We start from the raw sequence: 57,671 nt of genomic DNA, 5'->3' as shown, positions 1-57,671 counted from the left end.
GTCTTACACACGCCGTCGGCTGGAAAAACCCTTTGGTAGCCGCCCACGGTGGGTGCATCTGCCTTCCGGGGTCAACGCGGATAATTTTGGGATTGCGAGCCCTCAGCGGCAGGCGGAAGCGAAGCATGCCTTTGGGATTGCTGCTTCTGCGCCGACGATCGTATGCATTTCGCGTTTTGTGCCGCGTAAAGGCCAGGACAAGCTGTTGCGCGCGTTTCCGGTGCTGCGTCGGCAGTTTCCGGATGTGCAATTGATTTTGGTGGGCCGTGGGCGTTCGTATCGGCGCCTGGAAAGGCTGCGGCAGAAGTATGCGCCGGATGCTCTTTTGCTCAACAACACGGATTATCAGCAGAACCGGGTGCGCGTTAACAATGCGTTGGCTGCCGCGGATATTTTCGCGATGCCCGCTCGCACTCGCGCAGGAGGGTTATCCGTAGAAGGGCTGGGCATCGTGTATTTGGAAGCGCAGGCTTGTGGCATTCCGGTGGTCGCCGGAAGCTCCGGGGGTGCGCCGGAAACCATCACCGACGACACCGGCGTGGTAGTCAACGGGCACCGGGTGGCAAGCATTGTGCGCGGGTTGCAAGGCTTGCTTGCCGACGCCCAGCTGCGCTCAGAGATGGGTGCTGCGGGCAGGGCGCACGTCGTCAAGAATTGGAACTGGGATCTAATGGGCGCGCGGCTACAGAAGGAACTGCGCGAGATTTAGGCACTGCGGGAGCTTTAAGCCGTCCGTTTAACTGCCTAGCGCCCGAATGCACCAATGGCGATGACGTTGACGCCATCAGGCCGACGGTATGACATTCCACCGCCGGTCACGACCAGCAATTCAGCTGGCTCAGGCATCACCGCGGCGAATTTCTGCAGACTTGCCGCCGCACCGTCGACCACATTGGGATGGTGCCCGAGTTTGATCTCCACGAGCACTGTTCGCCCAGCGAGCGTCGTAATCGCATCAACTTCGGTGCCATCCCCGAGGCGAGCGTGATAGACCGGCTCGTTCGTCAGCGCGCGTAATTCATGAACCACCAGCGATTCAAAAAGCTGACCGAAAAATTCGAAGTCGTGTAAAAGATCGTCCGGCTGTTTTTGTAGCGCAGCAACTGCTAACGCTGGGTCTGCAAAGTGCCGTTTGGCTGCTTTGCGTAGTGGGGTACGTGAGCGCAGGGATTGTGACCACGCCGGTTGGTCTTGGCTGATGAAAATACGCTCGAGAGAATCCAAGTAGTCAATCGCAGTTTCTCTGTGCAATTCAGCATCTGTGGCGATTGCAGTCGTCGACATTTCAGTTCCGATCCCACGAGCCAGAGATCGCATTACCCGCAGAACCCGAGCTGGGTTACGCTTCACCTTGTCCGGTGTGGAAATGTCGAGCTCCACGATGGTCCGTACATAATCACGTAGGTTTGCTTGTGCATCCGCAACACTAAGACGCAAAAAGCCTGGCCACCCGCCTCGGCAAATCCTTTCCGCAAGATCGTGGATAGTTAGTTCCGTCTTGCCGACGCGCGGTGCCTCGCCCTTCACCATGTTGAGCAGTGAAGCTTGTCCAGTGGATTCTCCCGATTCTGCCAGTGTCATGGTATGCATTGTTAAGCGAGAGAATCTTCCGGCTCCAGAATGGCCTTGCACCGCTTCGGCTGGGGCGGTTGATCCTGTCAAAATAAATTGTCCAGGCTGCCCACGCCCATCAATTTCGTGGCGTACTACGTCCCATAATTTTGGTTGGGCCTGCCATTCGTCCAAAACTCTCGGCGTCGGCCCTTGTAATACAAGAGCCGGATCTACCCCCATTGAAATCTCCACATCAGGATCGATGTCTACTTTGATTTCGCTCTCGGCATGGTGACGGGCGGTCGCAGTCTTGCCACAACCCTTCGGTCCCTCAATCAACAAGGCTCCAGTGCGCCGCAACGACTGCTCCACAAAAACATCCGCTATCCGCGGAATATAGCCCTGAGACAACACCACTATTTCACCATCCGACAGTTTGAGGCGATTTTAACCGACACTTTGAGGTCATTTTATCCGACAGTTTGAGACGATTCTAACCGACACTTTGATGAACGCGCGTCTGCATTCGCCTGTGCTCGAGTCCATGTTTCACGTGAAACATTGTTTATCGCGATACCGGTGGATTGGTGGAACGACGCCATGCTTCATCAGAACTTTGACTACCGCACGCCAATAGAGGTTGAAGCAGAGTTTTGCAGCCGACAACCGGCTCGAGAAATAATGGAAATTAAGGCAAATGCCTAGAACAAAGCCCAGGGCACTTCAAGTTTCAAGCACAAAAATTGATGTTACTTTTTATTCCCCTTATATGGGGTGAGTATGACCGTCATCTAACCTAAGTAAGGGTGTTTTGCGTTAGTTTCCGCATCCCCAGCGGTGGCTTATCCCGACCGATTCTCGGATTACTTGTAAACCAAACCCCGCACACGAACTAACAGACACTCTCTAGGATGAAGATCATGAGTCTTCTTTATCCTGAAACAACAAGAATGTTAGTTTCATAAATACTACATGGCTAATCGCTAATGGCGTAGCTACACTGGTGGCCATCCACATCTCAGCTACACGGAAATCAGCATCGAGCATCACGATACTGAAATAAGCCAGAAAAGCAATCACAAAAACACAGAAATATTTTCTTATTCTAAAAGTTATATGATATTTACTGTAGTAATTTACATAAATAACAACCAGAGCAGAGGGAACCCCAAAAAAGATCCCCATAACAGTGGCAAATAAAAGCAATCCAGGTAAGGACACCATCTAATTGTTCTCTCCGAGATCATTTACGGCTTCACCGGGAGTTTCTGAAGGACCAACATAAATAGTATCAGGGGAAGGCTCATAGGTCTCTTCGTTATCCCCCTTCAGGTGAACGATTTTGAGCCGACCCCACTGCTTTATCCACAGTTATATAATCAGTTTTCTAGACCCAGCGGTAGATCGTGGTGTGATCAACCGACACACCCCGCTGAAGTCATCATTTCCTCCAGAGCGCGGTAGCTCACCCCGTAGCGGCAGTACCACCCACTGCCCACAGAATAATGTCACGGGGGAAATGACGACCCGAGAAAATACCCATGGCTGTGATTAGTTCACGTCGCTCTTCCTACTGCCCCAACTTTGCAACAGCACCCAAAGCCCTGGAATGAACTCCTATCACCAGGGTCATTCCAGGGCATATTTCCCTGACTAAGAGAAGCAGTGACACAGAAGGTCTACCTCAGCGTGGGCCCTGTGGGCGTGCAGGTTCCGTGTGTGGCTGGTGTGCTGCGGCATGGTCGGCAGCGATTGATGACCGACTCTGGAGCGGGTGCCTTGTCTGGTCTCTCGGTTCAGGGTGGGTGGACTATTCGGCGGGTTGGATCTCACTCTCGGTGACCCACTTGTGGTTGGTCATCGTCATCCCGTCGACGGTGAGATCAACCATGTAGACCGTCTCCTCGGTGGAGTAATCGATGGTGGCCTCAGCACCCTTCATGCCGGACATGTGCTCGGCATCCAGGACAACGCTCGCCCCGTCGGGCAGGGGGGCCTGACCCGGATCGACGAGCTCCTCATGGACGACCCAGCGGTGGTCGGTAACCGGGGCCCCACCCTCGGCGGGGGTGTAGCTGACCGAATAGGTCGTGGTGTCAAACGCCCCGGAAATGGTGGCGGTGGCCCCGTCCATGCCGGGCATGTGGTCAGCGGTGAGGATGACCTCAGTGCCCACCGGGTACGTGGGATCCTCGGCCTCTTCAATGCCTGCCGGCGGTGCCCCGCCGTCGGCAGGGTGGTCGTGCCCGCCGTGCTCTTCGTCGGCAGTGGTGGTGTCTTCCTGGTGGGGCTCGTTGGTCTCTGCGGTTGCCGTCGTGGTGCTGGTGGTGTCGGCATCGTCGGAGTTGTCGGTGGCGTCGCTGCAGGCGGTCAGCGCCAGGGTGGAGGTCAGTACCAAGGCGGCGAGGGTAATGCTGCGTTTCATGAGCGTTCCTTTCAAAGGTGGTGTGAGTTAGGGGTCGAGAGACAAGGTCAGTCAGTAACGGTTACGGGGGATATCGACCCACTGTGTTCCTCCTTCCCGTCGGTCGGAGCCAGGTGAGCCGGCTCCAGATCAATGCGGCGCAACAGCTGGGCGTTCAGGGCCACCACGATGGTCGAGGCAGACATCAAGATCGCGCCCACGGCCGGGGACAGCACGAACCCGATCGAGGCGAGCACTCCGGCGGCCAACGGCACGGCGAGGATGTTGTAGCCAGAGGCCCAGATCAGGTTCTGGATCATCTTGCGGTAGCTGGCCTGGGACAGCTCAATCATCGACAGCACTGCCCGCGGGTCATCACTGGCTAGGACCACCCCGGCAGATTCCATGGCCACATCCGTTCCGGCACCGATGGCGATACCGACGTCCGCGCGGGTCAGAGCGGGGGCGTCATTGACACCGTCACCGACCATGGCCACGCTCAAACCCCGGTCCTGCAGCTGCGTGACCTTGGTGTCTTTGTCCTGGGGCAGGACCTCGGCGAAGACCTCATCAATGCCTAGGTCCTGACCAACCGCCTGGGCCACCTGCTGGGCGTCACCGGTGATCATCGCGACCTTCACCCCGCGGTCCTGCACGGCTTTCACGGCGGCACGGGATTCGGGGCGGATCTTGTCCTCGACGGCTACCGCACCGATGATCTGACCGTCGCGGACAATATGGAGCACACCGGCCCCACGCCCGGTCCAGGCGCTGGTGGTGTCGGTGAGCTCGGCCGGGGTGGTGAGGTTGAACTCGCGCAGCATGTTCGGCCCGCCCACGAGGATCTCAGCGCCATCGACAGTGGCCCGGACTCCCCGGCCGGAGGCGGCGCTGAAACCAATTGCAGGGATTTGCCGACGGGAGGCCTCGGGATGGGCGGCCGCGGCCGCCACGATGGCGCGGGCCACGGGGTGCTCGCTGTCGGCCTCCGCGACGGCGGCCAGGGCCAGTAGCTCGCCCTCGGTGACGCCGACAACTGCCGCGACACCGGTGACCGCGTGCGCACCCTCGGTCAGGGTGCCGGTTTTGTCGAAGAGCACCACGTCGATGGTGCGCATCCGCTCGAGCGCCATCCGGTCCTTGATGAGCACCCCGGATTTCGCGGCCCGCTCGCTGGAGATCGCAATGACCAGCGGAATCGCCAGGCCCAGGGCGTGCGGACAGGCGATGACCAGCACCGTGACCGTGCGCACCACGGCATCGTCCGGGCTGCCGATGATGGTCCACACCACCGCGGTGATCAGAGCGGAGATCAGCGCGAACCAGAACAACAACGCCGCTGCCCGATCCGCCAGGGCCTGGGCCCGGGAGGAGGACTCCTGGGCGTCGGCAACCATGCGTTGGATCCCAGCCAGGGCGGTGTCCCCGCCGGTAGCCTCCACCCGGATGCGGACGGTGTTGTCGGTGGCCACGGTACCGGCGACCACCTTGTCACCGGTGTCGCGGAAGACGGGACGAGATTCGCCGGTGATCATCGCCTCATCGAATTCGGCGGCTCCGTCGAGGATGTTTCCGTCGGCCGGCACCCGGGCACCGGCCCTCACCAGCACGACGTCGTCGACGACCAGCTCGGAGATGGCCACGGTGCGGGTGGTCCCGTCGATGACTTTCTCGGCCTCATCCGGCAGCAGGGCAGCCAGCGCGTCAAGCGCGGAGGACGCGGCCCCGAGAGCGCGCATCTCCAGCCAGTGGCCCAGCAGCATGATGGTCACCAGCAGGGCTAGCTCCCACCAGAAGTCCAGGTCAAAACCGCCCAGCCCCAGAGTGGTGACCCAGGAGGCGACAAACGCCACGGTGATGGCCATGGCGATCAGGAGCATCATCCCGGGTTGGCGGGATTTCAGTTCTTTCCATCCGCCCTTGAGGAAAGGCGTTCCGCCGTAGACGAAGATGATCGTGCCCAGCACCGGGGGGATCCAGGTGGATCCGGGGAATGCCGGGAGGTGGTAGCCGAGCAGGTGGGCGACCATGGGGCTGAAAATAACGACGGGAATGGACAGAATCAGCGACCACCAGAAGCGGTCCCGAAACATTGCGGTGCTGTGTCCGGCGTGTTCGCCGTGACCATGAACGTGGTGGTCTGTTTCCGGAGCGGGGTGATCACCATGGTGATCGCCGGAATGGTGGGGAGTGCTCATGACGTTCCTTTCGCTCAACCCGGTCGGGGTCGAGATGATGGGTAAAACTGATCAGGATAAAACGGTGTAGCCGGCCTCCTCGATGGCCCGGCGAACCATCTCCGAAGGTACGACACCGGTGACCGTGACGGTGAAAACACCATCAGCAGCGAGATCAATCTGGACGTCGTCGACCTGAGGGAGGACCTGAAAGGCCTGGGTCACGCTTTTCGCGCAGTGCCCGTAGGTCAGGCCGGTGACCTGGTAGCTAGGGGAGGACCCTCTTGCTGACGAGTCGCTGGCGGCAGGGATGGAGGCGGTGTCGGCACGTGAGGCAGGTCCGCAACAGCTGCAGCCGTGGGAGGCCATCGGCAAGAGGCTGGGCGGGGAGGTGATCATGGGAAAGCTCCTCCGGGTCGGTGGGATGCGGCGATGCTATTCCCTAGCGTATACCCCCCTGGGGTATATTTTCAATGGGTGGAGGGCACGGCCCTCACGCGGGGCAGGGTGTGGTCACCGAGCAGCCTCCTCACTGTCGGGAGGGGACAGCGGGAGGCGGAGGGCAAACACCGCTCCACGACCGGGTCCGGGGGAGGTGGCGGTGAGAGTGCCGCCGTGGGCCTCGATCAATGCCTTGGAGATGGTCAGACCGATACCGGCCCCGCCGTTGTCCTGGCTGCGGGCGGCATCCCCCCGGTAGAAGCGTTCGAAGATGTGTCCGAGCTGGTCAGGTGGGATGCCCTCGCCGTCATCGGCGATGTGGATGAGCGCGGTGGACGCCCCCTGCCGGTGGACGCTGATCCGGACCTGCCCGCCGGCCGGGGTGTGCCGTAGCGCGTTCGACAGGAGATTGCTCATCACCTGGCCGAAGCGTTGCCGGTCCACGAGCACCCGGGCTGTGTCTGTAATGGTCCCGACCTGTAAATCGACGCCTTTGTCAGCATAAGCTTCCCCCGCGGCAGCAGCGGCGGTATGGAGCAGATCCCCGAGCCCTTCCTCCACCAGGTCCAAATCGATCCGGTGTTCCTGGGCCCGGGAGACATCGTCGATGTCTTCCATCAACCGGGTCAGGCGGGTGAGTTGGTCAGCCATGATCGTGTGGGTGGCATTATTCCAGCCCACGACCCCGTCCTGGAGGCCATCGAGGTAGACCGTGAGCACCGATAAGGGGGTGCCCATTTCGTGGGCCAGATCAGAGAGCATCTGGCGGCGGACCTGTTCGGTGTGTTCCAGCCGGTCAGCCATGGTGTTGAAGGCATGCGCCAGGGTGGTGACCTCGGGGCCTGCTTTTCCGGCGGGCACGCGGATACGGGAGTTGCCGGCCGTCAGGCTGGTAGCGGCGCGGGTGAGATCCTGCAGGGGGGTGCGCAGACGACGTGATAACCACAGGCTGGCCAGCAGGGCGCTGGTCAAGGCGGTGGGCAGGGCGACGGCCAGGGTGATCAGGTTGGCGCCCCGGTAGGCCTGCTCGGCATGGAACAGCTCCAGCGAGGGGTCCTCCCGGCCGGTCATCAACATATGATCATGGAACAGGGTCGGGCCCACCATCGTGGCCACGGCCGCGGCCACCAGCAGGCTAATCACCACGACCAACACCTGGGCGGCCAGGAAGCGGAAGGTCAGGCCGGGTCCGTGATTCATGGCTGCTCCACCCGGTAACCCACGCCACGCACGGTGTCGATAAACCCCCGGCCCTGGGTGTCGGTGCCGAGCTTGCGACGCAAGTTGCCGATGTGGACATCGACGATGCGTTCATCACCGACCCAGGTGGTGTCCCAGACCTCGGTGACCAGGTCGTGGCGGGTCAGCACCTGGCCGGGGCGCAGGGCCAGGGCAACCAGCAGCTCGAACTCCGTGCGGGTGAGCTCCACGGTCGTCTCCCCCACCCGCACCTGATGGGCGACGGGGTCAAGGATGAGGTCACCAACGATCAAGGGGGTGGTCACCTGCGGTGGGGTGGTGCTGGTGCGCGGGCGGCGCAGCACCGCATGCACCCGGGTCACCAGTTCCCGGATGCTAAAAGGTTTGGTGATGTAGTCATCCGCCCCCAGGGTCAAACCGCTGATCTTGTCGTCCTCGCTGCCACGCGCGGTGAGCATGAGGATGTAGCAGTCCGAGAAGGCGCGGATCCGTCGGCACACCTCCAGGCCGTCGAGTTCGGGCAGCCCCAGATCCAGCACCACAACATCGGGGGAAAAACGACGGGCCTCGTCCACGGCCTGGGTGCCGGTGTGCGCCTGGCGGGTATCGAAGCCGGCCCGGATGAGGTAGGAGGCCACCATCTGAGCCAGGGGTTGTTCATCATCGACGACCAGCACCCGCCCCGGGGGCGTGGCGGTGGTCGGTGTGCGGTCAGCCATAGACCCCAGTATCGCTCCGGACAGGGGGGAATACCACCCTCGCTCAGTGCCCGGCGGGGAATCTTCATCAAATCTTCAAACATCACCCTTCGACCGCCGTCACCCCTGTGCCCCACCCCGGGCCGGCGGCATCGCCTCCCCTGGTCGGTTCAGCAGGCACCACCAGGGATTTCACTGCCTGCACCGCATACCCGGGGCGGGTAGAAGGACATCGCCCACGGCTGTGGGGTGGTTGTCCCGGTGGTGACCCAGCCCACCGAATTCACCCCATTTTCGCCCTGTTGTAAGGCTGTGAGCAGGGTTTTTGATTGCTAGTCCGTCAGGCACCCGTGCTAGATAAAGGTATGGCACCGACCTTGAGGCGGTGTCTTCTCACGGTATTACCACGATCCAAGGAGATTGACGTGAAACGAGCAGCGATCGCAGCCGCCGCCCTTGCCCTCGCCCTCACGGGGTGTTCGGCCGCCGACCCGGAACCCACCGCCGACGGGACGGTGTCCCAGGATACATTCCTGACTACCCATGGCCTGGCCGCCATGGACGCGGTGGAGATCATTGATCACCTCGACCGGCAGAAGGTCACTGAGCGTCCCACGGATCTGATCGCCTCAGTGCGTGCCGATGAACTGCTGCTCTCGAGCGATGACCAGGAAGTCGTGGTCGATCTTCCCGACAATCAGACGTATGTCTCGATCGCACCCTATCTCACCTCCACCCACGACTGCTTCTACCACAGCCTCACGACCTGCCTGGGGGAACTCGACAATGAGGATATCCAGGTCACGATCACCGATGAGGCGACCGGTGAGGTGCTGGTGGACGAGGCGACAACCACCTTCGACAACGGGTTTATTGGCTTCTGGCTTCCCGATGATGTCACCGGCCTGATTGAGGTCAGCTACCAGGGGCGTACCGGCACCACGGAGTTTTCCACCACCGACGACGGTGCAACCTGCGTCACAGACCTGCGCCTAACGTGATGGCTCAGCAGGGTCCTCACCTGCGCCTGTCTCCCGTGTCACTGAAATCTTGCACCAAGGAAGGTTAAATCATGACGAACGCGTTTTCCCGACGACAGTTTCTGCTCGGTGGGCTTGCCCTCGCCGGCACCGGGGCCGTGGCCGCCTGCACCAGCGACCCTGGACCCGCTGCCTCGGCACCAGGTCCCTCCCTTCGCCCCACTCCCACCCCCACTGCGCTCGGTGAGCCGACGGTGCGCCGGACACTGACCGCCCGGCCCCTCTCTCTGGATATCGGCGGCATCGAAGCCAAGACGTGGGGATACGTCTCTGACACCGGGGATGCGGCCATTGAGGCCACCGCCGGCGACGTACTCCAGGTCGATATCACCAATGAACTGCCTGAGAGCACCTCCATCCACTGGCATGGCATCGCACTCCACAACGCAGCCGACGGTGTGCCCGGTATGACCCAGGACCCCATTGAACCTGGCGAGTCTTTCTCCTATGCTTTTGAAGTCCCCCACGGTGGCACCTACTTCTACCATTCCCACACCGGCCTGCAGCTTGATCGCGGCCTCCACGCCCCACTGATCATCCGTGACCCGCAAGACGCTGAGGATCAGGACGTCGAGTGGACCATCGTGCTCGACGACTGGGTCGATGGCATTCAGGGCACTCCCGACGATGAGCTCGACAAGCTCACCCGAATGGGTTCGGGCGACCATAACGGGAGGATGGGAATGGGAGGTCACGGCCAGATGATGCACGGCACCCCGGACCGGGTACTGGGCGGGGATGTCGGCGATGTGATGTATCCGCACTACCTCATCAACGGACGTATCCCCCGTGCTCACCGGACCTTCGAGGCTCGCCCGGGCGACAAGGCCCGCCTGCGGTTTATCAACTCCGGCGGTGACACCATCTTCAAGGTGGCCCTCGGTGGTCACCGCATGACCGTCACCCACACCGACGGCTTCCCTGTCCAGCCCTGGGAGACCGAATCGATCTACTTGTCGATGGGCGAGCGTGTCGACGTCGAGGTCATCCTCGGCGACGGCATCTTCCCGCTCACGGCTTTGGCGGTGGGTAAGGACGACCGCGCCTTCGCCGTCATCCGCACCGCCGGCGGCCAGGCCCCCCACCCCGATGTCGACTTCCCCGAATTGTCGTCCACCGGACTGCTTCTGTCCTCCCTGAAGCCAGCAGACCGTGCACTCCTGCCCGAGGGCACACCAGACCGAGAAGTCAGTATCGACCTGGGCGGGCAGATGATGCCGTATGAATGGAGCATTCTCACCGACGGCCAATCCTCCTCCGCGACCGTGCAGGAGGGCCAGCGCCTGCGGATGGTCATGCGCAACAGGACCATGATGCCCCATCCCATGCACATCCACGGCCACACGTGGGCGCTACCCGGCAGCGGCGGGCTACGGAAGGACACCGTCCTTCTCCGCCACGGTGAAACCATGATCGCCGACCTGATCGCTGACAACCCCGGTGAGTGGGCATTTCACTGCCATAACGCCTATCACATGGAAACTGGGATGGTCAGCTCGCTTCGCTACGAGTAACCCCCACAGCAGGGTAGAGTGCCGAGGTGGGCGGGGTGTGAAGTGTCCCAGGTTTTGTTCCGTTTGAGTAGATGGGAAAATCTGGAAGATGCCGAGAAAATTTGGCAAGGATGCCAAGGATCGTGTGGTCCGTCTCGTGGAGGACCACATCTTGGCGGAGAACATGTCGATGCAGGAAGCGTGCAAGATCGTGACACCGAAACTGGGTGTCTCGTGGCATACTGCCCGGCAAGGGGCGCAGACGGCTCGTCGCCTTCGTGATGGCGTGCTGGTTTAACGCATTAGTGCTGTTCATCAAGCTAATTATGGTCTCTACGGTGTGCGAAAAATGTGGCATGCTCTACGCCGTGAAGGAATCAATATCGGTCGTGAACACAACGCCCGGCTGATGCGCCTGGCCGGTGTTTCTGGCAAAGGCAAAGGCCGGTCACCTACCACAACCCGTTCACCTCAACATGCCTGATGTGCGCCCGGATTTAGTGCCACACGAATTCAGTGCCACAGCACCAAACAAGTTATGGGTGGCTGACATTACGTATGTACGCACGAGGAAAGGCTTTGTGTATGCCGCGTTTGTCACCGACGTTTACTCCAGGCGGATCGTTGGGTGGGCGTTATCAGATTCCATGCGCACTTCAGGCTTTGCCGCTGCAAGCTCTCAACCAGGCGCCCCAAGTGCGCTGAGCAAACGACAGGTCTTATTCACCATTCGGATCACGGTTCGCAGTATGTCAGCGTGGTCTACAACGAGAAACTTGCTGAATTCCGGATTTAATCTTCCACTGGAACGGATGACGATTCCTATGACAATGCTTTGGCTGAAAACGTGAACGGTTCTTACAAGAACGAGCTGATCCATACTCGCAGGTGGGATGATGTTGTCGAGGTAGAAATCGCAACGTTCGAGTGGGTGTCATGGTGGAATGAGGAAAGGCTCCACCAAAGCTTGGGATACCGCACCCCGGTCGAGGTTGAAGACGCGTTGTGGGAACAAGATGAGTCTCGGGAAACAATAGAAAATAGGGTAAATGCCTAGGAACAAAACCTAGGACACTTCGTACGGCAATGGGGCCGAAACCACCCCGAACAAGGCCAGGAAACCACGTAAAACCCGCCCTGTGTTTCGTACCAACGGAATAAGGCGAGTAATAGTGCAAGATGTGTGTCCTGTAAAAACATGAACGCGAAAGCGCCCTGATGGTAAATATGTGCAGCGCCCGGAGGTGACGCCGAGTTTCGTCACAGAGGCGATTCTGCCGAAAGGGAAAGCAAGGGGCAGGCATAGAGCCTATCGGCGTTGAAGAAGGTGCAAGCGCTGTCTTTGCTCACGGGAATCTCGGACTGTATAGCTTCCCGATTTCCACACATCTCTCACTAAGCGTGCGCAGATTTACCACCGGCCGCATCTAGATAGCTGTACAGCGTCGTTCGCCCCACCTTCAGACGTCGCGCAACTTCTGCTTTCGGCACACCAGCATCCACCCACTCGCGCGCCTGAACCACTTGCTCGTCGGTAAGCGCACGAGCGATCCCCTCCGCCTGACGCTCCCGAATAATCGAACGTTCAAACTCAGCCACCGAACCCAGCAGCCCCAGCATCAGCTTGGCAATCGGGGTGGAGTCTTTTGAGTAGATCTGCCCTCTTTGAGAGAATTTCACCGAGACGCCTTTGCTGACCAACTCGTCAACAATGGCGTACAGATCCGTCAGTAAACGCGCACACCGATCCATTGACGTGACCACGAGCTGATCCCCCGCGCGGACATACCGCATCGCCTCATCAAGACCAAGACGCCCCCTCGAGCCACCACTGGCCTTATCGGTGTAGTAAGTAAAGACCTTCTCCGCTTTGAGTTGTTCAATCTGACGATCAAGGTTCTGATCTTTCGAACTCACCCGGGCATAGCCCACCTTCTGCCCCGAGATCGCACCCAACTGTTCAGTTATCTCTAGAGGTAGTGACGGTTCTGTTCCATTAGACATGGAACTAACCCTGGCGAACAGTAAGTCTTGTCATTCACGAAGTGTTCGCCTGAGGTGTACCTCAAATCGACAGGTAGGGGTGGCAGGTCCTGCTGGCGAAATTCGTTGCCACCCGTCCGCCCATCGCCGAGGTCCTCGAACGCTGGGAACATGTATTGTTCCCCATCGTTCTGATCGGCCTGGGCATTTTCATCCTCGTCGGCGGCGGTGCTTTCGGTCTCTAGGGGATCGATCATGAATTTACGCAGCATGGTCAATTCTTGGTATCGAAGGCCGCGAATCGCCACGCCACCCCTCCCATTGCAGATGGTCATTGCCGGGGGCAAGCGCGCGGTGTGATGATGGAATCGAAGGGCAGACGGGATTGTCGGCCCCTCGGAAGTAGGCGACGATGATCGACCGTGTTGAGATAACAGAGGGATACTGGCGAGCCTGTGTCGAACTGGAGGACGTCCTCGCGCGGGCTGGGGATGCCGAGCTGCGCAGCCGTAGCGTGGGGACCCGGTGGACGAATGAGGAACTGCTGTTTCACATGGTCTTCGGCTATATGGTGGTCCGTCGACTGCTACCTCTGGTCAAGTTCTTCGGCCATCTGCCGCCCTCGCTGAGCGAGGTGTTCGCGCGTCTGCTCAATGCCAGCACCCGCCCCTTCGGCTGGGTCAACTACTGGGGATCTCGGGCTGCGGCCCGGGTCTACCACCGTCACCGCATGGCCCGGAAACTCCGGTGGCTCACCGCCGCCCTGGCCACCAGTCTGGAGAAGGAATCCGAGCACTCCCTGGCACGTGAGATGGCGTTTCCGACCCGGTGGGATCCGTTCTTTGCCCCGGCGATGACGGTGGCGGACGTCTACGCCTATCCGACTTGGCACTTTGATTTCCACGCCCGGCAACTGAGTCTGCCCTTCGAGCGGGGAAACGCGGAGAAATAGGAAATCCTCACTCCAAGGACCCTCGCCGCCAGTGGCCGGCCGGGGACTGTGAACAGCCCAGAAATATAGTGATAAGCAGGTCAAAAAGGGCGGACAAGCCGTCGCCGTGGGGTCCCACTCTGGCAGTGAGTGATCAACAGACCTCTTCGTGATGGACGTGGCCGTCCTGCTCGATCTGGATAGTCGAGTGCTCAATGCCGAAGTCTTGCAACCGAGTTTGAGCGGCGGCCAGAATCCCTCCGTCGGAGACGTTCATATCGTCGACGACCAGGTGGCAGGTGGCAAGCGGTTTCGTGCCGTCGGTGCTCCAGATGTGCAGGTCGTGCACGGCCGTGACCCCGGGCAGGCCGACCAGGGCGGCTTCCACCTCGCGGGTATCGACACCCCGGGGGGTGTGGTTCATCAGGACCGAGAGGGACTCGGCCAGCAGGCGCAGTGCTCGCGGCAGCACCAGGGCGGCAATGAACAGGGAGGCGATGGTGTCGGCAGCTAACCAACCGGTGAAGTGGATGATCAGGCCGGCGATGATCACGGCAACCGAACCGACCAGGTCGGAGAGCACATGCAGGTACGCCCCGCGCATATTGAGGCTCTCATGCTGACGGCGCATGAGAATCAGGGTGGAGATCAAGTTAGCCAGCAAACCGACCACCGCCACGACGAGCATCATGCCCGTGTCGATCGATTCGTGGCCGCCGATCCGGCCAACCGCGCGGATGACGATCCAGACCGAGACCGCGGAGACCACCGCGGCATTGACCAGTGCGGCGAGCACCTCGACGCGGCGGAACCGTAGGTGGCCCGGGGGGTGGCCGCACGACGGCCGATGAGGAGGGCCACCAGGGCAATGAGCAGCCCCGTGGAATCCGAGAGCATATGCATCGCATCGGACAGCAAAGCCAACGAACCGGAAACGAGGCCGCCGATCACCTGGGCCAGGAAGATGGTGGCGGTCAGGGCGAAAGTGACCGCCAGGGCGGTGAGGGATCCGCTCGGGGCAGTACGGTGGCCGGGGTCATGGTCGTGTTGGTGCGCGCTCATGCCTGCAGCCTAGCAGGGAAAAACTCTTATTGAAAGCTTATTGAAAATGCTTGATGGATTTGGCCCCGTGCCGTCGTGAAAGGGCGCCAGTGGGCCGAAAGGCGCTGGGCAGAAGGCTGCGGTTAGAACCGCTCGCGCTGGGGATCGGTGAATTTCCGGGAGTGGTTCGGCTGGCTGTCGCCGTAACGGTCGTGCAACAGGCGCGCACGGGCACCCGAGGATGCGGAAAGAGTGGCTTGGGCATGGGCGAGACCCTGGGTGTCATTTTCCGGGTGAGTGGTGCGGAGGGCGCCCACCGTGTCGGAATCTGTCTCTTCGTCCTGAGAGTCCCCGGTCTGCTGCGAGGATGTCGATCCGTCGGCCAGCTCGGCCTCCTCGCGGCGCACACGGCGACGTTCCTTCATCTCCGCCCAAATAAAGTACCCCAGGCCGAGCGGGGCCATGATGCCGAAGGCAATCCACTGGAAGGCGTAGGACAAGTGCGAACCGCGGTCGAGCATGGGCACCGGGATAGCGGTGATCTCCCCGGCCTGCCCCTCGGCCAGCTGCACATAGTCCTCCGCCAGATCCCTGCCGGTCACCTCGGAAATCTGCGCGGTGTTAATGCCGTAGACCTGGCGGTAGCCCTGGTCCTCGATCGGGGGGGACATCGGTGTCTGCTCGGTGAATCGGGCGTGGCCGACGATGGACTGCTCACCGGCTGGCGCAGTATCCATCGGTGGGACACCGCCCTCAAGCGGCGGGTTGAAACCCCGGTTGACCAAGATGACCTCACCGGAGTTCAGCTGGAAGGGGGTCAAGGCATGGAAGGCAGGGGAGGAGTCGACCGGACGGTTGCGCATCAGCACCCCATCCTCGGGCAGGTAGTGGCCCTGAAGGATCACCCGGGCCCATTCCTCCCCGGGCTCGATACTGCCCTGGGCGTCAAAGATCTCCTCGGCGGGGACGGGCTCGACCTCGAAGGCGGCTTCGATCTGCTCGTTGCGCTCGACGATAGTGCTATCCCTGCTCAGCTGCCACGGCGCCAGAAAGGTAAAGGCGACGTAGGAGAAAGCGATGATGGCAAGGACACCGAACACCCAGCCGGGCCGGAGGAATGTCCGCCAGCCCTTCTTCTGCGGGGCCCGACCGTACCTGCGCTCACGTGTGCTGCTAACAGCCATGAAGTCTACTGCCCCGTCCGGTGAGAAAGTACATCCTGTCGCAGGGTGCTCATGGGGAAAGCACTACGAGACCCGGGACCTTCCGTCCGCATCCTCGTCGGCGGTGACCGTGGCCGCCTCGACGGGCTTCAGGTCAGGATGCTGGGTGCGGGCGGCCCGCAGGCCGTTGGCGATGACGATGACCTCGGCCACCTCGTGGACCAGCACGACGGCAGCCAGTCCCAGCACACCGGTGATCGCCAGCGGCAACAGGACGATGATGATCGCCAGGGACAGGATGATGTTCTGGTTGATGATCGCCCGTCCCCGGCGGGCGTGGTGCAGGGCACGCGGGATCAGGCGCAGGTCATCGCCGGTAAACGCCACATCCGCGGACTCGATCGCCGCATCCGAGCCCTTGGCGCCCATGGCGATGCCGATATCGGCTGATGCCAGGGCAGGGGCGTCGTTGATGCCGTCACCGATCATCGCCACCGGGCCGCGGGTCCCCAGCCCGGCCACGGCGGTGGCCTTGTCCTCCGGGCGTAGCTCGGCCCGCACGTCCGTGATGCCGGCCTCCCGGGCCAGGGCGGTGGCGGTACGCGTGTTATCACCGGTGAGCATGGTGATCCCGAAACCCTCGTCCGCGAGCGATTTGATTACCTGAGGTGTTTCCGGGCGGAGTTCATCGCGCACCCCGACCGCCCCCACGGGCCGGTCGTCGCGGTGGACGATGACCACGGTCATGCCCTGTTCTTCCAGGGTTTCGACCTGGCCGGCCAGGGGGCCGGGGCTCAGCCAACGGGGGCTGCCCACGGCGATCCGGGACCCGTCGAGGATCCCGGTGATCCCCTGGCCGGCGGCCTCGGAAACCTGCTGGGCGGTCGGGGCCTGCGGGGTGGCGGCGGTAATGGCGGCGGCCAACGGGTGGGTGGAGTGGGCCTCCAGCGCCGCGGCCCAGCCGAGGACATCCGCGCGGCTGACGCCGTCGGTGGTGAGCACATCTACGACGGTGGGATGGTTGCGGGTCAGGGTACCGGTCTTATCGAGTGCCAGATGCCGGATGCCACCGAGGCGCTCAAAGGCGGCGCCGGACTTGATGACCACGCCGAACTTACTGGCCGCCCCGATGGCCGAGACCACCGTGACCGGCACCGAAATCGCCAGCGCACACGGCGACGCGGCGACCAGGACAACCAAGGCACGTTCGATCCACACACCCGGATCCCCGAACAAGGACCCGATCACGGCGACCAGGACGGCGAGGATGAGGACACCGGGCACCAAGGGGCGGGCGAGGCGATCGGCGATACGGGCGCGTTGGCCCTTATCGTTTTGGGCCTGCTCCACCAGCTCGACGACGGTGGTCAGGGAGTTATCCGTGCCGGCGGCGGTGGCCTCAACCTCCAGTGCCCCGGTGGTGTTGATCGACCCGGCCAGCACTGCATCGCCGGGGCCGACCTCGACGGGGATAGATTCGCCGGTGATCGCCGAAGTGTCCAGGCTGCTGTGCCCGGAGCGGATAACCCCGTCGGTGGCCAGGCGTTCCCCCGCGGCCAGGCGCAACACGTCACCCGGGATGAGGTCTTCGACCGGCACGGTGCGGGTCGCCCCATGGGCGGCGATGATCGTCGCGGTCGAGGGGATCAGGGCCAGCAGGGCACGCAGGCCCGAGCGGGCCTTGTCCATCGCCCGGTCCTCAAGCGCCTCGGCAATGGAGTAGAGGAAGGCCAGGGCGGCGGCCTCCTCGATGAAGCCCAACAGGACGGCACCGATGGCGCTGATCGTCATCAACAGCCCGATACCCAGCTTGCCCCGGGTGACCAGTCCCGTGAGGGCTCCGGGGACGAACTGGGAGGCACCCAGCAGCAGGGAGGCCCAGAACAATACGGTGGCCACCAGCCCGGCCCCGGGGATAAACCACTCGAGGATCAGGCCGATGAGCAGGAACATTCCGGAAGCCACCGGGATAAGGACGGCACGGTCACGCCCCCACGGGGTGTGCTCCTCGTGTTCTGTGGTCGGTGCGGCCGGTTCACACCCGCATGCGGACGTCATGACTGCTGGCCCCTTTCCTCATCGCAGCAACCAGCAACCGGGCACTGCGGGTCCAGACACGCGGCGTTCTCGTCAACCGCCAGGGTGGTCTCCACCAGGACGGCAAGCGCCCGGGCCAGGTGAGCGTCGACGATCTCATAGCGGGTGCGCCGGCCCTCCGGTTCGGAGACCACGATCCCACAATCGCGCAAACACGTCAGGTGGTTGGAGACATTCGAGCGCGTCAACTCCAGGTCCCGGGCCAACTGCGCTGGATAACCTGGAGCCTCCAGCAGGGATAACAGGATCCGGGACCGGGTGGGATCGGCCATGGCACGTCCCATCCGGTTCATCACATCAAGACGAGAAGCAATAGTCAGCATGCACTGACCATACAGTGGGGACTGATTAGTCTGCAATTGTCCCTCGGGTGGTCGCCCCTGGATGTCCGACGAACGTCAGGTGGGAGGTGGGGTCCTGAAACCGCGTCAGCCTGGAGGGAGATTGACCCGCGGCATGGCACACCGGCGCTCAGGATGTAGCGGGAGTCTTCTGCTTCCTAACGCCTGTCACGGCTCCGGACAACCAGCACGATGGCCCCGGCGATGACGCCGAAGAGGGCCAACCCCGCGAGGGTCAGGACTATCGGATTACTGACTACGGAGGTGGCCCCCTCGGCGGTGTTCTCGGCGGCTGTGGTCTCCTCCACAGGCTTGGCGTCGGTGCCCGTGGTGGTGGCGGTCGTTTGGGCGTCACCGACGACGGTGAAGGTGGTCGCGCTGCGGGTGGCGTGGCCGTCGGAGGAGAGGATCTGGAAGCCGATGGTGTAGTCACCTGGTCCGCCGCTGACATCCGCAGGTAGATCAAGGGTCACCAGTCGGCCGTCGATGGTCGGCTCACCACTGAACAGGAGATCACCGGAGTTCTGGTCGGTGATGGCTACGGTGCTGAAACCTTCCTGGGGAAGCCCGGAGAACTCCAGCTCGATGCTGCGCGGAAATTCTTCGACCACGTCACCGTCCGCGGGATTGCCGCCGATCACGGAGTCATGCGCGAGGGCAACCGGGGTGGCTACGACGGTCAGGGCCCCGACCGCCACAACAGTAGCCAGCACACGACGAGGGAGCGTGGGGGAGATGATCACGAAAGTCCTCCTGGGTTGGGCCGGTTCTTCAACCGGATGTGAGCGACTAAGACACCTGCCTGCGGGAGATACCAAGACACTAGTCGGAACAGGCGGGAGGAAAGTTCCCGGCCACGGCGCCTTCACCGGGTGTTGTTCTTCCCAGGTCGGTGCCCCCTGCAGGGGGTGAACCGGGGGAAGATACCGGTCCCTGGGCAATTTACAAGAACACCCGCAGGCCCTATTAGGGTGAACCTCACGCCCGCTTCCGAGCACACCATGAGAGTGGAGGCGGCATGGACGGCGAAATGGACACAGATGACCCACCCGGTAAATAACACCCCCACTGCCACGGATACGACCGCAGGGACGACCCCCGCCATCGGGCGCCGGCCTCAGGAGCGGGTACGCCCCACGTGGCCGTTGTACCTGCTCTTTTTCGCCGTCGCAGGTGCCGTCGGCGGGACGGTTGCCTACAGCTTCCTCGGCGAATCCCTCGCGGCCCTGGGGATCCCCAACCCGGGCATCGCGACCACCTTCGGGTTGCCGTTTTTCCGTGCGGTCGGTTGGATGCTCGCTGCCCTGTCGGCCGGTTCTTTCTTGTTCGCTGCTTTCCTCATCTCCCCACGGTTGCCCGGCGGTGATCACGACCGCCTGCACCAGGCCTCGTTGAGTGTGGACGGGCACCTGGCCTCGCGTACCGGTGCGGTCGCGGCCATCTGCTTCGGACTGATCGCGTTGTTGATGATCCCGCTGGTGCTCTCAGATGTCTCCGGCACCCCCCTGGCCCAGACACTCGGCCTGGAGACCCTGACGGTGGCCGTCGAGCAGGTGGCCATGGCCCGGGTGTGGCTGATCGTCGCGCTTATTGCCCTGGTCACCGGTGGTACGGGCCTGATGAGCCGGGCGTGGATCACCCAACCACTGTTGCTCCTCGGGTCAATCCTCATGATCATCCCCCTGGGCCTGACAGGGCACTCCTCCTCGGGCGGCAACCACGACCACGGCACCAACTCCTACCTGTGGCACCTGGTCTTCTTAGTCCTGTGGGTCGGCGGACTCATGGCCCTGCTCGCCCACGGGCGTCGCCTGGGACCTGACCTGGATATTGCGCTGCGCCGCTACTCGACAATCGCCCTGGTCTCCATCATCGTCATGGCCGTGTCCGGGTTAGTCAACGCCGCCATCCGCATCGAGCTGACGGATCTGTTGACCACCCGGTACGGGTTAATCATCGTGGCCAAGACCATCGGCGTGATCATCCTCGGTGTCTTCGGGTGGATCCACCGGGCGTGGGTCATTCCGCAGGTGCAGGCCAACCCCGCTGATCGCCGCCTGTTCCGCCAGGTCGCCATCGTCGAGGTGCTTGTCATGGCGGCGGTCACCGGTATCGCCATCACCATGGGGCGCACCCCGCCGCCCTCACCGCGGATCCCGAACCTCTCGCAGATGGCCACCAAGCTCGGCTACGAGCTGTCCGAGAAGCCCACCATCCTCAACGTGTGGGGCATGTGGCGCTTTGACCTGCTGTTTGGTGCCCTCGCCCTGCTTCTGGCCGTCGGCTATCTCTCCGCTGTGTGGCGCACCCGCCAGACAGGTCACACCTGGTCAAGCACCCCCACCGCCTGGTGGTTGGCCGGATGTGTGACCCTGCTGGTGACGATGAGTTCCGGGATCGGGCTGAATATGCCCGCGGTCTTCTCGGTGCACATGGTCGGTCACATCATCTTGTCGCTGGTCATCCCCATCTTCCTGGTGATGGGTGCCCCGCTGACCCTGCTGATGACCGCCTTCGCCCCGGGGGCCCCGGGTAGGCCGAATATCCACGACTGGGTGCGCGCCTTCACCCGCAGCCGGTTGGTGGGGGTGATCACCCATCCGGTGGTCAACACCCTGCAGTTCCTGGTGTTCTTCTACGTCATGTACCTGTTCATCCCGCTCTATGAGCTGCTGATCTCCAAGTACGCGGGGCAGCTGATCATGAACACCGTGCTCCTGGTCTCCGGGTGCTTCTACGTCTGGGGGATGCTCGGCCCCGACCTGATCCCGCGCCGTCGCCCGGCCGCCGTCCGCCTGGGGTGGCTGGTCGCCTCCCTGCCCGTCCACCTGCTTGTCGGGGTCTATCTCCTGCGCCTGGACACGATCCTGGGCGAGGAGTTCTACCGCTCCCTGCTTTTGCCCTGGGAGCTCGATCTGCTCGCTGACCAACGCGCCGCCGTCCTGGCCTGGGCCACAGGTGTGGTTCCGCTGGCCTTTGTCACCTTTGCGCTCCTCCGGCAGGTGCGGGGGAGCGGCGAAAACGCCCGGGTTTCCGGGGAGTAGGCCACCACCGACCCCGGCGACCCGGTACTTCTGGTGGGAGGTCGCCGGGAGTGGCAAGGAAGTCGGCGATAGCCGGAGTTCTGACAGGGCCACCCCGGTCGTGCCCGATTTCTCTTGAGGTCACCTACTGGCAGGGAACAGCCCTCCGGCACGTTGGGGCCACCTCCCCGCCCCCTGACAACCCTGGGGGAGTCGCCTGTGAGAAGGGTGGAAGAGTCGCCGACCCCGCCTGGCGGCTGGACCTTTGGGGGAAGGGGAGGTTAGTGTTACGTCCGTAAATAACGGAACGGTCACAATCTAGTCTCCACCGTGCATAGCGGTGGGCTTGAGTGGGGCGGACCAACGGACAACGACGGAAGAAGATTCATGCGACTGAAGGCTCAGCGACCAGCCGGAGGAAAACACCGCAAGATCCCCACCCCGCAAACCAAGAGCCGCGTAGCCCTGGTGGCCGTGGCCACGGGCGTGGTCTCGTCTGCGGGTCTCAGTGGTGCCGCCGCCGCCACGCTGCAGACCCAGGCTGAGGCCCCGATCTCCCCGCAGGCCACTGTCGGTGGCGTGCAGTTGGCCACCAATAACACCGCGCTGCCCCCGGACACGACGGAGACGGCCCCGCAGATCCTGACGATCTCGGAGTATAAGCCGGTAACCAATATCAACGAGCAGTTGGACAAGGCGGTTGAGTACGCCGCCGAGCGCACCGAGGCCGCCCGCGCTGAGGCTGCACGTCTGGAAGCAGAACGGATTGAGGCAGAACGCCTGGCCAACGCCTCATCCGTGGTCAAACCCACTGAAGGCACCTTCACCTCCGGTTTCGGTATGCGCTGGGGCAGCCTCCACGCAGGACTAGACATCGCCAACGTCGTGGGCACCCCAATTCTTGCGGCCATGGGCGGCACCGTCATCGACTCCGGCCCGGCTTCCGGTTTCGGCCAGTGGATCCGCATCCAGCACGATGACGGCTCCATTGCCGTCTACGGCCACATGGAAACCCTCGATGTCAGCGTGGGTGAGCAGGTCACCGCCGGCCAGAAGATCGCCGGCATGGGTAACCAAGGTTTCTCCACCGGTTCCCACCTGCATTTTGAGCTCTACCCGACCGGCAGCGGCGCCGTCGACCCCGCCCCCTGGTTCGCCCAGCACGGCATCACCTTCTAACCTTCCCCCACCCGGGAGAAAACCCGGTCCTGACCCTCAGGCCAGCGTCTGTGGTCCGGGTGTCAACATGCTCCAGGTCATCTCGCACTCCTCCGCCGAGGGCACCGAGGAGTAGTACAGGGGATTGTGCACTGTCTACGATTATGAGCACGGTGACCGTCACTCACACCTCGGCGTTGTCCCGGGTGGGCCATGCCCTGTCTGATGACACCCGGACCGGGATCCTGTTGGCCTTGCGCCACGGGCCCGCCCGACCCTCGGACCTGGCCCGGCAGTTGGATGTCTCCAAACAGGTGATGTCGAATCAGTTGGCCTGTCTGCGCGGATGCGGGCTGGTGGCCGCCACCCCGGAGGGGCGCAACGTCTGGTATTCTCTGGCTGATCCCCAGCTGGGTCACGCCCTTGGCGAGTTACTGGAGTTGGTGGTCACCATCGATCCGGCCTGTTGTTCGCCGGACGGATGCACCTGCTGATGACCGTCTCGGTCCTGGAGGACTTCGTCGCCACCTTGCCGGGTCCCCCGGGGCCCACGGCCTCGACACCCCTTAATTTCCACCAGAGATAGAACGGACCCCTCGTGAGCACCCCCACCAACCGCACCACCTCCGCCCGGCCCTCCGGAAATTGGAGAAAAGCCCAGATCATTGTCTGGGTGTTATTGGCAATCGTCGTCATCGCCGGGATCGTCGCCTTTTTCCTCGGCCGATCCGACTCCGCTTCTGCGCCCGCCCCGGAAACCGTGGCCAGTGATGCGGGACAGGTGGTCCGGGACAACAGTCGGGTGCTGTCCCAGGCGCCGAACGAGAAGGCCGTGCTGGTGGAGTTCCTCGACTTCGAGTGCGAGGCCTGCCGGGCGGCTTACCCCTTCGTGGAGGAACTGCGTGCGGAGTACTCCGACACCGTCACCTTCGTCAACCGTTACTTCCCGCTGCCAGGCCACCCCAACTCCATGACCGCGGCCATCGCCGTCGAGGCTGCCGCCCAGCAGGGACAATACGACGCGATGTACCAGCAGATGTTCGAGACTCAAGAACAGTGGAGTCACACCACCGAGGACCGAGGCCCGGTCTTCCGTGGTTTCGCTGAGGATCTGGGTCTGGACATGGCCGCCTTTGACGCCGCTGTGGCCGATCCTGCCACCGAGGAACGGGTCCGACTCGATGTGGCTGACGGCACGGCCCTGGGTGTGCGCGGCACCCCGACTTTCTTCCTCGACGGTCAGCTCCTGACCCCGGACTCCCTGGAGCAGTTCCGGGCCGAGGTCGACGCGGCCGCCGCCGACTAATCCGAATCCATGATGCACCCAGCCCCCGCCGACGACAATGAGGTTCTTGTGACCGAGACGAACGACGACACCTTCCTGCCTGTCTTTGCCCGCCAGCGTCCTTTCGCCCTCATCCTGCTGGTCACCGGCGTGATCGGCTGGGTGGCCTCCGGTATCCTGGTGCTTGAACGCCTGGCCCTCTACGAGGACGCCGAGCATGTCACCACCTGTGACATCAACGCCCTGGTCTCCTGCGGAAAAGTGATGGGCACCTGGCAGTCCGAACTCTTCGGCTTCCCCAACCCGTTGACCGGCATTGTCGCCTTCGCCGTGGTCATCACCACCGCGATGGCCATGCTGTCGGGGGCACGCTTCGCCGACTGGTACTGGGGAGGTCTGCAGGCGGGTGTGACCGTGGGCCTGCTGTTCATCATCTGGCTGTGGTACCAGGCGCTGTTCGTCATCCATATTTTGTGCCTGTACTGCATGGTGGTGTGGGCGATGATGGTCCCGCTGTTTATCCTGCTCACAGTACGCAACCTCGCCCACGGCCTCTTCCCCGCCTCCCCTGCTGTGGTGCGGTTTACCTCCCAGTGGGCAGGCACCCTCATCGCCGTGGCGTACGTCGCTGTGGCGGCCTCGGTATTTATCACCTTCTACTCCGCGTTCACGGGAGGATAACCCCCCCGAGCACACGGTCCCTTAAGAAACGGGCATTCCACCGTCTCGATGCCACAGATCCACCGGACCACCCTTCAGGACTGTTACGAGTGGGTCGGTGAGGGCGCGGTGTCAATATCAGCAAAGAGCACCGGTGCTCGCTGACTGGTGCTGTTGCAAAGTTGGGCCAGGGTCGAAAAGCCCAACCTCAAGACATCAGTTGTCCTTGCTCCGGGGTGCTTAAGCCGTCTCGAAGACCCGGTTGACGATCACCTCGTCCGGGTTCGGTTGCCCGTGAGGGCAAACATCGTGCCTTGCCCTTTCCGCAATGAGTGCATCGCCTCCATCCCTTTCAACGTCCGATATGCAGATGTCCGGTTCTTAAACGCGCCTTTCGGCCCGAGGATCCCCTTCAGCCGACCATGGTCGGCTTCCAGGATGTTGTTGAGGTATTTCACCTGCCGGTGTTCCACTGTTGGCGGGCAGATTCCCTCTGACTTCAACTCGGCGATTGCTCTGGCTAGGGAGGGTGCTTTATCGGTGTTGATCACTCTGGGATACCCGGCTGACGCATTGGATCTGAGGGCCTTGGCCAGGAAACGCTTCGCTGCGGCCACGTTCCGCTTCGGAGAGAGGTAAAAGGCCAGGGTCTGGCCACCGGCGGTGATCGCCAGATCAGAGGTAGCACCACCTGCCGCCGACCCGGATATAGGTCTCATCCACCCGCCAGGAACTGGCCTGCCAATCAGGTACCTGCCGGTACCACCGTGTTTGCTTGTCCAGCTCAGGGGCGTATTTCTGGACCCAGCGGTGAGAATCGTGGTGTGATCAACCGGCACGCCACGCTCGGTCATCATTTCCTCCAGATCGCGGTAGCTCACCCCGTAGCGGCAGTACCACCGCACTGCCCACAGAATGATGTCACGGGGAAACGACGACCGGAGAAGATACCCATGGCTGTGATTATTTCACGTCGCTCTTCCTACTGCCCCAACTTTGCAACAGCACCTCTTCATCCTCGTCAGCGGCGGCGCCTTCGGCCTTTAATAAGCTCATCCCCCGTGCTCCTAGGGCCTCTCTAGGTTTCCTCACCGGCATCAACTGAACCGCCTATGAAGTTGTGAAAGACCGCTGCCGCAGGGGGTCGACCACGCTAGGGCGACAGAAATTCTAAAACTGCCCTATTGGGGTGTGCCCCACTTAGACGGGCACGAACTGGGGCCATTGAAAGCTCCGTCGCGAACTAAAGTTCACGGCGGTTTGCAAAAAATAGGGGACAAGCAGGTTGCGCCACAGGCACAGATTCAACAACCGCACAAATACGAAAAGGGAAGACACTAAAGCCACGCGGAAACAGGCTCAGAAACACATCACCGTCGGGCCGACGTTCGACCCTCGTGGCAACAGTTCAGCATCTGCTGTATAGTCCAGTGCATGCTGACTATTGCTTCACGCTTGGACGTGATGAACCGATTGGGTCGGGCGATGGCCGATCCCACCCGATCCCGTATTCTCCTGACCCTGCTGGGCGGCCCGGCCTATCCGGCCGCTCTCGCCCGGGAGCTGGAACTGACGCGGTCAAATGTGTCGAACCACCTCACTTGCCTACGGGACTGCGGAATTGTGGTCGCCGAACCGCAGGGGAGGAAGACCCGCTACGAGATCGTCGACGCCCATCTTGTCCAGGCGTTGAACTCACTGCTAGATACCACTCTGGCTGCCGACGAGAATGCCCCGTGTATTGACTCGGCATGTGACGTGCCCGGGTGCACCACCGGAGAGGGGAACAGGTAAGTGGTAACTGGTCTCCTGGGGGCGGTTGGTCTGTTTATCGCCACCAATATCGACGACATCATCGTGCTCTCGCTGTTCTTCGCCCGTGGGGCCGGCCAAGCAGGGACCACACTTCGGATCCTGGCCGGGCAGTATCTTGGTTTCGCGGGCATCCTCGCAGCCACGATTCTGGTCACCCTAGGGGCGGATGCCTTCCTGCCCACCGAGGCGATCCCCTACTTCGGGCTGATCCCCCTGGCCCTGGGGCTGCGGGCGGCCTGGCAAGCCTGGCAGGGAAACGATGATGACGACGATGACGCGAAAGTCAGCGGAAAGAACGTAAGCGCCTTGATCGTCGCCGGTGTGACCTTTGCCAACGGTGGCGACAATATCGGCGTCTATGTCCCGGTTTTTCTCAACGTGGATACCGCCACCGTTATCATCTACTGCGTCGTCTTTCTGATCCTGGTGGCGGGCTTGGTCCTGTTGGCGAAGTTCGTGGCCACCCGTCCACCGATCGCGGAGGTTCTCGAACGCTGGGAGCATGTGCTGTTCCCGATCGTTTTGATTGGCCTGGGTATCTTCATCCTCGTCAGCGGCGGTGCCTTCGGCCTTTAATAAGCTCATCCCCCGTGCCCCCAGGGCCTCTCTAGGTTTCCTCACCGGCGTCAACTGAACCGCCCATGAAGTTGTGAAAAACCGTTGCCGCAGGGGCTCGACCACGCTAGGGCGACAGAAATTCCAGTGGGATGCTGAGATGGGCGAACGGATTGCGGACATCCTGGGGGATACGTCATTAAGTCGAGCACGCATTGAGGCGGTCGCCGGGTCGTATCGTGCCTTGTCGATCATGGCGTCGAGGCTGTCATATGCTTTTACATTAATTCGGTGGCCGAAGGCTTCTGCTTCACCGGGGCCATCTGTGCCAACGCCTTCTGGCTCTGACAGTAATTTTAAACCTGCCCTATTGGGGTGTACCTCGTCGAGGATCGCACGGGTTGTCGGAACGGAAGGCCTGCACGCGGTTCCTGACGCCAAGGCCAGGTGTAGCGAAGTCTCGTACTACTAGGCCCGGATCGAGAACACAACGTCGATAAGGGCTGTACTGATCTCTTGAGGGCAGCCGCCGCGGTAGGCGGTGAAGTTTGCTTCGGGGATGTGGCGGGTTGCGGCAATGACAGCGTCAAACTGAGCTGAGGTCGTTGTCATGCCGGCGTTATCCCCGTATCAGTGGTATTTGGTACACCACAGGGTTTGGCCAGCGCGAGGCCTGCCAGGTGTTTCTGCAAGCGCTTGGCCATGGGCGGGAAGGTCGCGAACGTCAGTCCTCCCGGGATGACTGCACCGACTACAGGAATGGTTTTTGCTGCTCCCTTAGCGAAGCTCTGTTTCGTCATGCGGAAGCCGAGGTTGGCGGCGACCTTTTTTAGGGTTAAACGCCAAAAAGTGTGTGCCAAACCCCGTATATCTACACCTCTAGCAGCACAAACCCCGAAATAATAAGCCCAGCAGGCATGTTCCTCACCAAAAACCAGAAAATACCCACACCAACCAGCTACCTGGTCAGCCAGCCCTCTACGACCAGGGTATCGATGTTGAATACACGCACTCAATCGGTATCCGGAAAGGCCAGATCTAGGGAATTGGCGACACGCCGGTCAGACACATTTTTTGCTACTTAACCCAGATTGCACGCGTGGGGATTGAGGGTGTGAATCCCACTGTCGTGGGTTTGATGAGGTAGTCGATGTTGCGGAAGCTTTGGCATCGGCGTGCGTTGTGCTCCGTACGTTGTTTCAAAAACGGGTTTCATCAAACGGAACAAAACCTGGGACACTTCATATCCCACCCCAGGCCTAATGACTTGGGTGCAGCGGCAACGCTCATCCGATTTAGGCAGAGTCGTTGCAGGATCCAGTGGGTCACCTGGTCCGTGGTCTTTGAATTGTCGGGCGCGCAGGCAAGGCCAGCACGGAAGATCTTCTGCAAGCAACGCTTGTTGGTGCACCGGTAGCGTGGAAGGCGCACATGAAGTTGTTGGGTGGCCGACGATGGGCAGATCGACCAGGCTGCGGATGACGTGGTCGCGGAATACTCCAGGCTGCCCGCAGGTAGGGCATTCATTGATCGGCTCGACGGGTTCGGCTTCAATAACAGTGACGTCACCGTTTTCTGTGGCACCGGTGATAGTAGTTCCTAGTTTTGCGGTGCGGCAGATGGTATCGACGATGACATTTCCGTTAGGCTGCACAGTAGGTCCTTAGTTTTGTACGGATGGATTAGATACCTTTTTCCTACAAAGCCAAGGACCCCAATATCTTGTGCCACGCCCGAACCCCCGGCGAACTAATCAATGCACTCTAAAACCGGAAGAGCCCTTTTAGTACTACTGGTGGATTTCGGTTTTGGTGGGGATTAACGCCGCCGGCTTCGGTTTTTCCGTTGAGGAGGTCGTTGACTACTTCCCGATGGTGAAATGGGTCGATGGTGAGGTAGAGAGGAACCAGTCACCTGGAAGAGATCGATCCAGTCGTTGGTGTGCAATCTGGGAGGTAGGGTCGCGGGGTCGATTCCTCGCGAGCGCAACCATGATTGTGTTTCTGAACGTGATGAAAACAACCCTGCCCTTCGGAGAATTTCCCCTATCCCGCGTCCCCGGGCAGTGAAAACGGTGTGCACCATCGCCTGAAAGGCTTTGCGCTGCTCTATCGGAATCTTCGGGTCACCCACCCGGCGGATCACTAAGATCCCCCCGTCAACGTTTGGCTGTGGCCGGAAAGCAGGCCTTGGTACCCGAGAACCCAGGTGAAATGTGAACCATGGGGACCACTGAGCCGTCATCATCGTGCTTGCGCCTACCCCGGCCCGGCGGCGAGCGACTTCCCACTGCATGAGGAGTACAGCGTCAGTCCATGCTGGCGCATGCAGCAACTTTCGAAGAATGGCAGTGGTGAGGTGAAAGGGAATGTTTCCCACAATGACGCAGGGAGTGGCGGGTAACCGGAAGTTAAGGAAATCATCATGGACCACTTCGACCGCCGCCGAGGAGGTTTCTTGTGTGATTTTGGCAGCTAGTTTTGCGTCCACTTCAACTGCCGTTATCGCCCTCCCCAAGTGGGCCATCGGGTGAGTGAGGGCACCGCTTCCTGGTCCGATCTCAATGATGGGGCCGGAGGTTTGTTTCACAAGGTCGATGATGGAGTTGATGATCTTGTGGTTGGTGAGAAAATTTTGGCCATGCTCGTGACGGCCGTGTCCGTATGCAGACATCAGGTGTGCTCCTTGGATTTGAAAGGGAGCCGGGCATGACAAATAGCCGCCCGGCTAAAGGACCGGAGCGGTTTTTAACCTACGGGGTAGGAAACCGCCTTAGCGGTTGGTGCGCAACCGCAAGAAAGCGGTACCTGAAATCAACATGGGTCTAATTATATCCATTAAAGGGTTAAGGGTCAAAATGTGTGTCTGGCTCGGCGTGTCGCGGGGGTTAGATTTGGCCTTTTTGAATGCCGATTGAGTGGGTGTAGTCGGTGTCGATAGCGTTGTCGTAGAGGGCTGGGCGTCCTGTTTCGTGGTCGGCTTGGTTCTCGGTTTGGGTCAGGGTGGATACTTTGGCGAGTTGGCCCTGGCCCCAGTCGGACTGCCTGGCGATTCGTACTGGATCGTCAGGCAGTTCCGTTTTTAAGTAGAGCCACCAATCCAGCATGCGGCGTTGTCGTTCGCCTGATCTGCCGCGGTGGGTTCTGGCGAGCAGTTTGAGCTGGGCGTTGATGCCGCCTTCTAAGCTGTTGGTGGTGGATTTGATCCGCTCGGGCGCAAGGACTCCTGCTGGCGGGTTGAGGTAGACAAACAGCATCTCGGACCGCCAAAGATGGTTGAGGCTGTTGTAGGCCTTGCGCACGTTGTGGTGGGTCCACACGCGGGTCCATGCACCTGTTTTGGGGTCTTTGATCATGGTTTTCTCGTTCATCCATTCCCGGTAGATCGTTGAAAACTCGTGCAGTTGCACACCCCACGCGGCGGCTTCATCCAGTGTGGTGATCCGGGTCAGTTTCAGCGCAAGTCGGTAGATGGTGCGCCCGGCATCGGTGCGTGGGTTGGTGGTGGTGTAGCGGCGGACCACGCGTTGGGCGTGGACGAGGCAGCGTTGAATTTTCGTAGTCGGCCAGCACTTTTTGATTGCGCTGTATGCGCCTTGGCCGCCGTCGATGACGGCGATGAGTGGGGCTTCGATGCGTTCAAGCAGCAGTTGGTAGTCGCGGGTGGTTTCGTGTTTGCACCAGTGCCAGGCGATCACGTGGTCGATGGTCGCCGCGACGATCAGGCAGCCACCGGCGGTGTAGGTGCCATCGAGAAATACCTGGTCGTAGATCCGCTTGTGGTGGCCGGCGGTGGGGTCAGGCACATCAACGAGCCAGCACCACTTGAAGCGCCGCTTCATGGTGGCGCGGCTAACACCGTTTCGTTTGGCTAGGTCGTCGAGTGATATTGCGGTGGTGCAATGCTCGATGAACTGGGTGAACACTGCCGCGTTGGTGATGTCGTTTCGACGTTTGACGCTGGAGGCGCCGCATTGTTTGCAGCGCCATCTGGTGGTGCCTTTGCTGGTGGTGCCGTTGCGTTTCATTTCACCGCCGCAGTGGCAGCGTGGTTGGTTCTTCGACATTGCGACACCACACCACGCCGCGCATAGCACATCACGGCTGCCACACCGAGGATTTCCCGTCGGGGGCTAGATATATGCTTCCGGAGCATATACTTTCCGGAAACCTACAGGTCAATCCGTGAAAATCCGCGATTCCGGACACACTTTTTGACCCTTAACCCATCGTTTACCCCCACCCAGTAGGCCTTGAACGCAAAACATCCCCCGATCCGATGGACCGAGGGATGCAGGCTATGCTGTGGAGCATAGGAGAATCGAACTCCTGACCTTCTGCTTGCAAAGCAGATGCTCTACCAATTGAGCTAATGCCCCATGTTTCCGCCTGTGGGTCTAGCAGGAATCGAACCTGCGACCTCATCGTTATCAGCGATGCGCTCTAACCGACTGAGCTATAGACCCTGTGTGCGGAACGATTATGTACTTTAATACGTATCTTAGATACACACAAATCGCCAGGTCAGATGACGTTTTTTTGTAGCTTATTCGTCGACTTCCACGATCTGTTGTAGATCCACTTGGATACCACCAAACAACGCCGCTACAGCGTTGTAGATGAGCGCAAACAGCGGAGCCAGGATCGTCGCCAAGATAGCCGCCACAGCACCCACCAGAGCCGACAGAGACAGCACCAAGCCGTAGTCGATGAGCATGCCAGCCCCCAGACCGTCCATGAAGCCGTTGATGTACTCCCAGACGCCAAACGTGGCCATCACGAAGTACACCACCGTCACAGCGATCAGCCAGGCCACCAGGCCCACCAGAGACACCGCCAGGCCCACCCGAAAGGCAGATAGCGGCGAGATTCGAGTAATCGCGATGTTTCTTCCCATAGTGCTACTCCTCTTCGACCTTTGCGTCGCCGTCAGCTTCAGCCTCAGTCTTAGCCTCAGCCTTCGACTGGCCTTCCTGAACTTGCGCTTCATGCACTTCGTCGATGGTCTTTTCACCCTTAGCCACAGCTTGGGCTTCTTCCACGCCTTCGCTCTCGACGTTCTTGTCGATAGCCAACAGCTCGACGTCGTCAGCAAGATTCACCAGCCGCACACCCATCGTGGCACGCGAAGACGGACGGATCTGCCCGGCCTCAGTACGCACGACGCCACCGGCAGAGGTGATAGCGAAGATTTCATCGTCCTCATTCACCGCAATCGCGCCAATCAGCTTGCCGCGCTTCGGGGTGTACTTGAACGTCATTACGCCCATGCCACCACGGCCCTGGGTGCTGTATTCCTCAATCGCGGTGCGCTTGCCGTAACCGCCGCTGGTAGCCACCAACAGGTACTCGCCATCGTGCACCACGGACATCGCCAGCAGCTGGTCATCACCCTTAAAGCGCATGCCCTTCACGCCGGCGGTTGCACGACCCATCGGCCGCAACTGATCATCGTCGGCAGTAAAGCGGATGGACTGGCCTTGCTCGGAGGTCAGCAACAGATCATCCTCGTCGCCCGCCAGGCAAGCACCAATCAGCGCATCCCCCTCATTGAGATTGATCGCGATCAGGCCAGCTGAACGCGCCGACTCATAATCCGTCAGATGTGACTTCTTCACTCGGCCCTGCTTGGTAGCTAGCACCAGGTACGGCGCATCGGTGTAGGACTGCAGCTGAATAACCTGAGCAATGCGCTCTTCCGGCTGGAACTCCAACAGGTTCGCCACGTGCTGGCCCCGCGCGGTACGGCCGGCCTCCGGCAGCTCGTAGGCCTTGAGGCGGTAAACGCGACCAAAGTTGGTGAAGAACAAAATCCAGTCGTGCGTCGAACACACAAAGAAGTTCTTGACGACGTCATCCTGCTTCAACTCCGCACCACGCACACCCTTGCCGCCGCGCTTTTGCGACTTGTAGGTGTCGACCTTCGTGCGCTTGGCATAACCAGTGGCGGTGATGGTCACGACCACGTTTTCGCGGACGATCAGATCCTCATCAGAAACCTCACCGTGCGCGGCCACGATCTCGGTGCGACGCTCGTCGCCATGCTTGTCGACGATTTCCTTCAGCTCGGTCGCCACGATCTCGCGCTGGCGCTCCTCGCGATCCAGGATGTCTTTTAGGTCATCGATAACGGTCTGGATTTCTTCCAATTCGTCGATGATCTTCTGGCGTTCCAAGGCAGCCAGGCGGCGCAGCTGCATCGCCAGAATGGCCTCGGCCTGCTCGTCGTCGACGCCCAGCAGATCCTTCAAGCCCTCACGAGAGGCTTCTACCGAACGGCTGCGGCGGATCAACGCAATGACCTCATCGAGCATGTTCAGGGCCTTGACCAGGCCACGCAAAATGTGCGCACGTTTTTCGGCTTCCGCCAGGCGGTATTGCGTACGCCGAACAATAACCTCAATCTGGTGGGTGACGTAATAACGCAGCATCTGATCCAGACGCAGCGTACGCGGCACACCATCGACGATGGACAGCATGTTAGCGCCGAAAGAAGTCTGCAACTGCGAGTGCTTGTACAAGTTGTTCAGCACCACACGGGCGACGGCATCACGCTTTAGAGTGACCACGATGCGCATGCCGACGCGGTCAGAAGACTCATCGTCAATATTCGAAATGCCAGCCAGCTTACCGTTTGCAACCTGCTCGGCGATATTAGCCACCATGGTGTCCGGGTTGACCTGATACGGCAACTCGGTAATCACGATGGTCTGCCGGCTGCCGTTTTCTTCGATGCTGGACACGCCACGCATACGGATGGAACCACGGCCGGTGGTATAAGCATCCTTGATGCCATTAGTGCCGACAATCATGCCACCGGTCGGGAAATCCGGCCCAGAAACCCGCTCCATGCAGGCTTCCAGGGTTTCTTCCTCGCCCGCATCCGGGTTCTCCAGCAACCAGTAAATGGCCTCCGCCAGCTCATTCAGGTTGTGCGGCGGAATATTAGTAGCCATACCGACGGCAATACCACCGGAACCATTCATCAACAGGTTCGGCACCCGCGACGGCAGCACCGTCGGCTCCGTCGTCTTGCCGTCATAGTTCGGCTGATAATCGACGGTGTTTTCCCGAATATCCCGGGTCATCTCCATCGCCAAAGGCATCAGCTTCGACTCGGTATAACGCATCGCCGCCGGGCCATCATTACCCGGCGAACCGAAGTTACCCTGGCCGTCGACAAGCGGATAACGCATCGACCACGGCTGGGCCATACGCACCAGCGTGTCATAAATAGCGCTGTCACCGTGCGGGTGATAATCACCCATCGTGTCCGAGACCGGCTTCGAAGATTTCACATAACTGCGCTCCGGCCGGTAACCGTTGTCATACATCGCGTACAACACACGCCGGTGCACAGGCTTCAGCCCGTCACGCACATCTGGCAACGCACGGCCCACGATCACGGACATGGCGTAGTCGATATAACTCGACTCCATCTCCGCGGAGATATCTATCGGCTCAATGCGATCTAACAAACCGCCTTGGTTATCGTCACTCATAACCTCCCAGTCTAGCGCCTAACGCGCCCAGAACGACGGTGCGCAACCCCTAGCCGGGTATTTACCAGCCGCGCTCTGCCAAACGGTGAGATACTGGCAACTCATCAACGTTGATGCCAACCATGGCTTCGCCCAAACCACGCGAAACCTCAGCGATAACCTCGGCGTCGTCGTAGTTCTTGACCGCACGCACAATAGCCTTCGCACGCGCCTCCGGGTTACCGGACTTAAAAATGCCCGATCCGACGAACACGCCATCGGCACCGAGCTGCATCATCATCGCAGCATCAGCGGGGGTGGAAACGCCACCGGCAACCAACAAACCAACCGGCAAGCTACCGGTCTCTGCAACCTCAAGCACCAGCTCATACGGTGCCTGCAACTCCTTGGCAGCAACGAACAACTCGTCCTTCGACATAGAAGACAAACGGTTGATCTCCGCGCGGATGCTCCGAATGTGGGTCACGGCGTTGGACACATCACCAGTGCCGGCTTCACCCTTAGAACGCACCATGGCAGCACCCTCGTTGATACGACGCAGCGCCTCACCCAAATTGGTGGCACCGCAGACGAATGGCACGTCGAAAGCGAATTTGTCGATGTGGTGGGCGTAATCAGCTGGGGTCAACACCTCAGACTCGTCGACATAATCAATACCCAGCGACTGCAGCACCTGCGCCTCAACGAAGTGGCCGATGCGGGCCTTGGCCATAACTGGGATGTCGACGGCTTCGATGATCTCGGTGATCATATCCGGATCCGACATGCGGGCAACGCCGCCCTGGGCGCGAATATCAGCAGGAACGCGCTCCAGAGCCATCACGGCTGAAGCACCAGCAGCCTCTGCGATGCGAGCTTGTTCCGGGGTAACGACGTCCATGATGACGCCGCCAAAAAATTGCTCAGATAAACCGCGCTTCACGCGGGCTGCAGAACCATTGGCATTACTCACGAAGAGTTTTCCTTTCCATCAGGCTAAAAATATGACTTATAACGCACAAAGCTTTGGGCGCGTCCAATCCTAGTCCCCAACGCCGGGCGATTAGACGTCGAGGAAGCGAACATCCTTGGCACGACGCGTAATAAAGCTACGACGTGCAGAAACGTCATCACCCATGAGAATAGAAAACAGCTCGTCAGCCTTCTGTGCATCCTCCAGGTCCACGCGACGCAAAATACGAGTGGTTGGGTCCAACGTGGTTTCCCACAACTCTTTCGCGTTCATCTCGCCCAGACCCTTGTACCGCTGGATACCGTCGTCCATGTTGATCTTGCGGTTCTGCGCAAAGCCTTCTTTCAGCTGCGCATCGCGCTCACGGTCACTGAAGGCGTAGCCAGGCTCACCCTTCGACCACTTCAGCTTGTACAACGGCGGGTTCGCCAAATAAACGTGCCCATTTTCGACGAGCTCCGGCATGAAGCGGAACAGCAGCGTCAACAGCAGCGTGGCGATGTGCTGACCATCGACGTCGGCGTCGGCCATCAACACGATCTTGTCGTAGCGCAGCTTCTCGATATCGAATTCTTCGTGAATACCGGTACCCAACGCGGTGATAATCGCCTGCACCTCGTTGTTCTTCAGCACCTTATCCATGCGGGACTTTTCGACGTTCAAAATCTTCCCGCGCAACGGCAAAATAGCCTGGTACAGCGACTCGCGCCCAGCTTTTGCGGAACCACCCGCGGAGTCACCCTCCACGATGAACAGCTCGGAAACCTTCGGATCCTTGGAACGACAATCCGCCAACTTGCCCGGCAAACCACCCAAGTCAGTAGCGGATTTCCGGCGCACCAACTCACGCGCACGACGAGCCGCCACGCGCGCCTGCGCAGAAGCCACGGCCTTGTTCATAATCGCCTTGGCCTCTGCCGGGTTCGCATCAAACCAATCCGCCAAGTGCTCATTAACAGAACGCTGCACGAAGGAACGAATCTCCGTGTTACCCAGCTTGGTCTTCGTCTGGCCCTCGAACTGGGGGTCGCCGACCTTCGCGGAAATAATCGCCGACAAGCCCTCGCGGCAGTCATCGCCAGTAAGCTTGCCGTCTTTTTCCTTCATCAACTTATGCGTTTTCGCATAGTTGTTCATCTGCGTGGTCAGCGCAGCGCGGAAGCCTTCTTCGTGCGTACCGCCCTCGTGCGTATTAATCGTATTGGCGAAAGTATGCACGGATTGGTTATAACCACTGTTCCACTGCAGCGCGATTTCCACCTCATGATCCTCGCCCTTAGCTTCAAAGCTGACGATCGTCGGGTGAATCGAGGTTTTCGTGCGGTTCAGATAGTCAACGTAATCCACCAGGCCATTCGGGTAGCAGAATTCGATCTTTTTGACGGCGTCTTTATCGTTGATCGCAGCTTTGTCTTCCGGATCCGGATCATCGAAAGAGCTGGCCGTCTCGCCTTCTTCCGCGAGTGCCTCCAACTTGAGATCCTCGGCCGTCACGCGCTCGTCGACAAGCGTGATGGACAAGCCTTTGTTCAAGAAAGCCATTTCCTGCAGGCGGCGTTTGATGGTGTCGAAATCAAAATCGACAGTCTCGAAAATCTCCGGATCCGGCCAAAAACGCACCGTCGTACCAGTGCCGCGGGCATTTCCGCCCTCAACAAGTTCTTCTGGCACCGCGCGCTCAAAGTTCTGATACCAGTGCTTGCCATCGCGCTTAATCGCGGCTTCCACGCGTGTCGACAAAGCATTGACGACGGAAATACCCACGCCGTGCAGACCACCCGAAACAGCATAAGAATCGGAATCGAACTTACCGCCGGCGTGCAACTGCGTCATCACAACCTGCACCGTGGGCGCACCCGAGGCATGCATCGAAACCGGGATACCACGACCGTCGTCAGTAACCTGCACGCCGCCGTCGGCAAGCAAGCGCACCTCCACCTTGGAGGCATAGCCCGCCATGGCCTCATCGACCGAGTTATCAACAACCTCCCAAATCAGGTGGTGCAAGCCACGCACGCCGGTAGAACCGATATACATACCGGGGCGCTTACGGACGGCTTCCAGGCCCTCCAGGATGGTAATTGATGAAGCGTCATAATTCGGTTGCGCGTTAGCCACGTGAAACTAGCACTCCTTAAAGAGGAAATCTTCGACATTCCAATCTTACACCCCAGACACCCCGCCCGGGTGGAGCTAAGCCGCAGGCACACCCTGCCGTAAACGGATAGAGTCGCTGCTACTGATCAGCCGGTTTTAGCCGTAAGTATCGCGCGGTCCGCGGCCTTTCACGTGCAGCTTGCCCTTGCGCCAATTCGGAGCCTGCGGGCCGAAAATCTTCAGCTCCGTGATCACGTCCGGGCCGGCTTTCTCGCGGATCGAGCGCAGAATCTCCCGCTGCATATACCGCAGGTTCGTCGCCCACGCGGTGGAATCACAGGTGATGAACAACGCCGAATCTTTCACCATCTCTACCTTGGTGTGCTGCGCGATCTTCTCGCCCACCAGCTGCTCCCAGTGCCCGGTCACCCACCCAGAGGCCAGGTTTTTCTCCCACCCGCGGGATGTGATCTCCTTGTTCAGCACCGCGCCCGCCGACGGTAAGTTGAGTTGCCTGCGCGGACGCCTGCCATCTGGGCCGGACTGTCGGTATTTTCCCCAGTTCAGTGCGCCGGGGGCGTGAGAAGTGCCGGGAGTATTGACGCTGAGGTTTTTCGTGGTGGGGTCGTTAGCGGCGAGGTCATTAGTGGTGGGGCCCAATGGCCCATTGGCTGCCGACAGACGAGAACTCCGAGCCCGGTGCGCTCGCGCTTGCCGACGACTACGCAAAAAACTTTGCGCCCCGGTCTGCGAGGTACCCAGTGGTGGCGCGGATCCGCGTTGTGCCGCGGCCTCACGCAGTGCGGCGAAGGTGGCGTCGACAAGATCGCGCGGCTGAGAATCCGGCAGGATTTGCTGGTTTTTCTGGATTTTCTGGTTTGCGGCTGGATTTTCTTCAGAGATGCTCATCGTCATGCCCCACCAGCAGTATCGATGAACGACACTCGGGAATACTCACCGGATTCGCTGGTGGAATCGTGGACGCCGATGTGCACCACGGAATTCGGCTCCAACTCGTCGGGAATGTCTTCTTCTACCGCCGCGGTGATCAACACCTGCTCGACTGAGCTCGCAAGCTGCACCAGGTGCCTGCGGCGCTTTACATCGAGTTCGGCAAAGACATCATCCAAGATCAGAATCGGATCAGTGCCGGATTGCCGCAGTATCTCAAACTCCGCCCAGCGCAACGCAATGGCATAAGACCAGGTCTCGCCATGCGAAGCAAAACCCTTTGCCGGGCTGGCCCCCAGCAGTGCCTCCATGTCATCGCGATGCGGGCCGACGAGGCTCACACCGCGTTCAATCTCCTTCTCGCGCACCTGCCCTAACGCGCCCAGCATTGCGGCTTCCACAAGTTCTACCTGCACGCGGCCCCGGTCATCGCGGTAATACGCGTCGGTGATGCGGCGGGGTGGCATCGCCGCCGAGGTTCCAGAATCTGCGGAGCTGCCAGAATAATTGGCCTCGGCCACAGTATCCAGGGTGGAAATATAAGCGATATCCGCCGGGCGGGATTCCGGAGCAATGGCTGCATAGGCAGTGCGTACCTGCGTTTTCAGCTCGTCGACCAGCTCAATACGGGCAGCAATCAGCTGCGCGCCCACACCAGCCAAGCGATTATCCCAGGCATCAAGGGTGGACAACGCAGCAGCGGAATCGTCGTCACGATAGCCCCGCCGTAATGCAGCACTGGCGGATTTCAACAAGGCGTTGCGCTGGCGTAAGACTTTGTCATAATCGGCTTTCACGCCCGCGATCCGTGGGGTGCGGCTAGCAAGGATGCTGTCGAGATAACGACGCCGCTCGCCTGGTTCGCCGCGCAGCAAAGCCAGGTCTTCCGGCGAAAACAGCACCGTTTTTGCTACGCCAAGCAGTTCGCGCGGCGATTTCAACCGAGTGCGGTTGATTTGTGCGCTATTACTTCCACTGGCTTTGACCAGCAAATGCGCTGTGAGCTCACGGCCCTGGTTGATGATGCTCGCAGAAATCCGGGCATTATCCTGGCCGAGACGGATCAGCGGTGCATCGGTGGCCACCCGATGAGATCCTAGATGCGCAAGATAGCCGACGGCCTCGACGATATTGGTTTTGCCATACCCGTTCCGGCCGACGAAAACGCTGATACCCGGCGCAAACCGCAGGGAGAATTCCGGCCAGGAGCGGAAGTCACGAAGCTGCAGGTTCTGGAGATACATTACCCAGGCAAACGAACCGGCATCAGCAGGTAAGTGAACTCAGACTCTGGGCTTGGGAACTGCCCGTCCTCGTTAGCCTCCGGCATCTGCTCTGGCTGCGGCAACAAAATTGCCGGACGTGACGATTCCGTGAACCCGAAAAAGACTTTTTCGGTCCGAACAACGGACAGGCCGTCTTTCAGATAACCCGGGTTGAACGCGATGATGAGTTCGTCGCGGCCGGAGAATTCGCACGGCACGGCTTCTTCCGCGTGGCCAGATTCTGCACCGCCGGCGGACAAAATCACTTGGTCTTCAGAAAATTCCATGCGCACCTGAGCATTGCGTTCCGTCAGCAACGACACGCGGCGAATCGCTTCTTGCAGTGGTGCGATATCAACACTGGCGACACAGCTGTGGGTTTTTGGCAACAGCGGTTCGATATTCGGGAATTCTGCATCCAACATGCGCGTGGTGGTCTCGCGGTTGTGCGAGTGCAAACCAAACAGGCCTTCGGCACCGACGTTGTCGCCAGCGCCCACCGCGATCTGTACCGGCTGGTCCAGGCTGGTATCCAAACTTCGCGCATTTTCTTGCAGAGTTTTTGCTGGCACCAAGAGTTTTGCCGAGACGTCCTCGCTAGCTGGATCCCAAGTCAACTGGCGGATTGCCAAACGGAAGCGGTCGGTGGCGGCAAGCTTGATATTCGAGCCATTAATTGCAAAATTTACGCCAGTCAACATCGGCAAAGTGTCATCACGGCCAGCGGCGGAAGCAACCTGCGTGACGGCGTCGGTAAACAGCGCGGGGTTCAAGCTACCGGTTACCTGTGGCAGCTCCGGCAATTGTGGGTAATCATCGAGTGGAATCAGCGGTAGTTCAAAGCGGGAAGAACCGCAACGCACTAAAGCGGTGGAATCGTCCACTTTTAGTTCAACCGGCTTATTAGCCAAGCTGGCCACGATATCTGCCAGCAATTTACCTGCCACCGCGATGGTGCCTTCGGTTTCTACCTCTGCTGGAAGCTTGATCTTGGTCGATACTTCGTAATCAAAACCTGATAATTCCAAGCCGGATTCGTCGGCAGTAATCAGCATCGCGCGCAAAACAGGTTGGGTTGCCTTCGACGGCAGGTTTTTTGCTACCCAAGCGACAGCGTCTGCCAAGTCTTCTTTGGCAACACGGAACGATACTGCGGAGGAATCCATGGTGGTATCAAGCTCTCTTTAGCGGTTGTCTTCGTGCTACCCCAAGCTCAAAGCTGGGAATTGGTGTAGTTCACCTACGCCTTTACCAAACTACCCGAAATAATGTGTAGCTCGTTGATTCTAGCCGATAAATTCTGGGACAGCCTAAACGGAACTAAACGGGCCTGCATGAAAGATGCTGCATCAAAAATGCAGTCAGAAAAAGTCACCTGCGGGGATTGTCTTACCCAACGAGAAATTCTTGTTATTTAGCGTTACCTAATAGGCTTGACTGAATGACACTACTGTTACTTAGTGTCTACTAAATCAGCGCGTAGAATTACAGTTCTGACATTCACTGTCTTGGCTTAATGCGGTCGTCGGAGGTTTGGACGCAAAACCAAAAATTCTCGTTCCTCCACACCCTCCTTTTCTTAATAGAAATCCAAGTTAAAAAGATAGTAATAACAATAAGCTTTGTGAGATCTGTGAATAACAGGGGATCTAGTCTGCTCAGGGCTATTTTTTGGCGTGTGTGAATGGGTGTGCAGAATCTGTGGATAAATCGGTGCAATTGTGGATAACTCTCATGTAATTCTGTTTTTCCACAAGTTGATCGGATTTGTTCACAAGTCGTTCACTGGGGTATTCACACTGGTCAGATTTTGTACACACCTTGCTTTGGTGAACCAGATTACAATATCGTAGTGAATTACATAGGTGTAATTACACAGATGTGGAGAAACTTGTGGATAAAGAAAACCAGACACTCGAACCCGCTACTAACGGGTCAGTGCCTGGTTGTGGGGTTGTGGGCTCAGGTGTGGGCGCGGGCCCAGTGATCTTAAGAAACGTGAAGAAATGCAGCTGGTTTTAGGACACTCGGCCGCGGGTCTTAATGATCTGCGTCAGCTGTTGTATTTCGTCGTAAGTATTACGGTTTTCCGTCATTTCCTTGCGGATTTTCCGGTCAGCATACATCACCGTGGTGTGGTCCTTGCCGCCAAAAGCTTCGCCGATTTTGGGCAGCGAGTTATCGGTAAGTTCACGGCACAGATACATCGCCAACTGCCGGGCATGAGCAACCGCACGGGTCTTGCCCGCACCCGTCAATGCCTTGAATTCGATATGGAAATATTCTGCGGTGACCTCCATGATCGTGGACATGGTGATCTCCAGGCTGGCAGAATCCGGCAGGATATCGTGCAGCGCGATCTCCGCCAGCTCCATGTTGATCGGCTCATTGATCAACGATGAATATGCCGACACGCGGATGAGCGCGCCCTCTAACTCGCGAATCGAGGACTCAAACTGGGAGGCAATGAATTCCAAGACCTGCCTGTCGACGCGCGTGCCATCTGCTGAAGCTTTCTTCATCAAAATTGCGATACGTGTCTCGAGGTCTGGTGGCTGCACGTCAGTGATCAGCCCACCTTCGAAACGCGTGCGTAAGCGATCTTCCAACGTCGTCAATTGTTTCGGCGGCCGGTCGGAAGACAGGATGATCTGCTTATTCGCCTGATGCAACGCATTGAAGGTATGGAAAAACTCTTCCTGGGTGGATTCCTTGCCCTCCAAAAACTGGATATCGTCGACCATCAACACATCCAAGTTTCGGTAACGGCGCTTGAATGATTCTTGGCGGTCATCACGCAAAGAATTGATGTAGTCGTTGGTGAATTCCTCCGAAGAAACATATTTCACCCGGAGATCGGACCGCAGTTCCTGCGAATAATTACCGGCAGCGTGCAACAAGTGAGTTTTGCCCAGGCCGGAACCGCCCCAAATAAACAACGGGTTATAAGCGCGTGCTGGATTTTCTGCCACCGCGACGGCCGCACCATGAGCGAAGCGGTTTGAAGAACCAATCACAAAGTTTTCGAATGTGTATTTGGGATTGAGGGATTCCTCCCGGTTCGGATCATGCGCTGGAGTCTCTCGGTGCAATCGTCGAGAAGCATCGGCTTCTGAAGTTTCCCCGGCGCCGACCTGTTGTGCTTGCTGTTGCTTATATGCCTCGGCAAGTTCGTCGAGGCTTGCCGAACCAGGGGCTGCAGCTGTATCACGTGCTGGATCGTTTCGTGCTGGATCGCTAGCCGGGTAGCTAAACCCGAATCCCATTTGTGAGTCCTGCTGATCCCAGGCGGGGCGTGAACCGCGGCGAGAATGCGTCGATGGCGGTGTTCCCGGTTGCTGGTCAGGCTGAGTGGAACCAGACTGAGTGGAATCAGACTGGGGGGAGCCAGGTTGAGAGGTACCAGGCTGCGCAGATCCTCCGTCCTGGGTGCGTTCAGATTGGGCAGGTGAGTCGCCACGTGGATCATACCGAGAGGTGTATCGAGGATCGTAGTTACGGCTGGCTTGTGCTGGGGAATGCGACGTTTGCCAGTCGTTGTCCTGGGGGGCAGCAATCGATACCGCCAAGGAGCACGACTTTCCTAAATAATGATTAAGGATGCGCACGATGTGTGGGCCGAGATCATTCTCGATCGTGGCTTTGACGTTCTCGTTAGGGACCGTCAACAGCGCATAGTTGTTGACCATGGTGATCGGACGAGCGCGCTGCAGATGAGCGCGCTGTTGGTGGCTAAACGATGGCACGGCAGAATCTGGTTGGTCAGAAATAAACAGGAGGTCATCAACCATCTTCTGCCAATTTTCTGCCAGCATGGACGCGTCGTCTGCCACAGTGCCTCGATTCTGTATGGGTCGTGTGTTTTTCGTGTTCAGGTTTCTAGCCTGGGTTTTTTCCTGGGGTTCGTGCTGAGATTTTGCTGCAGAATTCCCCAGGGACATTCCACAGGCTCACCGTAGCCAGAAATACAGCGTGACCAGTATTTCACAGAGTTATCCACAGTTGTGGATAGACTCACGGCGAGGATTATTCACAAGCTTTCACATGGTTGTGAATAACTATCGTTCTGAAATTTTTGGATTCTACCTGCGGGTTTGTCTTAACTCTCAAGTTTCTGTTGAGACTTATCCACAACTTGGTGGGATGTTTCCCTGTGAGTAGAAGCGACTTCCTATTACTACCCGCTCGTGTGGAAAACTGTCTAGCACGCTATTTTTCTTCGACAAGCAGCCGGAATTACACTGATGCTGTTTTCTGATGCTGGTCCGATTTCGCTGTGGAAAACCCCCAGCACTGCCCAAGGTTGTGATTGATACAGTGGCTTTGCACGGCCTTAATTACAGTCTTGTAGTTTCGGGTGCACCCTCCCCTGTGCTTTGTCAGTACACGCCGGTGTGCGTGTTGTCCTGTGTTGATTGACCAGCGTGCTGCGGCGTGTTGATTTGTTTTTCCAGCTCGCTGTGACGTAATCTGGCTAAGTCTTTTCACAGCCTGGATTCCAGAACCTATTCCAGAATCCTGGACTGTGTGCTTGAGAACCGAATGACACCCACGCGCCGCAGCGCTTATCCCCAAGCTGCTGTCGAGGCGTCAAGGTTCTTGAACCTGTATTTGACGTGCCAAAAAGGCAGCGTCGCACCGTTGAGTGAAGGAGATCTACAGTGGCAAAGGGTAAACGTACATACCAACCAAACAACCGTCGTCGTGCACGCGTACACGGCTTCCGTACCCGTATGCGTACGCGTGCTGGTCGCGCCATCGTGGCAGCTCGTCGCAAAAAAGGTCGTTCTAAGCTGACCGCTTAAGTCATGCTTCCCCGCCAGCATAAGCTGATTTCGCCGCAACAATTTCGGCGAACCACTAAAAAGGGGCGGCGGGCAGGATCACGTAGCGTGATAGCGCATTGCTATCAACACCAGGGATCAGAGACACTCGTTGTTTCTGGTCCCCGTTTTGGTCTTATCGTCTCGAAAAGCGTCGGTAATGCCGTTGTCCGCCACCGCACCGCCCGCCAATTACGGCATATTTGTCGTGAGTTGTGTGCAGAACTTGATCCCAGCGTCGACGTCGTGCTGCGTGCTTTGCCCGCGCTTGTCGACGCCAAGCCGCAACAGCTGCGGCAAGACGTGCGCAGTGCGGTTTTTCGTGCGCTACACAAGCTCGAGAAAACATCCAAACGATCGGAAACGGCTACACGGTGACGTATTACAACACGGATGGGCAAGCGATCCCTGCAGCGCGTGGTCCTTCCCGGTTGCTGGTGGCAATGGTGAGGTTTTACCAGAAAAACCTGTCTTCCCAGAAACCGATGTCGTCGTGCCGTTTTGAGCCCACGTGCAGCGCTTATGCCCTGGAAGTTTTCGCGCGTCACGGGGTTTTCAAAGGCCTTGTCTGTGCTATCGTGAGAATTTCGAAATGCGGCCCTTGGCACCCAGGCGGCTACGATCCTGCAAGTCCGTCTGCACACCCGACGGAAGCGCCGTCAGATTACGTTCAGACTAAGTCAGAATAAGGATTATTTGTGCTTAATTTCATTTATTATCCGATTTCGTGGATCCTCGGCTTTTGGCGTGATGTCTTAAGTCTGGTGATGGATCCGCACTCCGGATATACCTGGGTCTTGTCCATCATCTTGCTGACCATGACCATCAAGGCAATATTGGTCAAGCCAATGATTACGCAGTTGCGCTCTTCCCGGAAGATGCAAGAGCTGCAGCCGAAGATGAAAGAGATCCGGGATAAGTACAAAAACGATAAAACCAAGCAGAGCCAAGAGCTGCAGAAGTTTTATAAAGAATCCGGGATGAACCCCCTGGCTGGGTGTCTACCGATGTTGGCACAGATCCCAGTCTTCATTGGTCTGTTCCACGTGCTGCGCATGTTCAACCGCACCGAGGAGCGCTTCGGTTCACCAGGACTTACGGTCGAAGAAAACCGTAACATTCCGAACTACTCCTTCTCTGTGGAAGATGTCCGATCATTTTTGGATGCGGATGTTTTCGGTGTACCGCTTTCGGCGTTTATCTCGATGTCGGAAGATGCCATGCAGACCTTCGGTGCTGACTTCACTCGTGTCAACATCATCATGGTCGCCGTTCCTCTGGTGCTGATCATCGCGACTCTGACGCACCTGAATGCCCGGTTTACCGTCGGACGCCAGGAGGCTCGTCGTGCTGCAGGTAAGACGCCGCAGCCAACCGGTGACAACGCCGAGATGATGCAGATGCAGATGGGCATGATGAATAAGATGATGCTGTGGGTCATGCCAGCCATCACCTTGGCCACCGGCTTTATCTGGACCATTGGTCTGTTGTTCTACATGCTGACCAACACCATCTGGACATTCGTGCAGACTCGCATTATCTACGGCAAGATGGACCGGGAAGAAGAAGCCGAGGAAGAGGCAAAGCGTGAAGCCAAGCGCTCATCCGCACCGGCACCGGCAGCTCGTAAGCTGAACAAGCAAACCAAGAAGCAGCGCAAGAATCAGGCGCAAAGCCAATCTCCGAACCCAGGCCAGAACAATTCTCAGAGCCAGGCCCAGAGCAAGCAACGCAACAAGGGCAAGAAGAAGTAATGCTTGCTCGCGTTTTTGGAGACCGGCAGGATCTCGCAATTGCTTATCACGAATCCCTTGCTACCGACGCCACCACTCGTGGGTTTATTGGGCCGCGTGAGAAACCACGTTTGTGGGACCGGCACATCTACAACTGTGCGGTTATTGGCGAAGCCATCCCAGAAGGTGCCCGTGTCATCGATATTGGATCTGGGGCAGGTCTGCCGGGCATCCCGCTGGCAATCGCACGACCAGACCTTCAGGTGACTTTGTTGGAACCATTGCTGAAACGATCCAACTACCTTGCCGAAATCACCGAGAAACTCGGGCTTGATAACGTCACCGTGATTCGTGACCGTGCCGAAAATCTCGGTAAAGATACACAATTTGATGTGGTGACTTCCCGCGCGGTGGCCCCACTAGCAAAGCTGGCGCGCTGGTCACTGCCGCTGTGTAAGCCCGGCGGAATGATGCTGGCGATGAAGGGGGCGTCGGCAAGCGAAGAAATTGAGCGGGATAAATCCGAGATTAAGCGCGCACAAGGCGAACGCGTCGAAATCATCACTGTGGGTGCTGAGCTGGAAGAATCCACCACCCTGATACGTGTTCACCGCGTAAAGTAAGCTCATTGGCATGACACAGCAGCCCCGCTTGATCACGATCGCCAATCAGAAAGGCGGCGTTGGCAAAACCACCAGCGCCGTGAACCTAGCCGCTGCCCTGGCCCAGCAAGGCCACACCGTTCTGGTCATCGACCTCGACCCACAGGGCAACGCCTCAACAGCGCTGGGTGTGGAGCACCGCACGGGAACAAACTCTAGTTACGAGGTGCTGCTCGGGAACGCTACTGCGAAACAAGCCGTGCAGCAATCCCCCAACCGTGACAACCTGTGGTGTATCCCCGCCACCATTGACCTGGCGGGCGCAGAGATTGAGTTGGTGAGTTTGGTGCGGCGCGAATACCGGCTTTCCGACGCTCTCAAGAATGGATTTTTAGACGAATACGGGTTCGATTACGTGTTTATCGATTGCCCGCCATCGCTTGGGCTGTTGACGATCAACGCGATGACTGCGGTGCAAGAAGTCATCATCCCGATCCAGTGCGAGTACTACGCACTGGAAGGTGTGGGCCAGCTGCTGAACAACATCACCATGATCCGCGAACACCTCAACGCGGACCTGCATATCTCCGGTGTGCTGCTGACGATGTACGACGGGCGTACCAAGCTTGCAGAGCAAGTCGTTGATGAAGTTCGCGGACAGTTTGGTGCTGTGGTTCTTGGCAACGTCATTCCACGCTCTGTACGCGTTTCAGAGGCACCAGGCTACGGGCAGACGGTCATTGATTATTCACCGAGCTCACACGGTGCCTACGCTTATGGAGCGGCGGCGAACGAATTGGATGAGCGCGGCGACTACGTACCTCACAGCTCTACTGGGCCGATTGGTGTGAGCCCGGAAATTTACGAGCAACTTTCGCAGCAGGCTGGTGATGCTGCAGATAACGGCGCTGCAGATAACGATGCCGCAGCAAGCAACTCAGCAGATAATCCAGCGGATGAAGCATAAGGAGTAACGAGTTTTTATGGCGGAGAAAAAACCGAACCACAAACAAGGTGGCTTGGGCCGGGGCCTAGCTGCACTGATTCCTTCTGCTCAGGATGAAGACCAATCTGCACGCCCGCGGCTGGGTAATTCAGCAGCTGATGTGATTTTAGGTTCTGCGCTTGGTGACCGCGGTGCTGCTGCCGGGAAGAATGCCAAGAATGGCAAGAACGGCCCCCGCGAAGCCGTCCAGGGCGCACAACACTACACCGAAGATCGCGCTGATAACGGTGCAGGAAAAAGCACAGGCAAAGGCGCAGAGGGCAAAAAAGCATCCGGAAAATCGACGGTTCCTGGCGCCCCGACGATTGCTTCTTCGTCGTCCAGTGCTGCTCGTTCGCGTGGAGGTAGCCTGGGCCCGCAATTCGGCGCTACCTACCGCGAAGTACCCGTCGGCCAGATCACCCCGAACCCGAAACAGCCCCGCACGGTATTCGATGCCGACGACTTGGCTGAGCTGGTGCATTCGATCAAAGAATTCGGGCTGCTGCAGCCCATCGTGGTGCGTCCGTCGGAAGATGGCTTCGAACTCATCATGGGTGAACGCCGCTGGCGTGCTGCATCTCGGGCGGGTTTGTCGACGATCCCCGCGATTGTCCGCCAAACCACTGATGACGCCCTGCTGCGCGATGCGTTGCTGGAAAATATCCACCGCGTGCAGCTCAACCCGCTGGAAGAGGCACACGCCTACCAGCAGTTGCTGGAAGAATTTGGAGTGACGCAAGAACAGCTGGCTGACCGCTTGGGACGCTCGCGTCCGGTAATCACCAATACACTGCGCCTGCTGCGCCTGCCAGTTGATGTGCAACGCCGAGTGGATGCCGGAGTGCTCTCATCCGGGCATGCCCGTGCGCTGTTGGGCCTGCGGGAAAAAGAACACATGTCGCAGCTTGCCGAACGCATTGTTGCGGAAGGCTTGTCCGTGCGTGGCACGGAAGAAGCCGTCGTATTGCTGAATAAGGGGCAAAAGCCCGCTGCGAAGAAGAAAAATACACCGGCACCACAGCCGGAGTTCTTCACGAACACCGCCGAGCGCCTCGCCGACAAGTGGGATACCAAAGTGACAGTGTCCATGGGTAAGCGCAAAGGCAAAATGGTGGTGGAATTCGGCGACCAAGAAGATTTCCAGCGCATCATGGAACTGATCGAAGGTGCGCATGGAACCGAAGAATCTTAAGGTTCTTCGGTTCCTAGAGTCTAGGGCCTAGGATTAGGACTGTTCTGCTTTCAGCAACTCCGCAAAATCATAAGTGCCTGTCTGCATATCATCCTGATCCAACAGGTACAGACGCTTGACACCAACCACGATGGCCTCAGCGATGGCGTCGCGGTGTTGTGGCTGTGTCAAGATGTTGACGTCCTGCGGGTTCGTCAAATACCCCAACACCACGTCAATAGTTGGCATCTGCGGCAAACGCAGTACTTCCCAGGTGCGTGCGTGATTGCGACAATCCTGCAGATCAGTACGAGCAACGATTTCCCGCTGCACAAAACCAGAAAGCTTCTCGCCGATCAACGACGACGAACCATAATTGGAACCGAAATAAAACGTTGCAGCGCCATGCGCCTTCTCGTTCTGGTAGTGATCACAGTGCAGACTAATCACGAGGTCAGCGCCAAAAGCATTCGCGATATCGGCACGTTCCCGTTCGCTGGGATCATCCATGCGCGGACGTGAAATAATCGTTTCGACACCAGCAGCAATCATGCGCCCTTCGATGCGGGAGGAAAGATCCCACAGGATTTCTTCCTCAGTGATGTCACCAAAGCGCCCACGCACCGTCGCACCCTTGTGTGCCCCGCCCAGGGCAGGGTTAATGACCACCCGCTTATCCGCGAGTTTCGGTCCCGCACGGCGGACCCACTCGCGTTCGCGGATAGCTTGGGTGGAGCCGCCCGTCGAAATGCGGCGTCCCAACAGCGACAATGAATGGACCGTGTTGGGCCCGCAGATGCCGTCGTCCTGCAAGCCAGAGTTGAGTTGGTAATTACTCAACGCTTCGTGGGTATTGGGTCCAAAGTGACCGTCGATATTGTGGCTGTAAAAACCAAGTTCCTGCAACTGGCGTTGCAACTGAGCGACGTCGTCGCCAAATAATTCCTGTCCGGGTTGAAAGGACAACACGCGTGCACCCAAGGTGTACGAGGCATGACGTAGCTCCCGGAGAGTAATCTCATCGATCGTGCCCGAGGGGATGATGCCACGTGACTGCTGAAATGCTTTCAGTGCGTGGGCTAATTCGGCAGTGAAGTACTTGTCTTCCTCGCTGAATTTCTGGGTTCTCCAGTCGGCCACGTCACCATCGAAATGGGCAAGCATGCCCAGCCTGGCTAGGGTGGCGCGTGCTTCGGCTACGCGAGCGGACGAATCGCCGACCTTCAATACTTCCGTCACAACGCTCCCTCGTGCAGCGTGATCGCCATGGATGTGATGTTCATAGTTCGTTGCTGAAATCGCATCAGATACAGATTGTGTTACCTACGGTTCTACAGGGTTTACAGAACTGCATCGATTTTGCTGACGATCTGCTTTTTCGGCAGATTGCCAGTGAATTCATCCACCTTGGAACCGCCCGAATAGATCATCACCGAAGGAATCGACATCACCTGGAACATTGCGGCCAGGGTGCGTTCTGCATCAACATCGACCTTGGCTACCTTGATCTTGCCGTCGTACTCTTCGGCGAGTTCTTCGAGAACTGGGCTCAATTTCTTGCATGGCCCACACCATTGCGCCCAGAAATCAACGATGACTGGGACGTCAGATTCCACAACTTCAGACTTAAACGTCTGGGACGTGATATCAATTGTGTTGCTCATGTGGTTTGTCACCTCGTGACTTTCTATAAAGAATTACTGCGCACTCTAGTGTAGTCACAACTGAGTATCGCCACAGTGCGCGAAAACGCGCGCCGCGGCGATTAGCTCATCATTGCGAAAAATCTTATTGAGCAGACAGGTATTCGCCAGCATCGATGGCGGCGCGGCAACCAGAACCAGCGGCGGTAATTGCTTGCTGATAGTGATCATCGACTAAATCACCGCACGCAAACACACCTGCAATATTGGTGTGCGTGTGCGGGTGATTAACCTTGACGTAGCCGGACTCTTCAAGATCAACCTGGTCTTTTACTAGGTCTGTGCGTGGATCGGAACCAATGGCGACAAACAATGCCGTGACATCCAGCTGGCTGGTTTCGCCGGTCTGGGTATCGCGCAAAGTTAAACCAGAGACCTTGCCAGCAGATTCGTGAATAGCGTCAACAGTCTTGTTGAGCTCCCAAGAAATCTTCTCATTGTTTTTGGCGCGCTCCAGCATGATCGGAGAGGCAGAAAAGCCTTCGCGACGGTGAATGATCGTCACCGAACGGGCAAACTTGGTGAGGAAGGTAGCTTCCTCCATTGCGGAATCGCCACCACCGACGACCGCGATATCGTGATCGCGGAAGAAAAAACCATCGCACGTAGCGCAGGTGGAGACTCCACGACCGGTGAGTGCCTTCTCGCCTTCGACGCCGAGATGGCGCGGTGCAGATCCCGTCGCCAAGATCACACTGCGGGCGGCAAATTCTTCATCACCAACGATGATCTTTTTGATCTCACCGTCGAGTTCGACGCGGTCTACTAACTCCATGCGTAGATCCGCGCCGAACCGTTGCGCCTGTGCACGCATTTCTTCCATCAGCTCCGGGCCCATGATGCCCTTCTGGAAACCAGGGAAGTTTTCCACCTCGGTGGTGTTCATCAACTCGCCGCCGTACTCATAACCTTCAAACACAATGGGTTTGAGTTCAGCGCGGGCGGCATAAAGCGCAGCTGTGTAACCTGCGGGGCCAGAACCAATGATAGCGACATCGTGAACGATCATTATTTTCCTCCGTTGCTGTGCATGTGTGCCCGATATTCTACGCGCATTCACGGGCACAGCTTGGTGTGCAACTGGTTGCACACACTTGTCGACGGTGCGTCCTTGGCTTTATTGGTTGTCGTGGCAACTAACCGGAGGAATTATGAGCTAGCTTGCGCGTTCTCCACGGCTTCGCGAACCGCCTGGCGCGCCCGCCAACGCCGCGATTTCACGGTTCCCGGTGCTACCCCCTGGTGCTTGGCTACCTCGAAGATGCTGTAACCGGCAATATCTGTCAGTGTTAATGCCTCGCGTTGTTCCGGGCTGAGCTGCTCGAGAGCGTCGTCGAGGTAGATCCGAGCATCCACGCTCCCGGTGGGATCATAAGCTAGCGCCGGGTTGCGGTCATGCGGCACGACATCCGCGTCGATCGTGGGGGTTTCCCTGCGGTGTTTATGATTCAGATGGTCATAGCCGGCATTCATCACCAGCCGGTGCAGCCAGGTTGTCAGCGCGGATTCTGCGCGGTAGGTATCCAATTTTGTGCTGGCCTTCAACATCGCATCCTGCACAATGTCATCAATATCGTGATCATTACCCGCATAGCGACGCGCCACTCCACGCAGCCGCCGCCGGTGTTTGGTGAAAATCGCGCTAAATGCACTGGCGTCGCCGCTACAGAAATCGTCGACAAGCTGTCGATCTGAAATTTCATGGACTGCTGTGTCGTCGCTAGAGACTGTGTGGTTGCTCTGCTTTCCGTTGCTTACGTGCGTGGTTTCCACCATGATCCCCCCGATCGTTGTGGCCTTGCAGGTGTGTCCCCTTGTGTTCCCCATTGCACAACAGAGATGACAACAGCGCCGCCCGGAATTGCACAGAATACTGTGCAACACAGACCGGACGGCGCTGAAGTTTTATGCTACAGAGCTGTGATTGGTGCGGCTGTGATCGGTGAAGCGTTGCTCGGTGAGGCTGTGCTCGGTGAGTCTTCGCTCGATCAGGTTATGGAGTATGGCCTATGGGCGCACCTGCACATCGTCAACACTATTGAGCCCGGTAAGCAGAACATCGCGTACTCGCAACTCGTCTTCCACACCGCTGAATTGGATGAGCACACCGCCAGAAAAGTCGTTGCGACCATTCAGGGAAACATTATTGCGCCCTTCCATCAACGTGCCGGTGGCAATGCGTGGCAAAGAATCGCGGTCGACGCTGGCAGGATCCACCGGCGTCACGCTGGTAGTGCCATCGTCGTTGGTGATGTCATCGACGGCGAAAACCGAGAACTTGCCGCCTGCGGTCTCGGAACGGATCACCAGATCTTTCAAGATCACCGGATCCTGGGTGGTAACCAACAGCGCCGGATCTGGTTGGTGTGATTCCCATACCGTCTGTGGATCACCATCGATGACCTCCGGAGCCTGCGGCCCATCTGGGAACGAGCGCGCTTCGTGCAGAATCTGGACCACCGGCAGTTCAATCACCGGGGACGGCGGGGTGTTGGTGGCATGAATCGCATCCGATGAGACCGGGCTGGTGTCCTCATTCGTATTAAACAGCGAGAAGACATAGGCAGCCAGGGCGGCCACGGCGATGATCAATAAGAACGCGAACGTGGCAATCACTATTGCACCACCACTGGAATAACCACGGGCACCGAAACCAGCGCGCTCTTCCACATCCGGGGTGGATTCGTCTTCGACCGGCAATGCCTCGACGGCACCTGGTTCTTCTTCCTCCTCGTTGCGGAGGAATCGTTGCAAACGATCAGTGATTTCGCGAGGGGTTGGCTCCAGTGGCGCTGCGGCCTGGGCTGCTGCTTGTGCGGCTGCGGTGCCACTGGTGGCGGTCGGTGTGTGAACCTGCTCCGGCTGATGTGGCTTTTCGGTAGCCCCGGATTGTTCTGCCTGGGCACCTCGCTCATCCCGCTCACCCTGGGCCCCCTGGGTAGAACTCGCAGGCTGTGCGGGATCAGCGGCGTCGGCAGCAGCATCGTCGCCGCGATCCTGTTGTTGCGGATGTGCGGTTTTGCGCGGCTCGGTAATCGTCGATAATTCTTCCGGTGTCGGGGAGGTCGATTCCACCAATTGGGAAATCGCAGAATTCAGCGAAGAACGGTCCCGGTCGATGGTGTTGTCATCGAGAACCGCTGGGAACGCCAACATCGCGGTGCCCTGGGTGGAAATGCGCACACGGTTGCGGTTGTCCAAACCGACGGTCTGGCCATTTTCGTGTGCAGTGGCGATGGTATCGGCAAACGGGGCCAATGCTTCGGCAACGGCAGCCGGGTCCAAGCCATCGGATTCGGCGACCGTCTTCAGATCACTACCCGGGATCCAGTCTGCTACCACCAAACAACCGGAGCGGTAGGACAACACTCGGATATTCGGTGCGATGCCCGGCAGGTTCAACTGCGCTAGACGACGCGTGCGACGTGAGACTTCTGCTGCCGCGCGAGCGGATTGTGCCGGGGTCATTGCCGCCATCGGTGCGTTACCGGTGGTGGTAACAAACGTCAGCGCGACTTCTTTTCCGGTGGCATTTTCTTTTGCCTGCCAGAACTGTGCGCCGGCGACGCTGCCGTGATCGCGCAGTAATCGGAAACGCCCATCGGAAACAGGTGCACCTGGGGTGAGGCGAGCGCCTCGGACGACACCGGCTGACATCGGTGGTGGCACAGGGCTGGAGTTGAAAGCGTCTTGTGCCAGAAAACGGGAGGAAATGTCTTGCAGGTCGATCTCGCCGCTCGTGACATCGTCGTCGGAATCGTTGACCTTGATGAACCTCGACAGGCCCGGCAAACGACGAACCACCCGGCCCAACGACTGGATTTCCGGGATCCCGGAAAAGGACAGCACAATACCGGTGATGGTTAAAAACACCACTCCGGCAATAATCGTCGAGACCAGTGTGGCCGCAGACCGTAGCGCAGACTGCAGCACATTTGGAGCCAGATCGACAATCGCCAGACCCCAAGAATCCGGAAGGAAACGCAGCAGGAACAACACCACGTAGGCACCCGCCAGGCCGGCTAGACCAGCACCCAGCGACCAGCCGGAGGCACCAAGCACCTCGCGAGCACGCAGAGAACCCAGCTTTCGGCGCAACAGCAAAACACCGATGATGGAACCAGTGATGAATCCGAAACCGTTGGCTGCACCTAACAGGATGACCACGGTTTCTGGGCGAGCGGCAATGACGGGAGCCAACAAAGACAGGGCAATTTTCGTCGCCGTAATACCGGCGATGATAAACGTCGGTGTCCAGGCTTCTTCTCGCGCATAAAACACGCGTAGGTGCAGCAGCACCAATGCGTACGGAATCAGAGTGAAAGCAGAAAAACTCAGCGTCCACCCGAGCAACACCGCGCTTTCTTCCCCGAACAGGCCGTATTGGAACAAGCCTTGTGCGATCGGCGTACCGAAGGCAGTAAAGAATACGACGATGGGAATCAGTGCGATAAAGGTCAGCTTGGTAGCCACCGTCAGGTCACGCACCACGCCTTTATCGTCGCCGTCAGCAGCGTTGCGCGACAAGCGCGGCATAATCGCCGTCAGCAGGGTGACGCCGATGACGCCATATGGCACCTGAATCAAGAGCCACGCTTGCTGGTAAATGATCGGCGCTTGGGCGTCGGCAAGCGCACCGATGCGGGTGGTAATGACATAGCCCAACTGGGAAATTGCCACATAAACGATAATCGCGGCGGCCATGCCACCGAATTGCTTCAAGCGTGCATCCACGCCCCACAGCGGCTTTAGGTTCACCTTCGCTCGCCGCAAATACGGCACCAAGATTAGGCACTGGATGACGACACCGGCTGTGGTACCCAGGCCTAATAAGACGACGTGGATATCGGTGATCGGTGATGGCGCGGCTGGGTTCAGTGAGCCCGGAACCGTCCAGTACAACAGCAGCACGCCGATGGAGATAATGTTATTGGCCACCGGCGCCCACGCCCCGGGCGCGAAAATTCCTTTGGTGTTCAATACCGCTTGGAACAGGGCAAAGAGCCCATAAAACACGATCTGCGGGAGCAGCAAGAATGCGAACGACGTCGCCTGGACCTCATTGACCTGCCCAGATTCGGGCAGCATCAATCTGGTAATCCACGGGGCTGTCAGCAGTGATAGCAGCGTGATCGCGCCGAGGATGGTGATTGCCAGGGTAAATAATCGCCGGACGAAGGCCTCTCCCCTATCGCGATCTTCCTTTTCCGCGCGCACCAGCACCGGCACCACCAACGAAGTCAGCACCGCGCCGAGGACGATCTCGGTAATCAAGTTGGGCAGCGTGTTCGCTGTATTGAACGCCGAAGCCACCGCGGCACCCAGGGTGGCGGTGATTAAGACGTTGCGCAGAAAGCCTGTGATGCGGGAAATCAGCGTGGCGATCGCCATTGAGCTCGTTGCGCGCACGACATCGGCATCGCTGGCCTTCTCGTCGGTGCGGCCGCCACGCAGATCAGATTTATCTTCCGTTTCTGCTACCGCGACGGGTTGCGGGCGTTTTTTCGGAACTGGTGCTGGCGGGGTTGGTTCGACGATGCGCCCGCGGGTAGATCGAACCGAACCAGTTTCAGTTTCTGTCAACGACACACCAATCTGTTTATGCTAATTCCTTCTGCGACGCCGTACCCGCAACGCCACTGCGGTGGCCAACACTAGGGTTAGCCCCGCTGCGACGCTGTACAAGATCACCGAATCGCTCCTGGTATTCACCGTGATTTCTACTGGTTGTGAAATCCCGGAGCCGGTTGACGTGGCAAGCCATAGCCGGATATCAGTTCTTCCGTGATCTGCAGGAATATCAGCCGTCATTGATACGGTAATCGAGCCGCGTGCGGGAATGCTAACCTGCTCCGGCGTGTTGAGGCGTGTTCCTTCTGGAGAATCAAATGCCATCTGTGTAGTTACTGGCAACGGGAGCTGATTCTTGGCGACGACGAGCAGCGGCGAAGAATCCGAGACGCGGGTATATACGTTGCCCGGTGGTGCGAGCGACACGGACTCGCGGAGTTCTTTCAATACCGCGCGGTTGGCGTTGATGCGCGTGGCGGTGGCTGCGACGGCGGCATCGTAGCCGTCTAGGGTATTGCGCTGGTGGTGCGAGAGAGCGACGAGCATATCCCGGCGCAGTGCCAAGGTGTATTCGTAGCGCGTCAATGCGATGTCGGAGTCATTTCTCATGATCGACATCAACTCGTTGATATAGCGCACCTGCTGGCGTACCTGGGTGATTTCGAGGTCGGTAAACACGCTGGGGTCTGGGTACGGGCTTCCCGACGCTGTGCCGGAGGTTTTCGCGGTTGTTGCAACTGCTGTATCGTGCGCGCGCGCCTGCTCGATGTAGTTGTCACCGATGGCGACATCTAAGGGTCGTGGGATCACGCCAGGTTCGGAGAGAACATCGGCTGCTGCAGACAATAGAGTTTCGGCCACTGGTGCTTCTACGAGTGCGGGCAGCAGTGCGATGGTGGTGGCTGCGCCGTCGGCAGGTTGTGCGGCAGTGCGCAGCATGCTGGCAGCCGTGATGTCCCGAGCGTGCTCGGAAGCTTGGGCCGTGCCGGTGCGGTATTCCACTGGCGTGTAGGGCGCGGTGACTGGGCTGGTGCCGGTGTCGTTGAGTATTGCGGCGAGTGCGCCGTCGTAGGTGGAGGCGCGGAGGTTGGTTGCTGGGTCGGCGATGGCAGCGGCGGCGCTCGGTACGGCGTCGTCGGCAAGCAAAGCATGCGCACCCTCGGGAAGGTTTCCTAGGGCATAGGATGTTTCCCGTGAAACATAGCCATTTCCCGGTAGCAGCACGGGCTGAGAATCCAGCCCCAACACTCGCTGC

Annotated in this window: 52 protein-coding genes, 2 tRNA genes and 7 pseudogenes (2 of these 61 cut by a window edge); 24 read left to right on the top strand and 37 right to left on the bottom strand. The window is 59.0% G+C overall.

Annotation, left to right across the window (positions count from 1 at the left end; translation table 11 throughout):
• Positions 1–709: the 3' portion of a glycosyltransferase family 4 protein gene (locus QP888_RS06915; protein WP_284812789.1), read on the top strand. Its footprint begins 434 nt before the window's first position; only the last 709 of its 1,143 coding nucleotides appear in the window; the start codon falls outside the window, past its left edge; it ends in the stop codon at positions 707–709.
• Positions 710–744: 35 nt separating this feature from the next.
• Here the strand turns inward: QP888_RS06915 and QP888_RS06910 are convergent, their stop codons facing one another.
• The 8 genes and pseudogenes from QP888_RS06910 to copR form a co-directional block, all read right to left on the bottom strand.
• Positions 745–1,971, bottom strand: coding sequence for an ATP-binding protein (locus tag QP888_RS06910; RefSeq protein WP_284812787.1), 1,227 nt, complete (start codon positions 1,969–1,971; stop codon positions 745–747).
• A gap of 501 nt (positions 1,972–2,472) precedes the next feature.
• Positions 2,473–2,778 carry a hypothetical protein gene (locus QP888_RS06905; protein WP_284812785.1) on the bottom strand — a complete coding sequence of 102 codons (306 nt, stop codon included), beginning with the start codon at positions 2,776–2,778 and terminating at the stop codon, positions 2,473–2,475.
• A gap of 166 nt (positions 2,779–2,944) precedes the next feature.
• A pseudogene (locus QP888_RS06900) lies at positions 2,945–3,097 on the bottom strand (IS6 family transposase); the annotation flags it as partial.
• 267 nt (positions 3,098–3,364) lie between these two features.
• On the bottom strand, positions 3,365–3,979 hold the full coding sequence (locus tag QP888_RS06895) for a YdhK family protein (RefSeq protein ID WP_284812783.1): 615 nt from the start codon (positions 3,977–3,979) through the stop codon (positions 3,365–3,367).
• Between the two features lie 47 nt (positions 3,980–4,026).
• Complete coding sequence (locus QP888_RS06890; protein ID WP_284812781.1) at positions 4,027–6,156, bottom strand: copper-translocating P-type ATPase; 2,130 nt, start codon at positions 6,154–6,156, stop codon at positions 4,027–4,029.
• A gap of 51 nt (positions 6,157–6,207) precedes the next feature.
• Positions 6,208–6,534 carry a heavy-metal-associated domain-containing protein gene (locus tag QP888_RS06885; RefSeq protein WP_284812779.1) on the bottom strand — a complete coding sequence of 109 codons (327 nt, stop codon included), beginning with the start codon at positions 6,532–6,534 and terminating at the stop codon, positions 6,208–6,210.
• A 114-nt stretch (positions 6,535–6,648) separates the two neighbouring features.
• Positions 6,649–7,776: a two-component system sensor histidine kinase CopS gene (gene copS, locus QP888_RS06880; protein ID WP_284812777.1), complete on the bottom strand. Its 1,128-nt coding sequence runs from the start codon at positions 7,774–7,776 to the stop codon at positions 6,649–6,651.
• A complete protein-coding gene (gene copR, locus QP888_RS06875; RefSeq protein WP_021352496.1) occupies positions 7,773–8,495 on the bottom strand; it encodes a two-component system response regulator CopR in 723 nt (240 codons plus the stop codon). Before copR ends, copS begins: the two co-directional genes overlap by 4 nt.
• A gap of 404 nt (positions 8,496–8,899) precedes the next feature.
• On the opposite strand from copR, the gene QP888_RS06870 reads away from it, so the two are divergent.
• The 6 genes and pseudogenes from QP888_RS06870 to QP888_RS11260 form a co-directional block, all read left to right on the top strand.
• Positions 8,900–9,475, top strand: a complete 576-nt coding sequence (locus QP888_RS06870) for a CueP family metal-binding protein (protein WP_126849999.1) — start codon at positions 8,900–8,902, stop codon at positions 9,473–9,475.
• A 71-nt stretch (positions 9,476–9,546) separates the two neighbouring features.
• Positions 9,547–11,028, top strand: coding sequence for a multicopper oxidase family protein (locus QP888_RS06865; protein ID WP_021352498.1), 1,482 nt, complete (start codon positions 9,547–9,549; stop codon positions 11,026–11,028).
• 42 nt (positions 11,029–11,070) lie between these two features.
• Positions 11,071–11,305 (top strand): annotated as a pseudogene (locus QP888_RS11170) (hypothetical protein).
• A 3-nt stretch (positions 11,306–11,308) separates the two neighbouring features.
• On the top strand, positions 11,309–11,491 hold the full coding sequence (locus tag QP888_RS11270) for an IS3 family transposase (protein WP_375543275.1): 183 nt from the start codon (positions 11,309–11,311) through the stop codon (positions 11,489–11,491).
• Positions 11,484–11,858: a DDE-type integrase/transposase/recombinase gene (locus tag QP888_RS11265; RefSeq protein WP_222118306.1), complete on the top strand. Its 375-nt coding sequence runs from the start codon at positions 11,484–11,486 to the stop codon at positions 11,856–11,858. Before QP888_RS11270 ends, QP888_RS11265 begins: the two co-directional genes overlap by 8 nt.
• Positions 11,837–12,064 (top strand): annotated as a pseudogene (locus QP888_RS11260) (integrase core domain-containing protein); the annotation flags it as partial. The gene QP888_RS11265 and the pseudogene QP888_RS11260, both read left to right, overlap by 22 nt.
• Positions 12,065–12,402: 338 nt before the next feature.
• On the opposite strand, the gene QP888_RS06855 reads toward QP888_RS11260, so the two are convergent.
• Positions 12,403–13,011 carry a recombinase family protein gene (locus tag QP888_RS06855; RefSeq protein WP_049168301.1) on the bottom strand — a complete coding sequence of 203 codons (609 nt, stop codon included), beginning with the start codon at positions 13,009–13,011 and terminating at the stop codon, positions 12,403–12,405.
• An 86-nt stretch (positions 13,012–13,097) separates the two neighbouring features.
• Here QP888_RS06855 and QP888_RS06850 point away from each other — a divergent pair.
• Positions 13,098–13,235 (top strand): annotated as a pseudogene (locus QP888_RS06850) (cadmium resistance transporter); the annotation flags it as partial.
• 167 nt (positions 13,236–13,402) lie between these two features.
• A complete protein-coding gene (locus tag QP888_RS06845) occupies positions 13,403–13,942 on the top strand; it encodes a DinB family protein (RefSeq protein WP_049168305.1) in 540 nt (179 codons plus the stop codon).
• 133 nt (positions 13,943–14,075) lie between these two features.
• Here QP888_RS06845 and QP888_RS06840 read toward each other — a convergent pair.
• Positions 14,076–14,872: pseudogene (locus tag QP888_RS06840) on the bottom strand (cation diffusion facilitator family transporter).
• On the opposite strand from QP888_RS06840, the gene QP888_RS06835 reads away from it, so the two are divergent.
• On the top strand, positions 14,819–15,016 hold the full coding sequence (locus QP888_RS06835) for a hypothetical protein (protein ID WP_284812840.1): 198 nt from the start codon (positions 14,819–14,821) through the stop codon (positions 15,014–15,016). The pseudogene QP888_RS06840 and the gene QP888_RS06835 overlap by 54 nt on opposite strands.
• Positions 15,017–15,105: 89 nt before the next feature.
• Here QP888_RS06835 and QP888_RS06830 read toward each other — a convergent pair whose 3' ends face one another.
• The 4 genes from QP888_RS06830 to QP888_RS06815 form a co-directional block, all read right to left on the bottom strand.
• Positions 15,106–16,146, bottom strand: a complete 1,041-nt coding sequence (locus tag QP888_RS06830) for an SURF1 family cytochrome oxidase biogenesis protein (protein ID WP_126849998.1) — start codon at positions 16,144–16,146, stop codon at positions 15,106–15,108.
• 63 nt (positions 16,147–16,209) lie between these two features.
• Positions 16,210–18,183: a heavy metal translocating P-type ATPase gene (locus tag QP888_RS06825; protein WP_021352506.1), complete on the bottom strand. Its 1,974-nt coding sequence runs from the start codon at positions 18,181–18,183 to the stop codon at positions 16,210–16,212.
• Entirely contained in the window at positions 18,180–18,545 is a 366-nt protein-coding gene (gene cmtR / locus QP888_RS06820) for a Cd(II)/Pb(II)-sensing metalloregulatory transcriptional regulator CmtR (RefSeq protein ID WP_021352507.1), read from the bottom strand. The genes QP888_RS06825 and cmtR (QP888_RS06820) overlap by 4 nt, the downstream gene beginning before the upstream one ends.
• Positions 18,546–18,721: 176 nt before the next feature.
• Positions 18,722–19,306: a copper resistance CopC family protein gene (locus QP888_RS06815; protein ID WP_021352508.1), complete on the bottom strand. Its 585-nt coding sequence runs from the start codon at positions 19,304–19,306 to the stop codon at positions 18,722–18,724.
• A gap of 258 nt (positions 19,307–19,564) precedes the next feature.
• Here QP888_RS06815 and QP888_RS06810 point away from each other — a divergent pair, with 258 nt between their 5' ends.
• From QP888_RS06810 to QP888_RS06790, 5 genes are all read left to right on the top strand, one after another.
• On the top strand, positions 19,565–21,607 hold the full coding sequence (locus tag QP888_RS06810) for a bifunctional copper resistance protein CopD/cytochrome c oxidase assembly protein (protein WP_003847987.1): 2,043 nt from the start codon (positions 19,565–19,567) through the stop codon (positions 21,605–21,607).
• Positions 21,608–21,973: 366 nt separating this feature from the next.
• Positions 21,974–22,765 carry a M23 family metallopeptidase gene (locus QP888_RS06805; RefSeq protein ID WP_021352509.1) on the top strand — a complete coding sequence of 264 codons (792 nt, stop codon included), beginning with the start codon at positions 21,974–21,976 and terminating at the stop codon, positions 22,763–22,765.
• 143 nt (positions 22,766–22,908) lie between these two features.
• Positions 22,909–23,238 carry an ArsR/SmtB family transcription factor gene (locus tag QP888_RS06800; protein WP_021352510.1) on the top strand — a complete coding sequence of 110 codons (330 nt, stop codon included), beginning with the start codon at positions 22,909–22,911 and terminating at the stop codon, positions 23,236–23,238.
• Between the two features lie 104 nt (positions 23,239–23,342).
• Positions 23,343–24,050 (top strand): DsbA family protein, encoded by a 708-nt coding sequence (locus tag QP888_RS06795; protein WP_049168295.1) that lies wholly within the window; start codon positions 23,343–23,345, stop codon positions 24,048–24,050.
• Between the two features lie 9 nt (positions 24,051–24,059).
• Positions 24,060–24,710, top strand: coding sequence for a vitamin K epoxide reductase family protein (locus QP888_RS06790; protein WP_024272698.1), 651 nt, complete (start codon positions 24,060–24,062; stop codon positions 24,708–24,710).
• Between the two features lie 219 nt (positions 24,711–24,929).
• Here QP888_RS06790 and QP888_RS06785 read toward each other — a convergent pair.
• Positions 24,930–25,644: pseudogene (locus tag QP888_RS06785) on the bottom strand (IS6 family transposase).
• Between the two features lie 479 nt (positions 25,645–26,123).
• Between QP888_RS06785 and cmtR (QP888_RS06780) the strand changes: the two are divergent.
• Together cmtR (QP888_RS06780) and QP888_RS06775 are read left to right on the top strand one after the other, a co-directional pair.
• Positions 26,124–26,483: a Cd(II)/Pb(II)-sensing metalloregulatory transcriptional regulator CmtR gene (gene cmtR, locus QP888_RS06780; RefSeq protein WP_021352515.1), complete on the top strand. Its 360-nt coding sequence runs from the start codon at positions 26,124–26,126 to the stop codon at positions 26,481–26,483.
• The gene (locus tag QP888_RS06775; RefSeq protein ID WP_021352516.1) at positions 26,484–27,080 is read left to right on the top strand and encodes a cadmium resistance transporter; all 597 of its coding nucleotides are present in this window, start codon (positions 26,484–26,486) and stop codon (positions 27,078–27,080) included.
• Between the two features lie 447 nt (positions 27,081–27,527).
• Here the strand turns inward: QP888_RS06775 and QP888_RS06770 are convergent, their stop codons facing one another.
• The 16 genes and pseudogenes from QP888_RS06770 to dnaA form a co-directional block, all read right to left on the bottom strand.
• Positions 27,528–27,671, bottom strand: coding sequence for a hypothetical protein (locus tag QP888_RS06770; RefSeq protein ID WP_021352517.1), 144 nt, complete (start codon positions 27,669–27,671; stop codon positions 27,528–27,530).
• Positions 27,668–27,859 (bottom strand): hypothetical protein, encoded by a 192-nt coding sequence (locus QP888_RS06765; RefSeq protein WP_202974800.1) that lies wholly within the window; start codon positions 27,857–27,859, stop codon positions 27,668–27,670. The genes QP888_RS06770 and QP888_RS06765 overlap by 4 nt, the downstream gene beginning before the upstream one ends.
• Positions 27,860–28,295: 436 nt before the next feature.
• Positions 28,296–28,713, bottom strand: a pseudogene (locus tag QP888_RS06760) (transposase family protein); the annotation flags it as partial.
• A gap of 164 nt (positions 28,714–28,877) precedes the next feature.
• Positions 28,878–29,732, bottom strand: coding sequence for a 23S ribosomal RNA methyltransferase Erm (gene erm, locus QP888_RS06755; protein WP_016459102.1), 855 nt, complete (start codon positions 29,730–29,732; stop codon positions 28,878–28,880).
• Positions 29,733–29,831: 99 nt separating this feature from the next.
• Positions 29,832–29,879 (bottom strand): erythromycin resistance leader peptide, encoded by a 48-nt coding sequence (locus QP888_RS11165; protein ID WP_011116968.1) that lies wholly within the window; start codon positions 29,877–29,879, stop codon positions 29,832–29,834.
• Positions 29,880–29,946: 67 nt separating this feature from the next.
• Positions 29,947–31,125 (bottom strand): IS256-like element IS1249 family transposase, encoded by a 1,179-nt coding sequence (locus QP888_RS06750; RefSeq protein WP_005323424.1) that lies wholly within the window; start codon positions 31,123–31,125, stop codon positions 29,947–29,949.
• A 239-nt stretch (positions 31,126–31,364) separates the two neighbouring features.
• Positions 31,365–31,437, bottom strand: a tRNA-Ala gene (locus QP888_RS06745).
• A gap of 13 nt (positions 31,438–31,450) precedes the next feature.
• Positions 31,451–31,524 (bottom strand) — tRNA-Ile (locus QP888_RS06740).
• An 80-nt stretch (positions 31,525–31,604) separates the two neighbouring features.
• Entirely contained in the window at positions 31,605–31,955 is a 351-nt protein-coding gene (locus QP888_RS06735; RefSeq protein WP_021353187.1) for a DUF3566 domain-containing protein, read from the bottom strand.
• Positions 31,956–31,959: 4 nt separating this feature from the next.
• Complete coding sequence (gene gyrA, locus QP888_RS06730; protein ID WP_126925767.1) at positions 31,960–34,560, bottom strand: DNA gyrase subunit A; 2,601 nt, start codon at positions 34,558–34,560, stop codon at positions 31,960–31,962.
• Positions 34,561–34,621: 61 nt separating this feature from the next.
• Positions 34,622–35,512, bottom strand: a complete 891-nt coding sequence (gene pdxS, locus QP888_RS06725; protein WP_284812771.1) for a pyridoxal 5'-phosphate synthase lyase subunit PdxS — start codon at positions 35,510–35,512, stop codon at positions 34,622–34,624.
• 90 nt (positions 35,513–35,602) lie between these two features.
• A complete protein-coding gene (gene gyrB / locus QP888_RS06720) occupies positions 35,603–37,630 on the bottom strand; it encodes a DNA topoisomerase (ATP-hydrolyzing) subunit B (RefSeq protein WP_284812769.1) in 2,028 nt (675 codons plus the stop codon).
• Positions 37,631–37,765: 135 nt separating this feature from the next.
• A complete protein-coding gene (locus QP888_RS11160) occupies positions 37,766–38,458 on the bottom strand; it encodes a DciA family protein (RefSeq protein WP_502869144.1) in 693 nt (230 codons plus the stop codon).
• Positions 38,459–38,520: 62 nt separating this feature from the next.
• On the bottom strand, positions 38,521–39,804 hold the full coding sequence (gene recF / locus QP888_RS06710) for a DNA replication/repair protein RecF (RefSeq protein ID WP_284812768.1): 1,284 nt from the start codon (positions 39,802–39,804) through the stop codon (positions 38,521–38,523).
• Entirely contained in the window at positions 39,804–40,991 is a 1,188-nt protein-coding gene (gene dnaN, locus QP888_RS06705) for a DNA polymerase III subunit beta (protein ID WP_201809770.1), read from the bottom strand. Before dnaN ends, recF begins: the two co-directional genes overlap by 1 nt.
• An 852-nt stretch (positions 40,992–41,843) precedes the next feature.
• On the bottom strand, positions 41,844–43,514 hold the full coding sequence (gene dnaA, locus QP888_RS06700; RefSeq protein WP_502869143.1) for a chromosomal replication initiator protein DnaA: 1,671 nt from the start codon (positions 43,512–43,514) through the stop codon (positions 41,844–41,846).
• A 972-nt stretch (positions 43,515–44,486) separates the two neighbouring features.
• Here dnaA and rpmH point away from each other — a divergent pair.
• The 7 genes from rpmH to QP888_RS06665 are packed head-to-tail and all read left to right on the top strand — an operon-like array spanning position 44,487 to position 49,163.
• Positions 44,487–44,630 carry a 50S ribosomal protein L34 gene (gene rpmH / locus QP888_RS06695; RefSeq protein WP_081604941.1) on the top strand — a complete coding sequence of 48 codons (144 nt, stop codon included), beginning with the start codon at positions 44,487–44,489 and terminating at the stop codon, positions 44,628–44,630.
• A gap of 3 nt (positions 44,631–44,633) precedes the next feature.
• Complete coding sequence (gene rnpA / locus QP888_RS06690) at positions 44,634–45,026, top strand: ribonuclease P protein component (protein ID WP_284812765.1); 393 nt, start codon at positions 44,634–44,636, stop codon at positions 45,024–45,026.
• On the top strand, positions 45,023–45,337 hold the full coding sequence (gene yidD / locus QP888_RS06685) for a membrane protein insertion efficiency factor YidD (RefSeq protein WP_284812764.1): 315 nt from the start codon (positions 45,023–45,025) through the stop codon (positions 45,335–45,337). The genes rnpA and yidD overlap by 4 nt, the downstream gene beginning before the upstream one ends.
• A gap of 9 nt (positions 45,338–45,346) precedes the next feature.
• On the top strand, positions 45,347–46,402 hold the full coding sequence (gene yidC, locus QP888_RS06680) for a membrane protein insertase YidC (protein ID WP_284812763.1): 1,056 nt from the start codon (positions 45,347–45,349) through the stop codon (positions 46,400–46,402).
• The gene (rsmG, locus tag QP888_RS06675; RefSeq protein WP_284812762.1) at positions 46,402–47,004 is read left to right on the top strand and encodes a 16S rRNA (guanine(527)-N(7))-methyltransferase RsmG; all 603 of its coding nucleotides are present in this window, start codon (positions 46,402–46,404) and stop codon (positions 47,002–47,004) included. The genes yidC and rsmG overlap by 1 nt, the downstream gene beginning before the upstream one ends.
• A gap of 10 nt (positions 47,005–47,014) precedes the next feature.
• Complete coding sequence (locus QP888_RS06670; RefSeq protein ID WP_284812761.1) at positions 47,015–47,950, top strand: ParA family protein; 936 nt, start codon at positions 47,015–47,017, stop codon at positions 47,948–47,950.
• A 16-nt stretch (positions 47,951–47,966) separates the two neighbouring features.
• Positions 47,967–49,163: a ParB/RepB/Spo0J family partition protein gene (locus QP888_RS06665; protein WP_284812760.1), complete on the top strand. Its 1,197-nt coding sequence runs from the start codon at positions 47,967–47,969 to the stop codon at positions 49,161–49,163.
• 33 nt (positions 49,164–49,196) lie between these two features.
• Here the strand turns inward: QP888_RS06665 and QP888_RS06660 are convergent, their stop codons facing one another.
• From QP888_RS06660 to QP888_RS06635, 6 genes are all read right to left on the bottom strand, one after another.
• The gene (locus QP888_RS06660; protein ID WP_284812759.1) at positions 49,197–50,381 is read right to left on the bottom strand and encodes an N-acetylmuramoyl-L-alanine amidase; all 1,185 of its coding nucleotides are present in this window, start codon (positions 50,379–50,381) and stop codon (positions 49,197–49,199) included.
• A 101-nt stretch (positions 50,382–50,482) separates the two neighbouring features.
• On the bottom strand, positions 50,483–50,806 hold the full coding sequence (gene trxA / locus QP888_RS06655) for a thioredoxin (RefSeq protein WP_284812758.1): 324 nt from the start codon (positions 50,804–50,806) through the stop codon (positions 50,483–50,485).
• 124 nt (positions 50,807–50,930) lie between these two features.
• Positions 50,931–51,854, bottom strand: a complete 924-nt coding sequence (trxB, locus tag QP888_RS06650) for a thioredoxin-disulfide reductase (protein WP_284812757.1) — start codon at positions 51,852–51,854, stop codon at positions 50,931–50,933.
• Between the two features lie 140 nt (positions 51,855–51,994).
• The gene (locus tag QP888_RS06645) at positions 51,995–52,621 is read right to left on the bottom strand and encodes an RNA polymerase sigma factor (protein ID WP_284812756.1); all 627 of its coding nucleotides are present in this window, start codon (positions 52,619–52,621) and stop codon (positions 51,995–51,997) included.
• Between the two features lie 231 nt (positions 52,622–52,852).
• Complete coding sequence (gene murJ, locus QP888_RS06640) at positions 52,853–56,434, bottom strand: murein biosynthesis integral membrane protein MurJ (RefSeq protein WP_284812755.1); 3,582 nt, start codon at positions 56,432–56,434, stop codon at positions 52,853–52,855.
• Positions 56,435–56,449: 15 nt separating this feature from the next.
• A protein-coding gene (locus QP888_RS06635; protein ID WP_284812753.1) for a hypothetical protein crosses the window boundary here: on the bottom strand, positions 56,450–57,671 show its 3' portion. 1,187 nt of this gene lie beyond the right edge of the window; the window shows 1,222 of its 2,409 coding nt (coding positions 1,188–2,409); its start codon lies off the right edge, out of view; it ends in the stop codon at positions 56,450–56,452.

The organism is Corynebacterium sp. MSK297, assembly GCF_030232885.1.
Classification (GTDB): Bacteria; Actinomycetota; Actinomycetes; order Mycobacteriales; family Mycobacteriaceae; genus Corynebacterium.
Note: the sequence above shows the minus strand (reverse complement) of the source record. Positions and strands in the feature narration are given on the sequence as shown.

What these genes read in the sequence shown, in the direction of transcription:
- trxB (WP_284812757.1), bottom strand. Translation starts at nt 51,854, where the DNA reads ATGATCGTTCACGATGTCGCTATCATTGGTTCTGGCCCCGCAGGTTAC.
- QP888_RS06855 (WP_049168301.1), bottom strand. Translation starts at nt 13,011, where the DNA reads ATGTCTAATGGAACAGAACCGTCACTACCTCTAGAGATAACTGAACAG.
- trxA (WP_284812758.1), bottom strand. Translation starts at nt 50,806, where the DNA reads ATGAGCAACACAATTGATATCACGTCCCAGACGTTTAAGTCTGAAGTT.
- QP888_RS06845 (WP_049168305.1), top strand. Translation starts at nt 13,403, where the DNA reads ATGATCGACCGTGTTGAGATAACAGAGGGATACTGGCGAGCCTGTGTC.
- QP888_RS06865 (WP_021352498.1), top strand. Translation starts at nt 9,547, where the DNA reads ATGACGAACGCGTTTTCCCGACGACAGTTTCTGCTCGGTGGGCTTGCC.
- gyrA (WP_126925767.1), bottom strand. Translation starts at nt 34,560, where the DNA reads ATGAGTGACGATAACCAAGGCGGTTTGTTAGATCGCATTGAGCCGATA.
- QP888_RS06895 (WP_284812783.1), bottom strand. Translation starts at nt 3,979, where the DNA reads ATGAAACGCAGCATTACCCTCGCCGCCTTGGTACTGACCTCCACCCTG.
- QP888_RS06905 (WP_284812785.1), bottom strand. Translation starts at nt 2,778, where the DNA reads ATGGTGTCCTTACCTGGATTGCTTTTATTTGCCACTGTTATGGGGATC.
- erm (WP_016459102.1), bottom strand. Translation starts at nt 29,732, where the DNA reads ATGTCTGCATACGGACACGGCCGTCACGAGCATGGCCAAAATTTTCTC.
- dnaN (WP_201809770.1), bottom strand. Translation starts at nt 40,991, where the DNA reads ATGGATTCCTCCGCAGTATCGTTCCGTGTTGCCAAAGAAGACTTGGCA.
- QP888_RS06750 (WP_005323424.1), bottom strand. Translation starts at nt 31,125, where the DNA reads ATGTCGAAGAACCAACCACGCTGCCACTGCGGCGGTGAAATGAAACGC.
- QP888_RS06770 (WP_021352517.1), bottom strand. Translation starts at nt 27,671, where the DNA reads ATGACAACGACCTCAGCTCAGTTTGACGCTGTCATTGCCGCAACCCGC.
- recF (WP_284812768.1), bottom strand. Translation starts at nt 39,804, where the DNA reads ATGTATCTCCAGAACCTGCAGCTTCGTGACTTCCGCTCCTGGCCGGAA.
- QP888_RS06645 (WP_284812756.1), bottom strand. Translation starts at nt 52,621, where the DNA reads ATGGTGGAAACCACGCACGTAAGCAACGGAAAGCAGAGCAACCACACA.
- QP888_RS06735 (WP_021353187.1), bottom strand. Translation starts at nt 31,955, where the DNA reads ATGGGAAGAAACATCGCGATTACTCGAATCTCGCCGCTATCTGCCTTT.
- QP888_RS06765 (WP_202974800.1), bottom strand. Translation starts at nt 27,859, where the DNA reads ATGACGAAACAGAGCTTCGCTAAGGGAGCAGCAAAAACCATTCCTGTA.
- QP888_RS06830 (WP_126849998.1), bottom strand. Translation starts at nt 16,146, where the DNA reads ATGGCTGTTAGCAGCACACGTGAGCGCAGGTACGGTCGGGCCCCGCAG.
- QP888_RS06890 (WP_284812781.1), bottom strand. Translation starts at nt 6,156, where the DNA reads ATGAGCACTCCCCACCATTCCGGCGATCACCATGGTGATCACCCCGCT.
- cmtR (WP_021352515.1), top strand. Translation starts at nt 26,124, where the DNA reads ATGCTGACTATTGCTTCACGCTTGGACGTGATGAACCGATTGGGTCGG.
- rnpA (WP_284812765.1), top strand. Translation starts at nt 44,634, where the DNA reads ATGCTTCCCCGCCAGCATAAGCTGATTTCGCCGCAACAATTTCGGCGA.
- copS (WP_284812777.1), bottom strand. Translation starts at nt 7,776, where the DNA reads ATGAATCACGGACCCGGCCTGACCTTCCGCTTCCTGGCCGCCCAGGTG.
- QP888_RS06665 (WP_284812760.1), top strand. Translation starts at nt 47,967, where the DNA reads ATGGCGGAGAAAAAACCGAACCACAAACAAGGTGGCTTGGGCCGGGGC.
- QP888_RS06825 (WP_021352506.1), bottom strand. Translation starts at nt 18,183, where the DNA reads ATGACGTCCGCATGCGGGTGTGAACCGGCCGCACCGACCACAGAACAC.
- QP888_RS06800 (WP_021352510.1), top strand. Translation starts at nt 22,909, where the DNA reads ATGAGCACGGTGACCGTCACTCACACCTCGGCGTTGTCCCGGGTGGGC.
- copR (WP_021352496.1), bottom strand. Translation starts at nt 8,495, where the DNA reads ATGGCTGACCGCACACCGACCACCGCCACGCCCCCGGGGCGGGTGCTG.
- QP888_RS06805 (WP_021352509.1), top strand. Translation starts at nt 21,974, where the DNA reads ATGCGACTGAAGGCTCAGCGACCAGCCGGAGGAAAACACCGCAAGATC.
- QP888_RS06670 (WP_284812761.1), top strand. Translation starts at nt 47,015, where the DNA reads ATGACACAGCAGCCCCGCTTGATCACGATCGCCAATCAGAAAGGCGGC.
- QP888_RS06810 (WP_003847987.1), top strand. Translation starts at nt 19,565, where the DNA reads ATGAGAGTGGAGGCGGCATGGACGGCGAAATGGACACAGATGACCCAC.
- QP888_RS06885 (WP_284812779.1), bottom strand. Translation starts at nt 6,534, where the DNA reads ATGATCACCTCCCCGCCCAGCCTCTTGCCGATGGCCTCCCACGGCTGC.
- QP888_RS06835 (WP_284812840.1), top strand. Translation starts at nt 14,819, where the DNA reads ATGCATCGCATCGGACAGCAAAGCCAACGAACCGGAAACGAGGCCGCC.
- dnaA (WP_502869143.1), bottom strand. Translation starts at nt 43,514, where the DNA reads ATGGTCAACAACTATGCGCTGTTGACGGTCCCTAACGAGAACGTCAAA.
- QP888_RS06790 (WP_024272698.1), top strand. Translation starts at nt 24,060, where the DNA reads ATGATGCACCCAGCCCCCGCCGACGACAATGAGGTTCTTGTGACCGAG.
- QP888_RS11265 (WP_222118306.1), top strand. Translation starts at nt 11,484, where the DNA reads ATGCCTGATGTGCGCCCGGATTTAGTGCCACACGAATTCAGTGCCACA.
- rsmG (WP_284812762.1), top strand. Translation starts at nt 46,402, where the DNA reads ATGCTTGCTCGCGTTTTTGGAGACCGGCAGGATCTCGCAATTGCTTAT.
- cmtR (WP_021352507.1), bottom strand. Translation starts at nt 18,545, where the DNA reads ATGCTGACTATTGCTTCTCGTCTTGATGTGATGAACCGGATGGGACGT.